The 47,137-nt window shown below is 65.1% G+C and carries 45 protein-coding genes, 1 tRNA gene and 7 pseudogenes; 29 read left to right on the top strand and 24 right to left on the bottom strand.

Going from position 1 to position 47,137, the window contains the following annotated elements; genetic code table 11:
• The first annotated feature begins 49 nt into the window (after nt 1-49).
• Both GU927_RS19900 and GU927_RS19895 read left to right on the top strand, forming a co-directional pair.
• Nucleotides 50-126: transfer RNA gene (locus GU927_RS19900), tRNA-Met, on the top strand.
• A gap of 259 nt (nt 127-385) precedes the next feature.
• Nucleotides 386-649, top strand: a complete 264-nt coding sequence (locus GU927_RS19895) for a hypothetical protein (RefSeq protein ID WP_232489283.1) — start codon at nt 386-388, stop codon at nt 647-649.
• A gap of 21 nt (nt 650-670) precedes the next feature.
• On the opposite strand, the pseudogene GU927_RS19890 reads toward GU927_RS19895, so the two are convergent.
• From GU927_RS19890 to GU927_RS20725, 4 genes and pseudogenes are all read right to left on the bottom strand, one after another.
• Nucleotides 671-1,777, bottom strand: a pseudogene (locus tag GU927_RS19890) (recombinase family protein); the annotation flags it as partial.
• Nucleotides 1,777-2,928 (bottom strand): tyrosine-type recombinase/integrase, encoded by a 1,152-nt coding sequence (locus GU927_RS19885; RefSeq protein WP_161764150.1) that lies wholly within the window; start codon nt 2,926-2,928, stop codon nt 1,777-1,779. The gene GU927_RS19885 and the pseudogene GU927_RS19890, both read right to left, overlap by 1 nt.
• Complete coding sequence (locus GU927_RS19880; protein ID WP_161764149.1) at nt 2,925-4,787, bottom strand: tyrosine-type recombinase/integrase; 1,863 nt, start codon at nt 4,785-4,787, stop codon at nt 2,925-2,927. Before GU927_RS19880 ends, GU927_RS19885 begins: the two co-directional genes overlap by 4 nt.
• Before the next feature lie 207 nt (nt 4,788-4,994).
• Complete coding sequence (locus GU927_RS20725; protein WP_217765740.1) at nt 4,995-5,129, bottom strand: helix-turn-helix domain-containing protein; 135 nt, start codon at nt 5,127-5,129, stop codon at nt 4,995-4,997.
• Between GU927_RS20725 and GU927_RS19875 the strand changes: the two genes are divergently transcribed.
• Nucleotides 5,104-5,403 (top strand): hypothetical protein, encoded by a 300-nt coding sequence (locus tag GU927_RS19875; RefSeq protein ID WP_217765741.1) that lies wholly within the window; start codon nt 5,104-5,106, stop codon nt 5,401-5,403. The genes GU927_RS20725 and GU927_RS19875 overlap by 26 nt on opposite strands.
• Nucleotides 5,404-5,540: 137 nt before the next feature.
• On the opposite strand, the gene GU927_RS19870 is transcribed toward GU927_RS19875, so the two are convergent.
• Nucleotides 5,541-5,972, bottom strand: coding sequence for a hypothetical protein (locus tag GU927_RS19870; protein WP_161764147.1), 432 nt, complete (start codon nt 5,970-5,972; stop codon nt 5,541-5,543).
• A 379-nt stretch (nt 5,973-6,351) separates the two neighbouring features.
• Between GU927_RS19870 and istA the strand changes: the two are divergent.
• Both istA and istB read left to right on the top strand, forming a co-directional pair.
• Nucleotides 6,352-7,845: pseudogene (gene istA / locus GU927_RS19865) on the top strand (IS21 family transposase); the annotation flags it as partial.
• A gap of 2 nt (nt 7,846-7,847) precedes the next feature.
• Nucleotides 7,848-8,579 (top strand): IS21-like element helper ATPase IstB, encoded by a 732-nt coding sequence (gene istB / locus GU927_RS19860; protein WP_449301135.1) that lies wholly within the window; start codon nt 7,848-7,850, stop codon nt 8,577-8,579.
• A 225-nt stretch (nt 8,580-8,804) separates the two neighbouring features.
• On the opposite strand, the gene GU927_RS19855 is transcribed toward istB, so the two are convergent.
• The gene (locus tag GU927_RS19855; RefSeq protein ID WP_269770145.1) at nt 8,805-8,996 is read right to left on the bottom strand and encodes a recombinase family protein; all 192 of its coding nucleotides are present in this window, start codon (nt 8,994-8,996) and stop codon (nt 8,805-8,807) included.
• Between the two features lie 220 nt (nt 8,997-9,216).
• Nucleotides 9,217-9,990 carry a FadR/GntR family transcriptional regulator gene (locus tag GU927_RS19850; protein ID WP_095641381.1) on the bottom strand — a complete coding sequence of 258 codons (774 nt, stop codon included), beginning with the start codon at nt 9,988-9,990 and terminating at the stop codon, nt 9,217-9,219.
• A gap of 430 nt (nt 9,991-10,420) precedes the next feature.
• Between GU927_RS19850 and GU927_RS19845 the strand changes: the two are divergent.
• From GU927_RS19845 to GU927_RS19815, 7 genes and pseudogenes are all read left to right on the top strand, one after another.
• A pseudogene (locus GU927_RS19845) lies at nt 10,421-10,873 on the top strand (dihydrolipoyl dehydrogenase); the annotation flags it as partial.
• 110 nt (nt 10,874-10,983) lie between these two features.
• Nucleotides 10,984-12,759, top strand: coding sequence for an L-lactate permease (locus GU927_RS19840; protein ID WP_161764145.1), 1,776 nt, complete (start codon nt 10,984-10,986; stop codon nt 12,757-12,759).
• A gap of 10 nt (nt 12,760-12,769) precedes the next feature.
• Complete coding sequence (locus GU927_RS19835; RefSeq protein ID WP_161764144.1) at nt 12,770-13,537, top strand: (Fe-S)-binding protein; 768 nt, start codon at nt 12,770-12,772, stop codon at nt 13,535-13,537.
• Nucleotides 13,538-13,539: 2 nt separating this feature from the next.
• Nucleotides 13,540-14,979 carry a lactate utilization protein B gene (locus GU927_RS19830; RefSeq protein WP_161764143.1) on the top strand — a complete coding sequence of 480 codons (1,440 nt, stop codon included), beginning with the start codon at nt 13,540-13,542 and terminating at the stop codon, nt 14,977-14,979.
• Nucleotides 14,976-15,617, top strand: coding sequence for a LutC/YkgG family protein (locus GU927_RS19825; protein WP_161764142.1), 642 nt, complete (start codon nt 14,976-14,978; stop codon nt 15,615-15,617). The genes GU927_RS19830 and GU927_RS19825 overlap by 4 nt, the downstream gene beginning before the upstream one ends.
• A 113-nt stretch (nt 15,618-15,730) precedes the next feature.
• Nucleotides 15,731-16,009 carry a hypothetical protein gene (locus GU927_RS19820; protein ID WP_161764153.1) on the top strand — a complete coding sequence of 93 codons (279 nt, stop codon included), beginning with the start codon at nt 15,731-15,733 and terminating at the stop codon, nt 16,007-16,009.
• A gap of 500 nt (nt 16,010-16,509) precedes the next feature.
• Nucleotides 16,510-17,142, top strand: coding sequence for a DMT family transporter (locus GU927_RS19815; protein WP_232489282.1), 633 nt, complete (start codon nt 16,510-16,512; stop codon nt 17,140-17,142).
• Between the two features lie 62 nt (nt 17,143-17,204).
• Here GU927_RS19815 and GU927_RS19810 read toward each other — a convergent pair.
• Nucleotides 17,205-17,495, bottom strand: a pseudogene (locus GU927_RS19810) (hypothetical protein); the annotation flags it as partial.
• 71 nt (nt 17,496-17,566) lie between these two features.
• Nucleotides 17,567-18,222 (bottom strand): annotated as a pseudogene (locus GU927_RS19805) (IS3 family transposase); the annotation flags it as partial.
• Nucleotides 18,223-18,859: 637 nt separating this feature from the next.
• On the opposite strand from GU927_RS19805, the gene GU927_RS19800 reads away from it, so the two are divergent.
• Nucleotides 18,860-19,246 carry a nuclear transport factor 2 family protein gene (locus GU927_RS19800; RefSeq protein ID WP_161764138.1) on the top strand — a complete coding sequence of 129 codons (387 nt, stop codon included), beginning with the start codon at nt 18,860-18,862 and terminating at the stop codon, nt 19,244-19,246.
• Here GU927_RS19800 and GU927_RS19795 read toward each other — a convergent pair.
• On the bottom strand, nt 19,215-20,321 hold the full coding sequence (locus tag GU927_RS19795) for a helix-turn-helix transcriptional regulator (RefSeq protein ID WP_161764137.1): 1,107 nt from the start codon (nt 20,319-20,321) through the stop codon (nt 19,215-19,217). The genes GU927_RS19800 and GU927_RS19795 overlap by 32 nt on opposite strands.
• Before the next feature lie 161 nt (nt 20,322-20,482).
• A protein-coding gene (locus GU927_RS19790; protein WP_161764136.1) for an IS3 family transposase occupies nt 20,483-21,630 on the bottom strand; the annotation gives its coding sequence in 2 pieces (ribosomal slippage) (nt 20,483-21,378 and nt 21,378-21,630; 1,149 coding nt in all).
• A gap of 103 nt (nt 21,631-21,733) precedes the next feature.
• On the opposite strand from GU927_RS19790, the gene GU927_RS19785 reads away from it, so the two are divergent.
• From GU927_RS19785 to GU927_RS19735, 11 genes and pseudogenes are all read left to right on the top strand, one after another.
• Nucleotides 21,734-22,786, top strand: a complete 1,053-nt coding sequence (locus GU927_RS19785) for an IS110 family transposase (protein WP_161764135.1) — start codon at nt 21,734-21,736, stop codon at nt 22,784-22,786.
• A gap of 251 nt (nt 22,787-23,037) precedes the next feature.
• Nucleotides 23,038-23,343 (top strand): annotated as a pseudogene (locus GU927_RS19780) (transposase); the annotation flags it as partial.
• Nucleotides 23,344-23,603: 260 nt separating this feature from the next.
• Nucleotides 23,604-24,443 carry a metalloregulator ArsR/SmtB family transcription factor gene (locus GU927_RS19775; RefSeq protein ID WP_161764134.1) on the top strand — a complete coding sequence of 280 codons (840 nt, stop codon included), beginning with the start codon at nt 23,604-23,606 and terminating at the stop codon, nt 24,441-24,443.
• 6 nt (nt 24,444-24,449) lie between these two features.
• Complete coding sequence (locus tag GU927_RS19770; protein WP_161764133.1) at nt 24,450-25,457, top strand: ArsJ-associated glyceraldehyde-3-phosphate dehydrogenase; 1,008 nt, start codon at nt 24,450-24,452, stop codon at nt 25,455-25,457.
• A 2-nt stretch (nt 25,458-25,459) separates the two neighbouring features.
• Nucleotides 25,460-26,722 carry an organoarsenical effux MFS transporter ArsJ gene (gene arsJ / locus GU927_RS19765; protein ID WP_161764132.1) on the top strand — a complete coding sequence of 421 codons (1,263 nt, stop codon included), beginning with the start codon at nt 25,460-25,462 and terminating at the stop codon, nt 26,720-26,722.
• 291 nt (nt 26,723-27,013) lie between these two features.
• Nucleotides 27,014-27,880, top strand: a complete 867-nt coding sequence (locus GU927_RS19760; protein ID WP_217765739.1) for a phosphate/phosphite/phosphonate ABC transporter substrate-binding protein — start codon at nt 27,014-27,016, stop codon at nt 27,878-27,880.
• 4 nt (nt 27,881-27,884) lie between these two features.
• Entirely contained in the window at nt 27,885-28,673 is a 789-nt protein-coding gene (locus GU927_RS19755; protein ID WP_161764131.1) for a phosphonate ABC transporter ATP-binding protein, read from the top strand.
• Nucleotides 28,674-28,675: 2 nt separating this feature from the next.
• On the top strand, nt 28,676-29,470 hold the full coding sequence (gene phnE / locus GU927_RS19750; protein WP_217765738.1) for a phosphonate ABC transporter, permease protein PhnE: 795 nt from the start codon (nt 28,676-28,678) through the stop codon (nt 29,468-29,470).
• A gap of 8 nt (nt 29,471-29,478) precedes the next feature.
• Nucleotides 29,479-30,135 (top strand): class I SAM-dependent methyltransferase, encoded by a 657-nt coding sequence (locus GU927_RS19745; protein ID WP_161764129.1) that lies wholly within the window; start codon nt 29,479-29,481, stop codon nt 30,133-30,135.
• Nucleotides 30,135-31,373 carry an alpha-D-ribose 1-methylphosphonate 5-triphosphate diphosphatase gene (locus GU927_RS19740; RefSeq protein WP_161764128.1) on the top strand — a complete coding sequence of 413 codons (1,239 nt, stop codon included), beginning with the start codon at nt 30,135-30,137 and terminating at the stop codon, nt 31,371-31,373. The genes GU927_RS19745 and GU927_RS19740 overlap by 1 nt, the downstream gene beginning before the upstream one ends.
• An 11-nt stretch (nt 31,374-31,384) precedes the next feature.
• Nucleotides 31,385-32,257, top strand: coding sequence for a hypothetical protein (locus GU927_RS19735; RefSeq protein WP_161764127.1), 873 nt, complete (start codon nt 31,385-31,387; stop codon nt 32,255-32,257).
• Nucleotides 32,258-32,261: 4 nt separating this feature from the next.
• On the opposite strand, the gene GU927_RS19730 is transcribed toward GU927_RS19735, so the two are convergent.
• Entirely contained in the window at nt 32,262-33,395 is a 1,134-nt protein-coding gene (locus GU927_RS19730) for an alpha-D-ribose 1-methylphosphonate 5-triphosphate diphosphatase (protein WP_161764126.1), read from the bottom strand.
• Between the two features lie 86 nt (nt 33,396-33,481).
• On the opposite strand from GU927_RS19730, the gene GU927_RS19725 reads away from it, so the two are divergent.
• A complete protein-coding gene (locus tag GU927_RS19725) occupies nt 33,482-34,171 on the top strand; it encodes a DUF1045 domain-containing protein (protein WP_161764125.1) in 690 nt (229 codons plus the stop codon).
• Here GU927_RS19725 and phnN read toward each other — a convergent pair.
• Genes phnN through phnG form a run of 7 tightly spaced genes read right to left on the bottom strand, consistent with a single transcriptional unit; the run spans nt 34,153 to nt 39,136 of the window.
• On the bottom strand, nt 34,153-34,695 hold the full coding sequence (phnN, locus tag GU927_RS19720) for a phosphonate metabolism protein/1,5-bisphosphokinase (PRPP-forming) PhnN (protein WP_161764124.1): 543 nt from the start codon (nt 34,693-34,695) through the stop codon (nt 34,153-34,155). The genes GU927_RS19725 and phnN overlap by 19 nt on opposite strands.
• Entirely contained in the window at nt 34,692-35,375 is a 684-nt protein-coding gene (gene phnL, locus GU927_RS19715; RefSeq protein WP_161764123.1) for a phosphonate C-P lyase system protein PhnL, read from the bottom strand. Before phnL ends, phnN begins: the two co-directional genes overlap by 4 nt.
• Before the next feature lie 3 nt (nt 35,376-35,378).
• Nucleotides 35,379-36,161 (bottom strand): phosphonate C-P lyase system protein PhnK, encoded by a 783-nt coding sequence (gene phnK / locus GU927_RS19710; RefSeq protein WP_161764151.1) that lies wholly within the window; start codon nt 36,159-36,161, stop codon nt 35,379-35,381.
• A 2-nt stretch (nt 36,162-36,163) separates the two neighbouring features.
• Nucleotides 36,164-37,036, bottom strand: a complete 873-nt coding sequence (locus GU927_RS19705; protein ID WP_161764122.1) for an alpha-D-ribose 1-methylphosphonate 5-phosphate C-P-lyase PhnJ — start codon at nt 37,034-37,036, stop codon at nt 36,164-36,166.
• Nucleotides 37,033-38,121, bottom strand: a complete 1,089-nt coding sequence (locus GU927_RS19700) for a carbon-phosphorus lyase complex subunit PhnI (protein WP_161764121.1) — start codon at nt 38,119-38,121, stop codon at nt 37,033-37,035. The genes GU927_RS19705 and GU927_RS19700 overlap by 4 nt, the downstream gene beginning before the upstream one ends.
• Nucleotides 38,121-38,690, bottom strand: coding sequence for a phosphonate C-P lyase system protein PhnH (gene phnH / locus GU927_RS19695; protein WP_161764120.1), 570 nt, complete (start codon nt 38,688-38,690; stop codon nt 38,121-38,123). Before phnH ends, GU927_RS19700 begins: the two co-directional genes overlap by 1 nt.
• The gene (gene phnG, locus GU927_RS19690; RefSeq protein WP_161764119.1) at nt 38,687-39,136 is read right to left on the bottom strand and encodes a phosphonate C-P lyase system protein PhnG; all 450 of its coding nucleotides are present in this window, start codon (nt 39,134-39,136) and stop codon (nt 38,687-38,689) included. The genes phnH and phnG overlap by 4 nt, the downstream gene beginning before the upstream one ends.
• A 104-nt stretch (nt 39,137-39,240) precedes the next feature.
• Here phnG and phnF point away from each other — a divergent pair, with 104 nt between their 5' ends.
• Both phnF and GU927_RS19680 read left to right on the top strand, forming a co-directional pair.
• Nucleotides 39,241-39,948, top strand: coding sequence for a phosphonate metabolism transcriptional regulator PhnF (gene phnF, locus GU927_RS19685; protein WP_161764118.1), 708 nt, complete (start codon nt 39,241-39,243; stop codon nt 39,946-39,948).
• Nucleotides 39,949-40,022: 74 nt separating this feature from the next.
• Nucleotides 40,023-41,207, top strand: coding sequence for an alpha-D-ribose 1-methylphosphonate 5-triphosphate diphosphatase (locus GU927_RS19680; protein ID WP_161764117.1), 1,185 nt, complete (start codon nt 40,023-40,025; stop codon nt 41,205-41,207).
• A 3-nt stretch (nt 41,208-41,210) separates the two neighbouring features.
• Here GU927_RS19680 and GU927_RS19675 read toward each other — a convergent pair whose 3' ends face one another.
• Genes GU927_RS19675 through phnC form a run of 5 tightly spaced genes read right to left on the bottom strand, consistent with a single transcriptional unit; the run spans nt 41,211 to nt 45,874 of the window.
• Complete coding sequence (locus tag GU927_RS19675; protein ID WP_161764116.1) at nt 41,211-41,837, bottom strand: chloramphenicol acetyltransferase; 627 nt, start codon at nt 41,835-41,837, stop codon at nt 41,211-41,213.
• A 2-nt stretch (nt 41,838-41,839) separates the two neighbouring features.
• On the bottom strand, nt 41,840-43,162 hold the full coding sequence (gene phnE, locus GU927_RS19670) for a phosphonate ABC transporter, permease protein PhnE (RefSeq protein ID WP_161764115.1): 1,323 nt from the start codon (nt 43,160-43,162) through the stop codon (nt 41,840-41,842).
• 1 nt (nt 43,163) lies between these two features.
• Nucleotides 43,164-44,042, bottom strand: a complete 879-nt coding sequence (gene phnE, locus GU927_RS19665; RefSeq protein ID WP_161764114.1) for a phosphonate ABC transporter, permease protein PhnE — start codon at nt 44,040-44,042, stop codon at nt 43,164-43,166.
• A gap of 59 nt (nt 44,043-44,101) precedes the next feature.
• Nucleotides 44,102-45,001 carry a phosphonate ABC transporter substrate-binding protein gene (phnD, locus tag GU927_RS19660; protein WP_161764113.1) on the bottom strand — a complete coding sequence of 300 codons (900 nt, stop codon included), beginning with the start codon at nt 44,999-45,001 and terminating at the stop codon, nt 44,102-44,104.
• Between the two features lie 48 nt (nt 45,002-45,049).
• Entirely contained in the window at nt 45,050-45,874 is an 825-nt protein-coding gene (phnC, locus tag GU927_RS19655; RefSeq protein ID WP_161764112.1) for a phosphonate ABC transporter ATP-binding protein, read from the bottom strand.
• A 147-nt stretch (nt 45,875-46,021) separates the two neighbouring features.
• On the opposite strand from phnC, the gene GU927_RS19650 reads away from it, so the two are divergent.
• Together GU927_RS19650 and GU927_RS19645 are read left to right on the top strand one after the other, a co-directional pair.
• Nucleotides 46,022-46,948, top strand: coding sequence for a CHAD domain-containing protein (locus GU927_RS19650; protein ID WP_161764111.1), 927 nt, complete (start codon nt 46,022-46,024; stop codon nt 46,946-46,948).
• Between the two features lie 51 nt (nt 46,949-46,999).
• Nucleotides 47,000-47,137, top strand: a pseudogene (locus tag GU927_RS19645) (phosphonate ABC transporter substrate-binding protein); the annotation flags it as partial.

Below are 47,137 nucleotides of genomic sequence, written 5' to 3'. Positions count from 1 at the left end.
AATCCCTCCCTAAACGATCACAAAATCCCCCAGAAAAGACAACAACAGACGCGGGGTGGAGCAGCCCGGTAGCTCGTCAGGCTCATAACCTGAAGGCCGCAGGTTCAAATCCTGCCCCCGCAACCAGCGTTACTTGCCTAAAGCCCGCAGAACCCCTGCGGGTTTTTGCGTTTGTGCCGTCTGCTTCCCCGCAGAGCGTCAGGATGGCGCCGAGTTCTCCGAAAAGCTCGATCGCATGCCCGTTCGGGGCCGCTGCATCGGGCGTCAGCATGATCTTCTCGATCAGGCCTCGCAGGATGTCCGCAGCCTCTTCCCGCGTCTCGTCCGCGTTTAGCGCGGTGGCAAGATCCGCAATGATGCTCGCATAGGTGTCTGCGAGGCCCGGATGGAGGGTGACCGGTTCGGGTTCTGGCAAATCGGCCAGTTGCGCGGTCAGGCGCGCTTTGTCGGCCTCCAGCGTGTCCATGCGCGCCTTCATCGAGGCATGGAACATGCCTTGCGCGATGGCGGTGATGATGTTGTCGATCTCCTTCGTGACTTTGCCCAGATCCCGTTCGGCGTCAGCGCGTGCGGAGATGCTCGAAAGGCGCTGTTCCTGCATCTCCCGCTGAAACTCGGCGATGAACTCGCGGATCAGATCGGGGTGTAGAAGGTTGTCCCTCAGCCCCGCCAGGACGCGCGCTTCGACATCGACGCGACGGATCGTCTTGCGGTTCGTGCAGGTGCCGGAGTTGCGAGCCGCCGCGCAGCCGTAGCGGCTGTCGCTGATCATGATGTAGCCGGACCCACAGCAGCCACATTGCAGGAGGCCCGACAGCAAGTAGCGTGCGCGCCGCGCGCGTTCGGTCTTGGGTGCCGTTGGGTTGTCGACGCGCTCGGCGAGGATGTCGTCGCGGATCGCGCCTTGGCGCGCCTTGACCCGCGCCCAGAGGGCGTCATCGATGATGCGCAGGGCAGGGACCTCCTCGGTGATCCAGTCAGCTGCCGGGTTGGGCCGTGCTTGTCGCTTGCCGCTGTCGGGGTCCTTGACGAAGCGCTGCCGGTTCCAGACCAGCTTGCCGATGTAGAGCTCGTTGTTCAGGATCCCCGTGCCGCGCTTCCAGTTGCCGGAGATCGTGGAGAAGGCCCAGGTGCCTTTGCCTTTGCCGCCAGCGCGCGGGGCGGGAATGCCGTCGCGGTTCAGCCCAATCGCAATGGCCCGAGCGCTGCGCCCCCGATCATATTCCCTGAAAATCCGCGTCACGATCGCTGCCTCGGCCGGATCAATCACGCGGTCGCCGGTGCTCCAGGTGCCGTCCGGCAGGGGCTGACGATCGAGGCGGTAGCCATAGCTGATCCCGCCCGCGGATTTGCCGGCCTTCACGCGGCCCTCGAGCCCGCGGTGGGTCTTCTCTGCGAGTTGCCGCAGGAACAGGGCTGACATGGTGCCGCCCAGACCGATGTGGATCTCACTGATCCGGCCTTCGGCCTTGGTGTGGATCTGCACGCCGAGGTAGCTCAGCCGCTTGTGCAGCCCTGCGATGTGTTCCTGATCGCGCGACAGGCGGTCCAGAGCTTCGGCTACCAGCACGTCGAAACCGCCGCGCATGGCCATTTGCTGCATCCGCTGGAAGTCAGGACGCAGATGGGTAGCGCCGCTCATGGCCTCGTCAGCAAAGACCTCTACGACCTGCCAGCCTTGTTCTTCGCAGAGCCTGCGGCAGAGGCGGACCTGATCGTCGATCGAGGCCGCTGACTGCAGGTCTGAGGAATAACGGGCGTAAATAGCGGCGCGCATCAGTCTTGCTCCCAAGGGTCGAGGAGGAACGGGTCATAGGGGGCTGCGAGGGTCTGGGGTACCTCCTGCTCCATCCGGGATTGGATCTCTGCCACTATCTCCTGCAGCCGCGCTCCTGCTTCCAACATGGAGGCCTGTTCGTAATGGGCGAGCGTGGTGGAGAGTTGGCTGTGGCCCAGGATCCGGGCGGCGGCGAGGACGTAGTCGGGCCGCTCGGTGGTGATGGCACTGGCGGCGCAATCGCGCAGGAGGTGGGGGTTGAGGGGCGCGCCGAGCAGGCGCGCGGAGGCGCGGGTGACGGCATAGTAGAGCGCATGGGCCGTCATGGCTTTGCCGCGGGTCGAGATCCAGAGCGGCCCGCGGATCTGGGGCAGGGCGTCACGCGTGAGATCATCGGCCCCCATGATGCGTGGGCGGATGCGCTGCAGATAGTCGCTCAGCGCCGCTTGATAGTCTTCCTCGTCCGGCAGCGCGAAGGCTAGGGGTGACTTGTCCTTGGTGGCCTCTGCTCCGAATGCCACCCGCCAGCGTCCGGCCTCGAAGCGGAGGCTCTCGCCGAGGGTGAGGGCTGCGAGATTGCGGCGGCGGATCGGCGACCACACCAGAAACCCCAGCGCAAAAGCATCGCGGTAGCGCGAGGCGGCCTCCATGGAAAGAGGCGCGGGGTCCGCCGCGATGCGGCCCATCTCATCGGTGCAGGCCTCCCAGATCTCTCCGGGCGGTTTGATGCGCACGGCCTTGTTGCGCGAGGGCTGGGCGCGCTGCTGAAGCGTCGAGACCAAACGGCGCAGAAGCGAGAGGTCGGCTTCCGGTTCCATAACCCTGATGGCCTCCATCAGGTCTGTGACCCGGGAGGCGATGGAGACCGAGGCCAGCCCTTGTGCCTCGAGCCATGCCACGTAGCGGCGCAGGTGGTCTTCCGTGACCCGCTTTGCTGGATCCACCTCGGGTGCCAGCGTGCCAAAGGACTGCAGCGCCCAGAGCCATTTGCCGTAGCCCTTGGCCACTTGCCGGCGGGTGTCTTCGGCCCAATGGGCCGCTGCCCCGTCCGGCTCGAAGATCGCGCCGCCGCGCAAGGCCGCCTGCCAAAGGCTGCGGTCGCGCTCTGGCCAAGCGTCGAAGGGCAGAGATGTCTGCAGAACCTTGTTCATCGCTTGGCCTTTCCAGCTTTGCCCATCAGGCTCAGCGGTTCGAGAAACAAATCCGAGCCTGTGGGCCGGGCTGTGGCCCGGTTTGCAGCCAGCGGTCCACCCTTCATGCGCGCAGCGCTGACGGTCGATGAAGGGGCCTGCTTTGCAGCCTGTGGCAGTCGGCGAGCAACGCCTGTGCGGCGCTGATCGGAGATGACATCGGCGTAGAGTTCGACGGCGGCTTGCGTCTCGGCCCCTGCGTAATGGCTGTAGGTCGTGACCATCGATTTGTGGCCCAAAAGCTTGCGCACCACCTCGTAAAAGCCCGGTCGGGCATCGAGCAGAAGCTTGGCAGCTGCATGGCGGAACTGGTGGGGCGTGAGGCGGAGCGCGGCGTGGTCCCAGAGGGTCTTCTCGATCTGCTTGCGCAAGGCGCCCTGATCCTTGGCTTTGCCCGCCCGCCCGGGGAAGAGGTAGGGGTTCGCCTTCGGCAGAAAGAGGGTGCGCCAGTCCGCGATGTAGCGGGCGATGCGTGCGCTCGTGGCTTCCGTCAGCAGAAAGTCCAGCGCCTGGCTGTTCTTCACCTCGGCAGCCGGGATGACGAGACGCAGCCGCCCGCCCTGCCAGACAAGATGCTGGTCAAGGCGCAGGTGGTTTAGGTTCTCGATCCGCATCGGCGCGAACTGCAGGATCTCGATCGCCACGGCGGACTGGACCAAGAGATGCGCCTCCTGCCGCGGGGTTCTGTCCTCCACGGTCTTTGTCTTGGCCAGCGCCAGATCCCACAGTCGCTGCGGCAGAAGAAGAAAGCGCTCCACCGTTGCCGGGTCATCGAACTGCGCCATGGCGATGAGGTTCTTCTCGCTCAGGCCGGACCTCTGCTGGCGCAGCTTGGGCAGCACATCCGCATAGAAGGCGGCGGTCTCCGGCGTTAGCGTGCGGTACTTCACCGCGTAGCAGCGCAGCGCCCAGGCGATCTCGCCGATGTGCTTGGACGTTTGCTGTCCGTTCCGCTCCACAAACCAGCGGAGACCTTGTTTGACCAGCTCCGGGGTGAGCAGGGCGTCGAAGGAGGGCGCATCCCGCAGATCGGCCCCGCTGTGGTAGAGCGCCGAGAGGTAGCGCCAGAGATGGCCTTCGACGGCCTTGATGCTCTTGGGCCGGAAGGGTTTGGGAAGCCCCGAAAACACATCCGTGCCGCGCAGGTGATCGAGATAGGCCAGGATGTCGGCTGCTACTGCGGCAGAGACCTGCTCGGCGCTCACGCGATAGAGGCGCGCTTCGTAGCGCGGTACAGTGAGACGAACCTGCGGCCAGCCCGACGCGGCGTGTGTCGCCACCATCCGGTTCCAGACCCGGCACATCGATTGGTGGCGGGTCTTCGGCTTGGTGATCAGGCTCTCGGCATCAATGGCTGCCAAGAACTGTGAAGAGACCGTATCGGTCACGGATTCGGGCGCGATACCTTGCACCGAGCAGTAGCGCAGAAACCGGCTCAACTCCGACTTGGCATAGGTGTCCCCCTCCAGCAGATCCCAGAGCCGCTGCCACTCCGCGTTGAATGAGGCGGCGTAAGAGGCCAGCTTGGTTGACATCCCGGCTTCCCGCATCGCGGCCAGCACCAGCGAGCGGACATTCTGAATCCGCCGCGGTGAGACCGAGGCCGTGATCGCATGCACCCGTTCGAGCCTCTCGCGGATATACTTGGCCGAGGCCGGCACATTCTCTTCGGGCAAGGCAAACCAGCCTGCCAGCATACGGATGGCCGAGGCCATGTCGCGCCGACGCAGAAGCGGCAGGTCATGGCGCGCCTCGATCTGGCAACGCAGATCGGCGAGACTTGGCAGTGAGGGGTCATAGATCGGGCGATGGGCCGTCATGGCATGTCTCCGCGTGGTGTCGTGAGAGAGGGTGATGGACAGGTCGGGCCACGTGAAGCCAATTCTGGCAGAAATCTACATATAGTGCAAATATCGCACAAATAATAGTCAAGATAACAACATGTAGATTTGCACGACGGCCTGACACCACCAGACGGGTCGCGCCAAGGCGCGCCAATCCGGGGCAACTCTGGGGGAATGCGCCGCTCATCCGCCGCGGCGCTGGCGCGCCACATAGGCCAAGAGCGCTTCCAGCTCGTAGCGCCGCTGCCCGCCAATCCGGACATGCGGCAGGTCGCCCGTCGCCGTCAGACGCGTGAGCGTCCTCGGCGAAACCGACAAAAACGCCGCCGCCTCAGGCGGGGTCAGAAGACGCGTCGCCTTCGGAGACGGTACCGGCGGGGAAGGGGGTTTGGGATCGGGCATCGATAGCGTCTCCGGCAGAATGGGAACCCGCAACGCCGTTGTCCTCCCCGCGCAGGTGCGCGCGTGCCGCCTGACGGCCGAGCAGCCGGGCAAGGGCAACCAGCGCCTCGTGTGGAGCGACCGCGCCATTCGCCGCAGGCGGGAGCGCAGGACCCACGCTCGCATCCGGATCGGCGCAGTCACCGATTGAGCGCAGGTCTTGAGACGAGGAGCGGAGCGTGCGGGTCATGCCGGCCAGTCTGCCGCACCACATCGCTCCATGGATGTTGGCGCATTCCCCTGCCAAAAATACAGCTAGGGGCTGTATCCCAAGGGCCGTACCGGTAACTAGGGCTGCAACTTCTTCGGCTTGCCCCGCAGTTCCGCCCGGTAGAGGCTTCGTGCAGCCTCAAGGCTCAGCGGCATGCCTGCCTCTGCCAGCACAGCCACCAGAACCTCTTCGAACGGGGTCGCATAGCCGGGGCCGGCCACCGCCTCGGAGGAGCTCAAACCCGGCCGCTTCCCCGTCGCACGCCGGTACGCGCGGCCCACCTCGGCCACCAACTCCCGGATCGCAGGGCCATGCGCCCGTCCGGGCTTCTCTCCAAGCCACCGTCGTGCCGCGCCGACTGCATCGCGTAGAACCGCGAGATCTGACGCATCGTCCAAGTCGAGTTTGGCGAAACTGGCACGTGGCGGGTCCGCCATCCGCAAGCGCATCTCGATGAATATCCGGCTTTCCTGTGAAAGACCGGCCCAGTGCTTCGCTGCCGACCGCATGGTTGCCGTCCGCCCAAGGCTCCGGTGAAAGCTGTCAAGCTGGCGGGCAATAGCCGGCGCGCCTTCCGTGGAATGCCGGGCTTCCCATTGTTTGGCCCACCGGTACGTCTCAATCGCGCGCGCCAATGCACCCGTGAAGCGGTCCAGCTCGTCCCTCGGAAGGCGGAGACGGTCCGATAGGGCAGCAAGCGGCGACGGCATGAGGCACCTTCAGTGTCCTATGGACAGTCATAGTTCCACGCCGCCCGTGGACAAAGTCACATCGCGCTGTGTTTCGGCGTGCAATTTTGACCCCCTAAGGCGGGGTATCGGCGTCCAATTTTGACCCCCCTGACGTTCTGTCGGACCGTCCGTTGCGAGGCAGCGGACGGAGGGAGGGATGAAGCGGGTGGATACGATCGCGCGGGTCCGGCGGGCCTTCTACGTTCAGGGCTGGTCGGTGAAGAAGATCGTGCGGGAACTGCACGTGTCGCGGAATACCGTCCGGAAGATCCTGCGGACGGACGAGACGGACTTCAGCTACGAGCGCGAGCGGCAGCCGATGCCGCGGATCGGTCCTTGGCAAGGGCAGCTCGAACAGTTCCTGTCGTCCAACGCGAACAAGCCGTCGCGGGAACGGCTGACGTTGATCCGCATCTTCGAGGAACTGCGCGGGCTGGGCTATGAGGGCGGCTATGATGCCGTGCGTCGGTTCGCCAAGAGTTGGTCGCAGAACCGGGGTGCGGTGACGGCGGAAGCCTATGTGCCGCTCTACTATGCCCCGGGCGAGGCTTACCAGTTCGACTGGAGCCATGAGGTCGTGGTGATCTCGGGCGTCACGGTGACGGTGAAGGTAGCCCATGTCCGGCTTTGCCACAGCCGGATGATGTTCGCCCGGGCCTACATGCGCGAGAGCCAGGAGATGGTGTTCGACGCGCATGACCGTGCCTTCGCCTTCTTCAGAGGCACCTGCACACGGGGCATCTACGACAACATGAAGACAGCTGTGGAGGCGGTCTTCACCGGCAAGGAGCGGCACTACAACCGCCGCTTTCTTCAGATGTGCAGTCACTACCTTGTCCAACCCGTCGCCTGCACACCCGCATCGGGCTGGGAGAAGGGGCAGGTCGAGAACCAGGTCGGGCTGGTGCGGGAACGGTTCTTCACGCCGCGCCTGCGGGTGAAGAGCCTCGACGAGTTGAACGCCTGGCTGCTGGACAAATGCGTGGCCTACGCCAAGGCACATCGTCATGTGGAAGAGACCGACAAGACGATATGGGAGATGTTCGAGGCCGAGCGCCCCCATCTCGTCCCTTACGTAGGACGCTTCGACGGCTTCCACAGCGTGCCAGCCTCGGTGTCGAAGACCTGCACCGTGCGGTTCGACAACAACAAATACTCGGTCCTGGCCACGGCGGTCGGACGTCCCGTCGAGGTGCATGCCTATGCCGAACGCATCGAGATCCGGCAGGACGGCCGTCTTGTCGGGGATCACCCCCGCTGCTTTGGCCGGGGACGGACCATCTACGATCCGTGGCACTATGTGCCGGTTCTAGTGCGCAAGCCCGGGGCGCTGCGCAACGGCGCGCCCTTCAAGGACTGGGTGTTGCCCTATGCCCTGGAGAAGGTGCGCCGCAAGCTGAAGGGCGTCGATGACGGTGATCGCCAGATGGTCGACATCCTCGCCGCCGTGCTGACCGAAGGCCTGCCCGCGGTGGAGGCCGCTTGTGCCGAGGCCATCGCGCAGGGCGTCCATTCCGCCGATGTCATCCTGAACATCCTGGCACGCCGTCGCGACCCAGCGCCGCCGCCCTTGCTGCTGACCTCACCCGCGCTGCGCCTTGTCCATGAACCCGTCGCCGACTGCGCCCGCTATGACCTGCTGCGGAGGGCTGGATGATGGAGCGTGCCGAGATCCTTGCCGCGATGGCCGACCTCAAGCTCTTCGGCATGCGGGCGGCCTACGACGAACTGATGGCCACGGCCGTCCGGCGGCAGCACGAACCGCAGAAGGTGGTCAGCGACCTGCTGACCGCCGAGATCAACGAGAAGAAGGCACGATCGGTCAAATACCAGATCACCGTCGCCAAGCTGCCCGTCGCCCGCGAGATCGAGGAGTTCACCTTCGACGGCACGCCGATCAACGAGACGCTTGTGCGTGACCTCGCGCGCGGAGAGTTCCTGAACCAGCAGCGCAACGTCGTGCTGGTCGGCGGGACAGGCACGGGCAAGACCCACATCTCCGTTGCCATCGCACGGGCCGTCATCCGCAATGGGGCCCGGGGCCGCTTCTTCAACGTCGTGGATCTGGTCGACAAGTTGGAAACCGAGGCCCGCGCCGGGCGCGCCGGGCGGTTGGCCGAACACCTGATGCGCCTCGACTTCGTCGTCCTGGACGAACTGGGCTATCTCCCTTTTGCCCAATCCGGCGGGCAGCTCCTGTTCCACCTGATCAGCAAGCTTTACGAACAGACCTCGGTCATCGTCACCACCAACCTTGCCTTCGGAGAATGGCCGACGGTCTTCGGCGACGCCAAGATGACGACCGCGCTGCTCGACCGCCTCACCCATCACTGCGACATCGTCGAAACCGGCAACGAGAGCTGGCGTCTCAAAACCCGCGTCTGAGCCCGGCTGAAACGCTGGCCCGAGACGGCTGCGCCAGCTGAAAAGCTACGCCGCCTCGGGCCAGCTTACGTCCCGCCAAGGGGGTCACTTTTGGACGCCGATCAGGGGGCCCGATTGGATGCCGATTGACACTTTGCCGCCCAACTCACCGCAATGTGCGATCAGCTTCGTGCATCTGAACCGCTGCGCAGATCGCCCATTGCTCCGTCAGCGCAACCGCCAAACTCAACCGCCGACTCTGGTATCAGCCGGATGAACGTCGGGGGTCACAGCACAGGGCGCGCGCTCGAACTCGGCCATGCCGGCAAACACTGTCAGCACCATGCGTCCTGCCGGAGAAGTCGTGTCCGCCCACGGTTCGGCCAGCGAGCGGAGGCCCGCCCCGATCTCGTTCAGCTTCTCTGCGATGTCGAGCAGGTCGCCGGTCTAACGCGCGAGCCGGTCCAGGCGCCTCACCACCTGTAATTTTTAGAAGACAACTGCACTATATGTTAGGAGTGTACAGCACGGCATTGATGAGGGCTACCCAGACCATCATCAATGCCAGGTTCTGCCGATGATACCGATCCTGGCACGCTTCTGCGGCCTGTGTCCCATTTCGGCGCCGTCACCGTGCCACTAGCCGCTTCCCCTCCCGTTACTCCGCCGAGTTGAGCCGCATCCGGGCACGGCGTTCGCGGCGTTGCAGTTCCCGGCCAAGGCGGATCGACTGCTCGACGAAATCTAGGTGATCGCGGGCAGCCTTGTCGGCCAGGGCGGCGTCGCCCGCCTCGATCGCCGCGATGATTTCGAGGTGCTGGTCCAGCAGCTTGCGGCCGGTGCCGTCGATGCTGCGCAGCAGGTCGCGGTTGTAGAAGATGCCCCGCCTGGTTAGGTCGAAGACCGAGGCCATCATGTGGATCAGCGTCGTGTTGTGGCTGGCGTCCACGACCGCGCTGTGCAGCCGGAAATCGGCCTCCTGCTCGGCCTCGCGGTCTTGGGCGTCCCAGGCGGCCCGAAGCTCGTCCCGGATCGCGGCCAGGCGTTCCTTGTCGGCCGCGGTCGCGCGTTGGGCGGCAAGGCGGGTCGCGAATGCCTCCTGCTCGCGGCGGTATTCCAGATAATCGTGGAACGCCTCGCCATGGCGCGCATAAAGGGCCAGCATCGCGGGCGACATCGCCCGTCCGGTGAGTTCGGCGATATAGGTGCCGTCGCCGTGGCGGACCGTGACGAGATTGCGGCTTTCGAGAACCTGCAGGGCCTCGCGCAGCTTCGGGCGCGAGACGTGGAAGGCGTCGGCCATCTCGCGTTCGGACGGCAGGCGGGCGCCGCCCTTCAGCACCCCGTCAACGATCATCGTCTCTATCTTGTCCACAACCATCTGGACCACCGATTCGTGGTCGATGGGTTCAAAGACATCCACTGCGATCATGGTCGGCACTCCTCGGCTGCTCGGCGCAGGCAGTCAGTAATAATGTTTACCTTGGAAGGACTGGTTTCAAGGCAGTCTAACGGTTGAGCAAGTAAATGTAATCACGAGTTTTATCGAAACCACCCTTTGCGGCCCACGCCTCTTCCTGCGGCGTGGTCGCCCTAGAGTCTTGCTCAGTCTCCTCTTGTGGTAAAGAAAAATATTGACCGTCTGTAGAGTACAATATTATTAACCTCTTGTGACAGATCGCTGTCGCCCGCCGGGAGGGGCGGTCAGAGGGAGCGAGAGGATGGCGATCATACCGAGCAAGACGCTAGCGCCTTGCCAAGGCACGGCTTCAGGGGCCGGGCCTGTGCAAGTCCCGAGTCCAGCCTCACGCGACCCCGGAGCGTCCGCCTGCCCAGCGAGGCATGACGGATCGCGCCGTTGGGCGGTGCACGAGGGCAAGGTCGCGGCCGAGGTCGCGGCGGGGCAAAACCGCCATTTCGACGCCCGCGTGATCCCCTCGGTCGCCTATACCGACCCCGAGGTGGCCTGGGTCGGCGTGACCGAGACCTCCGCCAAGGCGGAGGGCCGCAAGATCGGCAAGGGGGTGTTCCCCTGGGCCGCCTCGGGCCGCTCGCTGTCGCTGGGCCGGTCCGAGGGGATCACCAAAGTCGTCTTCGACGAGGCGGACGACCGGGTGATCGGCGCCGCCATCGTCGGGCCGAACGCGGGCGACCTGATCGCGGAGGTGGCGCTGGCGATCGAGATGGGGGCGGATGCCGTCGATCTCGGCCACACCATCCACCCGCATCCAACGCTGAGCGAGACGGTGAATTTCGCCGCCGAGATGTTCGAGGGCACGATCACCGACCTGATCCCGCCGAAGAAGCGGCACTGAGCCGGGCGCGCCCGTATCCCGGTTTTCTGAAAGCCCGGCACGGGAGGTCGCGCCGGGGACCACTGGAGCAACAAGACGGCGGGGTTGTCCCCGTGATCCGAGGAGGAAAGATGACTGGTTTCCTGATATTCATCCTGGCCCTGCTGCCCATCGCCACGGTGTTCCTGCTGCTGGTGGTGCTGGAACGCTCGGCCAAGCTTTCGATGTTCGTGGCCTACCTTGTTACGGCGGCAACGGCCCTTCTGGTTTGGGGCACCGACCTGAACAAGGTTCTGGGGGCCACCGCCAACGGGGCCATTACCGCGATCAGCCTGCTTTACATCATCTTCGGCGCGATCCTGCTGCTGTTCACGCTTGAGGAAAGCGGCGGCATCCGGTCCATCCGCAGCGGCTTCACCAGCATCTCTCCCGACCGGCGCGTGCAGGCCATCATCATCGCTTGGCTGTTCGGATCGCTGATCGAGGGCGCGTCGGGTTTCGGCACCCCCGCCGCCATCGCCGCGCCCCTGCTGGTCGCGATCGGCTTTCCCGCCATGGCCGCGGTTCTCGTGACGCTGATCATTCAAAGCACGCCGGTGTCCTTCGGCGCGGTCGGCACGCCGATCCTCGTCGGCGTCAACACCGGCCTCAGCGGCCAAGAGATCGTCGAGTCGACCATCGCGCCGATGGCCTACAGCGACTATCTGCTGGAGATCGCCGTCAAGGTCGCCACCATCCACGGCCTCGTGGGCTTCCTGATCCCGCTGATACTGGTCGGGATGCTGACGCGCTTCTTCGGATCCAACCGCTCGTTCATCGAAGGCTTCCGCATCTGGAAATTCGCGCTGTTCGCGGGCCTCGCCTTCACCATCCCCTACTGGATCATCGCCAACATCCTAGGGCCGGAGTTCCCGTCGCTTCTGGGCGGCATCATCGGCCTGCTGATCGTCGTTCCGGCGGCGCGGGCGGGCTTCCTGATGCCGAAGGAGGTCTTCGACTTCCCGCCCCGCACCCAATGGGACGACGCCTGGGTTGGCAAGCTGGACGACCTTGAGGATCACCACGCCAGCCGTCCGGTGATGCCGCTGCTGAAGGCATGGGCGCCCTATCTGCTGGTCGTGGCGCTTTTGGTGCTGACCCGCGCGGTCGGACCGGTCAAGGCATGGCTCACCTCGCCCGAGGTGACGCTGGCGCTGGACAACCTGTTCAGCTCGGGCATCAACGCGCGGGTGCAGGTTCTGTATCTGCCCGGCACGGTGCTGATCCTTGCGTCGATCTTCACCTTCTTCCTGCACGGGATGAGCGGGCGGGACTATGGCCGGGCGCTGCGGTCCTCGGGTTCGACCATGATCGCCGCCGCGCCCGCGCTGCTGCTGGCAGTGCCGATGGTGCAGGTGTTCATCAACTCGGCCTCGGACAGCCTGGCCAGCATGCCGATCGTCCTGGCCGAGGGCGTGTCGTCCGCGGTGGGCCAGGCCTGGCCCATGTTCGCGCCGCTGATCGGGTCGATGGGCGCCTTCGTCGCCGGGTCGAACACGGTCAGCAACATGATGTTCTCGCTGTTCCAGTTCTCGACCGCCGAGCAGATCGGCCTGGGCGCGGCGGGCGCGGGCACCGTGGTGGCGCTGCAGGCCATCGGGGGGGCCGCGGGCAACATGATCTGCGTGCATAACGTGGTCGCCGCCTCGGCCACGGTGGGCCTCGTCAACCGCGAGGGCGAGATCATCCGCATGACCCTGATCCCGATGACCTACTACATCGTCCAGGGCGGGTTCATCGGGCTTGCGCTGCTGGCCGGGGGATTCAACATGTGGTGGATCGCCGCCGTGATCTGGGGTTCGGCCGTGCTGCTTGTCATGTCGCGGAACCTGGGGCGCGCATCCAACCCCGTCGCCGTCCGAAGCTGAGGTAGGTGAAATGTCCGCAAAGTCCAATCCCCGCGTCGGCCTGTTCTTGACCTGCCTTGTCGATGCCATCCGGCCCGGGATCGGCTTTGCGGCCATCCAGCTGCTGGAAGAAGCGGGCTGCCGGGTCGAGGTGCCGCAGGCCCAGACCTGCTGCGGCCAGCCGGCGTTGAACAGTGGCGATGACAAGGACGCGGCGGACCTTGCGCGCCGGACCATCGCCGCCTTCGAGGGCCATGACTATGTCGTGCTGCCCTCGGGGTCCTGCGCCGGGACGATGGTGCACGCCTATCCCGAACTGCTGGCGGGCGACCCGGAATGGGCCGCCCGCGCCCGCGACCTTGCCGCCCGGGCCCACGAGATCACCAGCTTCCTGGTAGATGTCATGGGCTACCGCCCCCAGGGCCGCCGTCTTGACGCGACGGCGACCTATCACGACAGCTGCGCGGGCCTGCGCGAACTCGGCATCGCCGCGCAGCCGCGCGCGCTTCTCGCCTCGGTCGAGGGGCTTGAGATGCGGGGGCTTGAGGGCAACGACGTCTGCTGCGGCTTCGGCGGCACCTTCTGCGTGAAATATTCCTCCATCTCGAACGCCATCGTCACCGAAAAGGCCGAGGCGGTCGAGCGCACCGGGGCCGACCTGCTGCTGTCGGGCGACCTTGGCTGCCTGATGAACATGGCGGGCAAGCTGCACCGGCGCGGCGCGAAGACCCGCTGCTTCCACACCATCGAGGTTGTCGCGGGCCGCGCGGGCGGCCCCGCCATCGGCGAGGAGGGCTGAGCATGAACGCCCCGCAGCAAGGCTTCAAGGAACGCGCCGACGCCGAACTGAAGAACGCGGTCCTGAAGATCGCCATCGACCGGACCACCGGCAACGCCGAGCGCAAGCGCGCCGTCGCTGTCGCCGCCTTCCCCGAGTTTCAGGCGGCCCGCGCACGGGGCCGCGCCATCAAGGACCATGTCATCGCCCATCTCGACCACTATCTCGAGATGTTCGAACGGAACGCCACCGCCGCGGGCGCGACCGTCCACTGGGCCAGTGATGACGCCGAGGCCCGCGCCATCATCACCCGCATCTGCCTTGAGGCCGACGCGAAGCTTGTCACCCGCGCGAAATCCATGCTGGGCGAAGAGATCGGCCTGCCGCATGCGCTGGCCGACGCCGGGATCGAGCGGGTCGAGACGGACCTGGCCGAGCACATCATCCAGCTTGCGGGCGAACGGCCGTCGCATATCGTCTGGCCCGCCATGCACCGCACCCGCGAGCAGGTGGCCATCCTATTCAAGGAAGCCCATCATCCGCCGCCCGCCGCCGATGATCCGGCTACCATGGTGCAAAGCGCCCGGCGCGAGCTGCGGGCCAAGTTCCTGGGCGCGGACGTGGGCATCTCGGGGGCGAACTTCCTGGTCGCGGACACCGGCGCCACCTGCACCGTCACCAACGAGGGCAACGCCGAGCTGACCACCACGCCGCCCCGCATCCACATCGTGACGGCGGGGATCGAGAAGCTGGTGCCATCCACCGCCCACGCCTTCGCGCTGCTGCGGCTGCTGGTGCGGTCGGCCACGGGTGGCGAGATGACGCAGTACACCACCTTCCACTGCGGCCCGAAACGCCCCGGCGACGCCGACGGCCCCGAGGAGATGCACATCGTCCTGGTGGACAACGGCCGCACGCGAATGCTGGCGGACGAGTTCCGCCCCATGCTGCGCTGCATTCGCTGCGGGGCCTGCATGAACCATTGCGTGGTCTATCGCCAGATCGGCGGGCACGCCTATGGCGGGACCTATCCCGGTCCCATGGGCGCGGTGCTGACGCCGGTTCTGGACGGGCTCGCGCAATCCCGCGACCTGCCCCATGCCTGCACCATGAACGGCCGCTGCGCCGAGGTCTGCCCGGTCGAGATCCCCCTGCCCACGCTGCTGCGGGCCTGGCGCACGCGCAGTTGGCGCGAGCGGCTGGAGCCCCGGTCCGTCCGCGCGGCCCTTGGCCTCTGGGCCATGGCGGCGCGGCGGCCGTGGCTTTACCGCCTGGGCAGCCGCATCGGCGTGCGGGCGCTCCGGCTATTCGGGCGGCGCGGCTGGATCGGCAGCCTGCCGCTGGTCGGCGGCTGGACCGCCTACCGCGACCTGCCGCGCCCGTCGGGGCGGACCTTCATGGAACAGTATCGCGCCGGACAGGCCGGGCGGGCCGGGCAGACGGGGCGGGAGGCGCGGAAATGAGCGCGCGCGACCGCATCCTTGCCGCCATCCGCGCCGCCCGCCCGGCGCCCCTTCCACCCGCCGAGGCCATCGCCGCCGAGGCCGCCGCCCTGCTGGATGCGCCCGAAAGCGTCCGCCCCCGGCCTGTCGAAGCGGTGCTGGCGGCGGAGTTTGTGCGGAAAGCCTCGGCCCTCGGGACGAGTTTCGACCATCTGCCCGACAGGGCGGCGATCCCCTTGGCTGTCAAACGCTATCTGGACACACATGGCCTTCCGCCGGCGCTGGCGCTGCAGCCGGCCCCGGCGCTTGCCGCTCTGGACTGGACGGACATAGACACCCATGACGCCGTCGCGCCTGACCAGACGGCCGCCCTGGGGCTTGCCCTCTGGGGCATCGCCGAGACCGGGTCGCTGGTCATCCACTCCGGGGCGGATGCGCCGATCCTGCTGTCCTTCCTGCCGCTGCACCACATCGTCGTGCTCGAGGAACGCAGCCTGCTGCCGCATCTCGAAGACTATGCGGCGCGCATGGCGGGACAGCCCCAGCCCCGCAACGCCATCCTCATCACCGGCCCCAGCGGCACCACCGACATCGAGGGCAGCTATGTCCGGGGGGCGCACGGCCCCGGATTCCTGCATATCCTCATGATCGGCGGCTGAGGCCGGTCCCGCCCGTCATCCGCATCCCGGACCATCCCGCATCCGGGCCGCCCCGTCATCGCCGATCCGACTGGAGCTCACGCCCATGACGCAGCGATCCCCACCGCGACTGGATCAAGCCGGTGCCGCCGGAATGGGCGGACCAGGTGGCGGCAACCCTTTCCGCTGGCCATTTCCTCTGCCACGTCTTCCATCTGGACTACGTGCTGAAGAAGGGCGCCGATCCCGCTGCCTTCCAGAAGGCCATGCTGGACGCCGAGGGTGCCGAATACCCGGCCGAGCACAACGTGGGCCATCTTTATCACGCCAAGCCCCAGCTTGCCGCCTTCTACGAGGGCCTCGATCCCTTGGCGCGTTTCAACCCCGGAATCGGCGGCACTCGCCGTTCCTGAGGGCTGCCGCCGGTCCCGGCGGATCGGTCCGGTGCCCTCATGCCTTTGGCGGAACGGCTGTTCTGCCCGGTCTGCCTCTGCCCGGTCTGCGACAAGGCGGCAGGGCGACCGGGCAGGGCTCCGGGTGCGGGCCATCCGTGGCCCGTTGCCCCCCTTGTCGGCGGCTCCGGCCTATCCTGACCCTCTACATCAACGCCCCCGGATACCGGTCGCCGCTGCCATCCGGCCACGACCGGCGGACCGGGCGGGGCGCGGCCCGGTATGTCACGTCTTCATGGCCGTGTCCCGATGCGCAGGCTTCATCATTTCCCTTCTTCCGGGTATCTGGCTGGGCAATGTTCTGAACCTGCCTGCAAACTCAGGTCGCTGCCCGTGGGCCTGCCGCCCCGCCCTGCGTCTGCGGGACTGGGCAGGCTTGCATCAGCCGGGGACGCGGGGTGTTCAGATCCGGCCTTGCGCGCTGCCGGATAGCGCGCCGATGCGGACTGAAGGAAATGCTGATGCAGAGCCCTGCGCCCCTGACGGTTCTTGGCCTTGTCGCCCTTGCCACCACGGCGATCGTCTGCGGCGACACGGCCGGCAAGCTGCTGACGGGGGCGGGGGTGCAGCCGCTGTTCGTGGCCTGGTCGCGCTTCGCGCTGGCGGCCCTGCTGCTGTTCTGGATGCTGGGCCTGCGGCCGACCGGCCTGGGGCGCCTGCTGGACTGGCGGCTGATCCTGCGGGCGGCCCTGATCGTCGGCGCCATCGCCTCGATCCTGACCGCGCTTCGGACCGAGCCCATCGCGAATGTCTTCGGCGCCTTCTTCATCGGCCCGATCGTGGCCTATGTGCTGTCGGCCCTGCTGCTGGGCGAGCGCGTGTCCTGGGCGCGCACGGTGATGCTGGCGCTGGGATTTGCCGGCGTGCTGCTGGTCGTCCGGCCCGGCGGCGAGATGGGGACCGGCATGATTTTCGCGGTGCTGGCCGGCACGCTCTACGGCTCGTATCTTGCCGCGACGCGCTGGCTGACCGCCTTCTATCCGCCGCCCTTCCTGCTCGGCTCGCAACTGCTGATCGGGGCGGTGCTGCTGCTGCCTGCGGGGCTTGCCAGCATTCCGGCAAGCACCGACCTGCGGGTGTCGCGTAGCCCTTAAATGCGGTATACGAAAGTCAACAAAATCAATGGGGCGGCTTGGGACCGTTCAACTAGCTGGGGTCATGCGGCACGCTGAAAGAGCGGTAGCGGCACGAATGGTGAAATGATGGTCTGACTTGGTTGAACTGGCGGCCTGTAGGCGAGACGTTCCGCAAGATCGCCATTGGCAAGGGCGACGCGGACTTGAAGGAGCAGGTTTGCCCCGCGTACTGACCAGCGCATTTGCTGCTTCTTGACCATCCGCCTTGCGACAAGATTGTTGACGTTCGCTTCAGCGGCCGTGGAGGCGATCCGCCTCCCTTCGCGATATCTCGCACCATAGTTGGTGATGGAACCGCGGTTTTGCTCAATGAGGTGCCCCTAGTTTCCTAGACACCTGCCTCGTTCAGTTTCTGCTGCCTGATTTCGAAGTCAACGGGCGACTTGTCGGGCGCATCGACCTCGAATTGCCGGTCCAGGGTGTTGGACGCGACAACAGCAGGCTTGCCGCCATATCGTCCCGGACGGCGCTTGTAGCCAATCTGGGCAATGATGCCTGCAAGACTGGCCAGCCGGGCGACCCGGTTCTCGGAGACCTGCTCCCCCTGATCGCGCAGATCGTCAGCCAGCTTGCGATAGCCATAGACCTTGCCGCTATCGGACCAGGCCTGCCGTATCAGGGCTGTCTGCCGCGCATCGTCCTGCGCGCGGCGACTTAACGGTTCCTTAAGCCATGCGTAGAAGCCGGAGACGTGGATCCGCAGCACCCGGCACATGGCCCGGACGCCGAACTCGGCCCGATGCGCCTGCATGAAGGCGTACTTCACTTTGCATTCTGCGCGAAGTACGCGGCCGCCTTTTTTAGGATGTCGCGCTCCTCGGTCACCCGGGCAAGCTCGCGCTTCAGCCGACGGTTCTCGGCCTCATGGTCAACGCCAGGCTTCTTCGGCTCAGGACCGCCAAAAAGCTTGATCCACTTATAGAGCGAATGCGTGCTGACGCCCAAACGCCCAGAAACCTCCCGAACAGCATATCCTCGCACCATGATCTGATGCACCGCGTCTCGCTTGAACTCGTCGTTGTAATTGCTTGTCCCCATGACGGCCTCCTAGCCTCAAAGTTAGGGCGCAAAGCGTCTACAAATCTAGGGGCACCTCAGCCAGTTCGGACACCGTGCGTTCGCCCTTCACGGCCTCCAGCGCCACGCGGGCCTTGAACCCAGCATCATGGTTCCTGCGCTTCTTCATGTTGTGACCTCCTCATTCTTGGAGACCAGCAGACGTCAGATCGTAGCTTCCGTCACCGTCCGATTTTCGGGGAGCAGCTCACCCAGACCGGCCATTCGCTCAACGAGTGCGTGCTCAGCCGAGGAACTTGGGGCGGCCGCGGGAAGATCGGCACAGTGGGTGGATTACGGACTTGCCGCTAAGCCTCCGCAGCATTTGGGCGCAAAACATCATTCGTCGGCACAAGACCCTTAAACTAACCTCAGCTGGATCGGTCACCGACAATAAGTGGGTGTGGCTGGAGTTACTGGGGATCATCGACAACGATGTTGTGTCAGCGCCGAGCTTCGATCAGATCGTCCTCCAGCGTCTACTTTAGGTCGAGCGGTCAGCGAACAAGGGCGCATACCGCGCTTCAATCGACGCAAGCGGGTTCATCCCCAATTCTGGGGATGCACCAACGCAAGGATCTACCGAGATTTGCCCTACAATCTCGTATGGGGGCCGAACTTGAAAGACATCGATATCGACTGTGACCTGACAGCGACCTTGGACGTGTGGAAAGACGCCCGGACGGAAAGACTAGAGGAAACTTTGCACAGGGACTTCTGCGCGATGGGTATGGAGGCAGGCCTCTACATCCATGCCGACAAAGAGACCTATCTCCGTTTCGCCAGGCAAATGGCCACGCAGCCTCCGACAGGCTCGGAGATTGACTGGATTGAAGCAAAGGGGCGGGTCGCAGCCGCGTGCTTGCGAGAAAATGGTCCGGAAACCCGACGAACGACTATTCTTTCCTTGATGCGCTCAGACATCGGCTGGCGCGTGGTGACCGCGACCTTCTCTGTCGAAGAAAGGGCAACGCCTACAGTCGCACACCGAGTGCCGCTGCAGTGATACGCGACACCAGCTCCAGCTGTGATCCGACGTCCAACCTGTTGTAGATGGCCTTCATCTGGCTTCGAATGGTGCTGAGGCTGACGAGCCGGTCGGCTGCGATCTGCTCCGGTGATCTTCCACCGCTCAGTGCTGCGGCAATACAGGCTTCCGAGTGCGTCAGACCAAACGCGCGCTGCAGGCTGCGTGGCGTTATGTCTGGAACGGTCGGAGCAATTGTCGCGATCGCTTTCTCTCTGGAACCACCTAGCGTCATTGGCACTATCGACAAAGCAAAAGCCGGCAGTCCCGAGGGGCGCGATATCAGGATGAAGTCACCCGAGGACTGCTGCTCCGAAAGCTTGTTGCCCACGCCGCGTGCGATTTCGGCTTCCAGTTTCGCCCGGTCTTTCGGGGCAGCGGCCATCAGGCGGCCGTTAACAACTGAAAGTCCATCAGCGAGTTTGAGTATTCCCTCGGCGGTCGCATTGATGCGGGCCACGTTGCCCTCTGCGTCGAGCGTAAGGGAGGCGGTCCTTGCATGGAACAACGCGTCACCCAAGGTCGCGCGGTCAGCAAGGTCACCGAGGGCCTGAGTCAAGTTGCAAGCGCGCCGGAAATGTGGCGAGAGGAAACCAAGGACGGCCTCGCCATCATCAGACAATCCCTCCTTTGTCCGATTGTAAAAGTTCATGCCGATCGTTAGGCTGGGCCGTTTTTCCGCAAGTGCAATCCTGGCAAGCCCAAGATTGTAGCGGTCCACGAAGGCATAATAGTCCTGAGCCTTCCCATCCTCACTGCTGCGTGTCTGGCGGTCATCATAGACAGCACCGACTTCAAGCTCTCGCGATGCACGGTATCTCGGACAAAACGCGAGATAATGCTTCTGATATTCTGCCAAGGCATCGGGATCGATGTTCCAGATTTCCGCTCTGACCAGCTCGAGACCATTATTGCCGAACCAAAGGCTGGTGCCGCTGGTCGCACCGATCCTTACACCAACCTCAGACACTACTTCGCCCCACATCTCGGGTCGAAGAGCTGCCGCGTATATACGGTCAACAAGCAGATCGAGGCTTTGATCTACAGCCATCATTGCCCTCCCCCAAGGCCAATCGCCTGCAAAGCTACACAAGTGTTCGCTCAAATCAATCGGCCGCTCGCGGAAGTTGGCAGCACGTTGGATCCGATCGTGCAGCTGCGTAGGCTTCCGCCCTTCACGTCGGTCTGGACTTGCCCTGCTTTTGTGGAGAGCTTCTAGCTTACTTCCCGGGCCTTTCGCTCGAAGGCGATTGGGCTTTGGAAGCCGAGCGATGAATGCCGCCTGACGGGGTTATAGAACCCGTCGATGTATCTGGCGACGGCGTTTTCGGCCTGCTGACGGGATTGCCATGCGACAGGCCAGATCAGCTCCGACTTGATGGTCTTGAAGAATGTCTCGACCATCGAGTTGTCGTAGCAGTTTCCGCGACCGCTCATTGAGATCTGGACACCGCGTTTGCGGAGCAGCGCCTGATAAGCGACCGAGCAGTATTGCGATCCGCGGTCGGAATGGTGGACCAGACCGGGCGCGGGATTGCGAGCCACAAGAGCACGGCGCAGGGCTTCGACCGCGAGATCGCGCTTCAGACGGTCACTCGTGGCCCAGCCGACGACGCGACGGGAGAAGAGGTCCAGGACTACCGCGAGGTAGAGCCAGCCCTCTGCCGTCCAGATGTAGGAGATGTCCGCCCCCCATTTCCTGTCCGGACCGTCCGCCGTGAAGTCCTGTGCCACCAGATTGGGGGCGATGGGCCAAGCATGTTCACTGTCCGTCGTCCGTTTGAAGCGCCGCTTCTGCCGCGCGATCAACTGGTTCTCGCGCATCAGGCGTGCCGTGCGATGCCGCCCGATCTCATGGCCATCGTCGACGAGGTCGCGGTGCATGCGCGGGCTGCCATAGGTCCCGTTCGATAGCGCGAAGGCCGTCCGGATATGCGCCAGATAGACCATGTCCTGCTGCTGGCGCAGGCAAGCTGGCCGTTCCTGCCACGCAAAGAAGCCGCTCTGGCTGACCCCAAGCACGTGGCACATCCGGCTGATCGGGAAGTTGGCCTTCTCCGCTTCGATGAAGCCGAAGGTCATCGACTTCCCTCTTTCGCGAAGAAGGCCGCGGCTTTTTTTAAGATGTCGCGCTCCTGCTTCAGAACCGCATTCTCCCGCCGCAGCCGCTTCAACTCGGCATGGACATCGACGGGTGCCTCACTCGGCTCGCTGGCATCACGCTCATCTCTCAGCCACCGCGTCAGCGTCGACAGTCCAATGCCCAGATCCTCCGCGATCTCCCGTCGCATCCGGCCACTGGTCAGTGCCAGCCGCACAGCTTCACGCCGAAATTCCGGCGTCGGCCTGTTCCCGTTTCCCATAGAACACCTCCTGGTTCCTCAGTTGGTGCTCTCCACTAATGGGATGGTCCGCCCCGCACCCCGACGTAGCATCGAGGGCACCACCACCAAACGGAGAGAAAGGATGCGCACCAAACCAGATCCACAGACTGCGGCCTTCGGCATCGACATCGGCAAGAAGGTGTTCCACGTCGTCGCCCTGAACGCCGCCGGAGCAGTGATCCAGCGCGCGAAGTTCTCGCGCGATACGTTGATGGCGTTCTTTGACGCCGCGCCGAAGGCGCTGATCGGCATGGAGGCCTGTCCGGGCTCGCAATGGCTGGCGCGACGGCTTACCGCGATGGGCCACGATGCCCGGATCATCCCGGCGCGCTTCGTGAAGCCCTATGTCAAATCGAACAAGACCGACACCGTGGACGCGGCGGCGATTGCCGAAGCTGTCACGCGACCGACGATGCGGTTTGTGGAGGTGCGCACGCCAGAGCAGGTCGACCTGCAAGCCTTGCACCGTATCCGCGACCGTCTCGTCGGACAACGAACGGCGCTGATGAACCAGGCGCGCGCCTTCTGCCTCGAATATGGTCTGGCAATGCGGGTCGGCGGCGGCGGATTCCACGCAGACATCCGGAGACATCTGGCAAATGCCGAGAACGATCTGACCCCAGCCATGAGGGTGCTTCTCGAAGAGCTGCTCGATGACCTCGCCCATGTCGAGCGCCGCATCAAAACCGTGAACGGCAAGGTGGAGGCCTATGCCAGCCAGCATGATGCGGTCAGTCGCCTCGTGACCATCCCGGGCATCGGCGCGCTTGGCGCGACCGCGATTGTCGCAGCGGCAGGGGATGGACGGCAGTTCCGCAAAGCACGCGATCTCGCCGCATGGCTGGGGCTCGTTCCGGCCGAGCATTCGACAGGAGGCAAGCAGACCCTTCTCGGCATCAGCAAGCGCGGCAACCGCTACGTTCGACGGCTGATCATCCACGGCGCGCGGTCCTGCTTTCTCCATCTGAACCGGGCGAACCATGCACTTGGCGGCTGGCTCTCGGCGCTGGAAGCGCGAACCCATCGCAACAAGGCCGTCGTGGCTTTGGCCAACAAGTTGACCCGGATCGTCTGGGCCATCCTGACGAGACCCGGCACCGTCTATCTGCAATCGAAAGGCGCAGCCGTGAGCTGATCCTTAGACCGCAGAACCGATTGCAGGGGGAAAGTGATGACCAAACGGTTGATCGACCTCGGGTAAGCCACGCGCAAAAAGGCGGGACCCGATCCCGCACCACTAATCTGGAACCCGAGGCGCGGATCTCATCAAGGCCTTGCCGCCAAAAGCGGCTGACTGATCAGAGGCCGGATACATTTACGCAAGCCGGACGGCCACGCACGACAACCTTGCAACCGCGGGGCGGACCATACATTTTTCCGGGAAAGTCCAGTGCGGCGGCCCTGCTGGGCAGCCTGCCAAAGGCGGAGTGGTTGCTGGCCGACCGGGGCTATGATGCCGACTGGTTCAGAGATGCATTGAAAGACAAGGGGATAAAGCCCTGCATCCCTGGTAGGAAGTCGCGCGGCAAGCCCATCAAGCATGACAAGCGCCGCTACAAACGCCGCAACCGGATCGAGATCATGTTCGGGCGGCTCAAGGACTGGCGGCGGGTCGCAACACGCTACGACAGATGCCCGAAGGTCTTCCTCTCCGCCGTCGCCCTCGCAGCAACAGTCATGTTCTGGCTATGATGCGAGAACGAGTCCTGACCCTAGCAATGCCAGTCATCGGCCCATGCCGTGAGCTCGAGCGGACTGACGCACTTCATCCACTAAACGCGGCGCAAGGAGTTTGGGAGGCTGAAAGCTGACCAAGTTGAGCTTCAGCGGGCCAGGGAACCGTAGACGAACAGTAGCTGACTGATCCAATCCTCTGCAACCTGAGCAGTATGGCTAATTATGTCATCAAACCTTCACTTGCCATCCGCGTATGTTTCGATAAATCCCGAAACATGGATACAGAAACTGCCTCCCGCGCCTTCGCCACACTCGGCCATCCCGGCCGCCTCGCCGTTTACCGGCTGCTGATGCGCTTCGCCCCGCAAGGCGTGCGCCCGACCGAGATCGCCGAGGCGCTGGAGATGAAGCAGAACACACTGTCGCATCACCTTTCGGACCTGACCTCCTCGAGTCTCGTGCAGGTCGAACGGGACGGACGGTCGCTCTTCTATTCCGTCGATCTGGGGCGGGCCGAGGCTTTGGTGGCCTATCTCACACTCGACGTCGGGCGGGCGCGGCCAGAATTGCTTTCCCCGGTTCTGAAGACTCTTCGCGAGGATGAAATGCCGTCCAGCTTCAACGTGCTGTTCCTGTGTTCGGGCAACTCCGCCCGTTCGATCTTTGCCGAGGCGATCCTGCGCGATCTTGGTAACGGGCGGTTCATTGCCTTCTCGGCCGGAACGCGCCCCAACACGGCCCTGAACCCCTTCGCACTCGAGGTGCTAGAACGCAACGGCCATGCCACCGGCGACATGCGGTCCAAGCACATCACGGAATTCCAGCAGCCGGACAGCCCGGTGATGGATTTCGTCTTCACCGTCTGCGACGCGGCCGCGGCAGAGGAATGTCCGCCCTGGCCCGGCCAGCCCATCACCGGCCATTGGGGCCTTCCCGACCCGGTCAAGGCCACCGGAACCGAGGCAGAGAAGGCCTTGGTCTTTGCACAGACCTATGCCGCCCTGCGCCGCCGCATCGCGGCCTTCGTCGAACTGCCCTTCGCGGACCTGAACCGCATCTCCCTGCAATCCCGCGTGGATGCCATCGGCACCGGCGCGGCTGACCGGAAAGGTTGACCCGACATGACCCGCATCGCCCTGAACGGCCTTGGCCGCATCGGCAAACTCGTCCTGCGCGACCTGATCGACACGGGCGCGGGCGGCGAGATCGTGCTGCTGAACGACCCCATCGGGGACCCGGAACAACATGCACTGCTGATGGAATTCGACTCTGTCCACGGGCGCTGGAAAACGCCGGTGGCTGCCGCCGACGGCGCGCTGGTGCTGAACGGCCAGACCATCCGCCTGACCCACGAAAAGACGATCGAGTCCTTGCCGCTTGCCGAACTGAGCGTCGATCTGGTGATCGACTGCACGGGCGTGTTCAAGACGGCGGCCAAGGTCGCGCCCTACTATGCTGCGGGGGTCAAGAAGGTGGTCGTATCGGCCCCGGTCAAGGATAGCGGGGCGCTGAACATCGTCTACGGGGTGAACCATCACAGCTATGACGGCTCGCAATCCCTCGTCACCGCCGCCTCTTGCACCACGAACTGCCTCGCCCCGGTGGTGAAGGTGATCCATGAATCGCTCGGCATCCGCCACGGCTCCATCACCACGATCCATGACGTGACGAACACCCAGACCATCGTGGACCGCCCCGCCAAGGACATGCGCCGCGCGCGTTCGGCGCTGATGAACCTGATACCCACGACCACCGGATCGGCCACGGCCATTACCCTGATCTATCCCGAACTCAAGGGACGTCTGAACGGCCACGCAGTGCGGGTGCCGCTGCTGAATGCCTCGCTCACCGACTGCGTGTTCGAGGTGGAGCGGGCGACGACCGTGGAGGAGGTGAATACCCTCTTCGCCGCCGCCGCCGAAGGCCCCCTGAAAGGCATCCTCGGCTATGAGACGCGTCCCCTCGTCTCCTGCGATTTCACCAACGACCCGCGCTCGTCGATCGTCGACGCTCCCTCGACGATGGTCACGGGCGGTACGCAGGTGAAGGTCTATGCCTGGTATGACAACGAATGGGGCTATGCCTGCCGCCTCGCCGACATTACCCGCATGGTGGCGGCGTCGATCTGACCATGTCTGCAGCCACCGGAACACCGCCCGATCCGATCCGCGCCTATGCTGCCGTGACGGCGGCCTATTGGGCCTTCATGCTGTCAGACGGCGCGCTGCGGATGCTGGTGCTGCTGCATTTCAACCAGCTGGGCTTCACGCCCCTGCAACTCGCCTGGCTGTTCCTGCTCTATGAACTCGCGGGGATCGTGACCAACCTGGCCGCCGGTTGGCTGGCCGCGCGCTTCGGGCTTGCAGCGACGCTTTACGGCGGCCTCGCGCTCCAGATCGGGGCGCTGGTGGCGCTGGCCCAGCTTGACCCTGCGTGGTCCATCTCTGCCTCGGTCGCCTTCGTCATGGCGGTGCAGGGCGTGTCTGGCGTGGCAAAAGACCTCGCCAAGATGTCCTCGAAATCGGCGGTAAAGCTGCTCGCCCCGAAAGAGGACGGCGGACTCTTCCGCTGGGTGGCCCTGCTCACGGGGTCGAAGAACGCGGTCAAGGGCGCGGGCTTCTTCCTCGGCGCGGCGCTCTTGGCTCTGGCGGGGTTCCAGACGGCTGTCTGGGGGATGGCCGCCGTGCTTGCGATCATCCTTATGGCGGTGGTCCTGTTCCTGCCCGCTGGCCTGCCCGGCCGGATGAAGGCGGAAGAGGCATGGGGTGGCTGGCGGTCGAAAGATCCCCGCGTGAACCGCCTGAGCCTTGCGCGCCTCTTCCTCTTCGGCGCGCGGGATGTCTGGTTCGTCGTGGGCGTGCCCGTCTACTTTCAGGCCGTCCTCTCCGACGGCTCGCCCGATGGTCGACGCGAGGCCTTCTTCCTCGTCGGCGGCTTCATGGCACTCTGGATCATCGCCTATGGCGCAGTACAGGCCGCAGCCCCCCGCCTGATAGGGCCCAAAGGCCAGCCGGAGGAGGCCACGACCCGCCGCGCCATTGCCTGGGCGGGGGCGCTGGTGCCGATCCCCTTCGCGCTTGCCCTCGCCGCTCACCTCGCGGGCGAACCGACAGCGGGACTGACCCTCACCCTGATCGCGGGGTTGCTCGCCTTCGGCTTCGTCTTCGCCGTGAACTCATCCGTCCACTCCTACCTGATCCTCGCCTTCGGATCTGCGGAACGGATCACCCGGGATGTGGGCTTCTACTATATGGCCAACGCTGCCGGGCGATTGACAGGAACACTCCTTTCTGGCCTCAGCTACCAGATCGGCGGGCTGCCGCTTTGCCTAGCCACGGCGGGGATCATGGCCGCCGCAAGCTGGCTGTCGGCACGCCGTCTCATGACTGTTTGAGCAAAAGCGCGGCCGTCGCTGCGCTGCTAATGGCAGCGGTTATCCAGAGTGCACCCAGGCCCCATGTCGCAAGCGCTGCGCGAAGAAAAGGGGCTTCCGCCTGCAGAATGCGGGCAGGTGCTGACGGTCTGAGTTCTTCCTCGACCCGATCCGGGAGATGCCGGCTGGAAGCCTGAGCGGGTCGGGCCCCGATCACGACAAGCCTGTCACCAAAGTTTTGTATGGCGGTTATTCTGCTGTCACCTCTCTTGCCTACACCCTCGGCCGGTGGATTCAACCGGGGGACCGAAGATGACCATGTTGCTGAAGGCTGGGGCTGTTGCCCTTGCGGCCATTGCCGCGCAAAGCGCCGTGGCGGCCGAGACGATCCGTTTTGCCGTAACCGATATCGACGGCATGGAAGCCGTCCAGCGCGAGATGGGGCCGTTCAAGGAGGCCTTCGAAAAGGTGTCGGGCCTGACGGTCGAATTCTTCCCCGTCTCGGGCCGCACCGTTGCTGTCGAGGCGATGGCGGCGGATCAGGTCGACTTCGTGCTGACCGGTCCGGCGGAATACGTGGTGTTCAACGCGCGTCTGGATGCCCAGCCCGTCGTGACGTGGAACCGGCCGGAATACTTTTCCAACGTGGTCGTGCTGGACTCGGCACCGTACCAGACCGTCGCGGACCTGAAGGGGCAGATGGTTTCCTTTGGCGAGATTGGATCGACCTCGCAGCACCTTTCGCCTGCCACGATGCTGGCCGAGGGCGGTCTGGTCTACGCGCAGGATTACGAGCCTGTCTTTCTGAAACGGAACATTGCGATGGAAGCCCTGATCAAGGGCGAGATCGCGGCGATCGGCCTGAACCGGACGCATATCGACCAGATGTCCGAGGCTTTCCCCGATCAGAAGCTGCGGGTTCTGGTGAAGGGCGACGAGCTGCCGAATGACGTGCTGCTGGCATCGGCCAAGGTGCCTGCCGAGGTCGTGGATGCGGTGCGCAAGACCTTTGCCGAGCATGGGGATGAGCTGCTGGCGGCCATCACCACGACGGAAGAGAACGAGAAGTATGTCGGCGGCAGCTTCAATGCGACTGTCACGGATGCCGACTACGACAACGTCCGCAAGATGTTTGAAAATGTTGGCGTGACCGAGTTCACCCAGTTCGTCGGCGAGTGAGCGGATGAACGCGCCGCTTCGGCAAGCCATTGTCACGGGGTCTGCGCAAGCAGGCCCCGTGGTGTCGGTCTCGGGTCTGGCAAAGGATTTCAACGGCAATCCTGTGCTGCGTGGGCTGGACTTCGCAGTCGCTGCCGGTGTGGCGACGGCGCTGATTGGGGCGAACGGATCAGGCAAATCGACCGCGCTGAAATGTCTGATCCGGCTGGTCGAACCTTCGGCCGGGCGGGTGGAGATGTTGGGGCAGCATGTGGCGGGCCTTGGCGCGCGCGATTTGCGGCGGTTCCGGTCGCAGGTGGGTGTGGTCTGGCAGAAGCACAATCTGGTGCCGCGCCTGTCGGCCCTATCAAATGTGGTGCATGGCGTGCAGGCGCGTATGGCTGGGCCGCGCGCGTGGTTCCAGTCGCTCGCTCCGGAAACGGTGCGAGAAGAGGCACTGGCCTGTCTGGCCCGCGTGGGGCTGGAGGCGAAAGCTTTGCAACGGGTGGATAGCCTGTCGGGAGGGCAACAGCAGCGGGTGGCGATTGCGCGGGTGCTGATGCAGCGGCCTGCCATCGTTCTGGCAGACGAGCCGGATGCGAGCCTTGACCCGCAATCGGGGGAAGAGGTGATGCGGCTGCTGTCCGGTTTGGCGCGGCAGGATGGGCTGACGCTCCTCTTCATCTCGCACCGGATGGAGCACACGCTGGAATTTTCGGACCGGATACTTGGGCTGCAGGGCGGGCGCATCGTGATGGATCGCGCTACGGCCAGCACGGATGCCGCGCAGTTGCGGCGGTTTTTCGAGGAATGAGCATGGCCGAGGTGTCCATCCCGCGCTTTCAACGGCGCAGCTTGCCGGAATGGCTGGGCTTCGTCGTGGTGGCGGCGCTGGTGATCAGTTCCATCGCGGCGACCGCGCCGGAATTGGGTGCGCTGGGGCGGGGGATCGACCGGCTGTTCGCGCCGTCGGGCCTGCTGGCGCAGATGTTTCCGCCCGACCCATCGCGTGTGGACCGGATTGCATGGAAGCTTCTGGAAACATTGCAGATGGCGGTGGCGGGGGCTGCGCTGGGCCTGATCTTTGCTGTGCCCTTTGCCATCCTTGCAACTGATCGTCTGTCGCCGCATCCCGCCGTGCGGTTGGTGGCACGGGGGATCATCGCGCTCTTTCGCACCATTCCTGACCTCGTCTGGGCGATCTTCTTCATCATCATGGTGGGGCTTGGCCCTGCTGCGGGCGTTCTGGCCATCATGGTGGACAAGATCGGGTTTGCGGGGCGCTTTTTCGCCGAGGCGATGGAAGAGGCCGATACCGGCCCGCAGGACGCGCTGCGCGCCATCGGGGCGAGCCGTCTGGGCATCATCTTTTCTGCCGTCTTTCCGGCGTGCTTGCCCTCCTTCACCGCCACATCGCTGTTCGCGCTGGAAAAGGCGGTGCGGGGGTCGGCGGCGCTGGGCCTTGTGGGGGCGGGCGGAATCGGGGTGGACCTGAAGGTCGCATTCGACCTGTTCAACTATGACGAGGCGCTGACCATCATCCTGATGCTGTTCGCGCTGGTCCTGATCGTGGAGCAGGGGTCCGGGTGGATCCGCTCCAAACTCATCTGAGGGATGGAATGAAGACCGACAGCGCGCATGTGTATTGGGATGCGGAATGGCACAAGGCCGACGGGTCGTCGCCATGGGCACAGGCCGAAGCGGAAGTGATGGAGCATGCGGCAACCTTGCCTGCGGGCGCGCGGGTGCTGGACCTTGGCGCCGGGATCGGGCGGCATGCGCTGGCGCTTGCGCGCGCGGGGATGCAGGTCGCGGCACTGGATGCGTCGGAGCAGTCGGTCAAGGTGATTGGGCTGGCGGCGCAGGCGGCGGGGCTGGAGATCGACATCCGCGAGGGGGCGATGACGGCGATGCCGTTTGCGGATGGCAGCTTTGACCATGTGCTGTCGTGGAACGTGATCTATCACGGGGACGAGGTGGTGGTCGCGCGGACACTGGCCGAGGTGCGGCGCGTACTGCGTCGGGGCGGAACCTTCATGGCGACGATGCTGTCGGCGCGTCGTCTGCCGGTGGAGCAGGCCAAGGCGCGGGGACATGAAGTGTCTCCCGGCTGCTGGGTGTTCGAGGGCGAGGGGGACAAGATACATCCACACTACTTCTGCAATGCCGCAACGCTGGTCAGGCTACTCGACGGGTTCGAACTGATGCGGTTGGAAGACCGGCAGCATGAAAAGCCCGGGTCATGGCATTGGCATCTGTTGGCGGAGCGGCTGTGATGGGCGCTTTTGTCATTGAGGGCGCGCGGGTGGTATTCGCGGATCGGGTCGAGCGCGCCTCGGTCCGCGTGGAAGGCGGGATCATCACAGGCGTCGACGTGGCGCGCGACGGCGCGGTTGTGATCGACGGGCGCGGCCGCTTGCTGGCGCCGGCCTTTGTCGATGTGCATGGCGATGCGTTCGAACGTCAGATCATGCCCCGTCCGGGGGTGATGGTGCCCATCGATGCGGCGCTTCTGGAAACCGACCGGCAACTGGCCGCGAACGGGATCGCTACGGCCTATCACGCGCTGACGCTGAGCTGGGAGCCGGGGTTGCGGTCTGTCGAGACGGGCTGGCAGGTGCTGCGCGGGCTGAAGCAGCTTGCAAAGCGGCTGACGGTGGAGAACCACCTGCAATTGCGGTGGGAGACATTCTGTCCCGGGGCGTTGCCCCTGATTGCCGAGGCGCTGGAAATGGCGGCGGTGCCTTCGGTGGCGTTCAACGACCACACGTCATCGGCCATGCTGCACCCGTCCATTGCGGTGCATGACCGGCCCTTTGACCTCGTGCCGGATTATCCTCTGGCTGATGTCACCTCGGCCGCGTTCCGCGAGAAGATGGAGGCGCGGGCAAAGCGGTCGGGGATGTCTGGAGCGGATTATGTCGCGCTGATGCTGTCGGTCTGGGATCGGCGGGGGAGGGTGGCGGACGACATCGCCAACGTGGCCTTTCTTGCACGCGACCGTGGCGCGCCGATGCTGAGCCATGATGACAGTCAGGTAGAGACGCGGGGTTTCTACCGCGCCCACGGGTCGCGGATCGCCGAGTTTCCAATGCATGATCGGGTGTTCACGGCGGCGCGCGAGGCGGGGGACTGGATCGTCCTTGGCGCGCCGAATGCGATGCGGGGTGGCAGTCATCTTGGCTCACCGGGGGCGGCGGACATGATCCGGCGGGGCCTGTGTGATGTGCTCGCGTCCGATTACTTCTACCCCGCGATGCTAGGGGCGGTGGTGCGGCTCTTTGCGGATGGGGTGGGGGATCTGGCCACGCTTTGGCGACTGGTGTCGGCCAACCCTGCAGCGGCGATGGGTCTGGCCGACCGGGGGCAGATCGCGCCGGGGATGCGGGGGGACCTGCTGCTCTTGGACTGGCCGGAGCAGGGTATGCCTTCGCCACTGCGGACATGGGTCGCGGGACGCGGAGGCTATTCGGCGCTGCCAGAGCCGCTGATGCGGACCGAGGTTTTCGGCTGACGGAGGGTGCGATGACGGACACCGCCTATGGGGAAGATGCGCCGGGCTTTACCTATTCCCATCCCGGCATGCCGCGCTTCCGGCGCGGGTTGATCCGGGCGGTGGAGCGGATCAGCGGACAACCGATGTTGCGGGGCTTGTGTCTCGACTGGGCCGCCGCGCCGCCTGCGGGCGAGACGGTGTTCGATGCGGCGCTGCGCCTGCTGCGGATCGCGGCGGAGATGCGCTGGCATGTGCCTGCGGCTGCGGTGCCGAAGGAAGGCGGGTTGCTGTTGGTGGCGAACCATCCTTACGGGATCGTGGACGGGTTGGCGCTGGGGCAGTTGGGGATGCGCCTGCGGGGGAACGTGCAGATATTGACCAACGCGGTCCTGTGCCAGCCGCCGGAAGTCAGCCAGCATCTGCTGCCCATCGACTTTAGCGGGACGGCCGAAGCGCGCAAGGCTTCAGCCCAGAGCCGCAGGTTGGCGGCTGAGTTGTTGGCCGCAGGGAAGGCGGTCGCGATGTTTCCGGCGGGTGGGATCGCGACGGCGAATGCACCGCTGCGGGGGCGGGCATTCGATGCGGAATGGCATTCCTTCATGGGCCGTCTGGCGACGGTTCCGGGTGTGACGGTACTGCCGATTTTCTTTCATGGTCAGAACTCGCGCCTGTTCCAGATGGCAAGCCATCTGTCCTATCCGATGCGGTTGGCGATGATCTTTCACGAGACGCGGCGTCTGATGGGGCGGCGGCTGGAGATGGAGATCGGTGCACCGGTATCATCCGGCGCGTTGCGTGCGTTACCCAAGGGTGAGGTTGCCGCAAAACTGCGCCACAGCGTGATGCGGTTGGGCGGTGTGTCGGACGAGGTATTCGTCTGGCCCGCCCATGTAAAGTGGTGACGCGTCAGGCGACGCGCCGCCCCTCCACCCAGGTCGACCGCAGCATGCCCGCCGTGCCGAACCGGCGCACGCGGATCAGGTCGGCGCGCTTGCCCGTGGCGATCTGGCCCCGATCCGTGAGACGCGCTGCCTGTGCAGGGGCCGCGGTTACCGTGGCGATGCCTCGCGGTAGGTCGTCCCAGAGGTCGCCCAGCATCAGCGCTGCGGAGAGGAGCGAGGAGGGGACGTAGTCGGAGGAGACGATGTCGAGCAGGTCGGACTGCGCCAGCGCCTGCGCCGCCACGTTGCCTGAATGAGACCCGCCGCGGACGAGGTTCGGCGCGCCCATCATCACGGCGATGCCGTGATCGCGGCAGGATTGCGCAGCCTCGACCGTCGTGGGGAATTCGGCGAAGGTCGCGCCGTGCTGGGCGGATTGGGTGACGTGGTCAGGCGTGGTGTCGTCGTGGCTTGCCAGCACCGCGCCGAAGCGCCGCGCCTCGGTCACGGCGGCCTGTTCGTGGGCGGTGGCGAAGCGATCCGACAGGGCCTTTTGCGCGGCGATATGGTCACGGAATTCGGCGTCGGAGAAGCCGTGCTTGCCGCAAACGTAGTTCTTCAGTTGCGTCATGTCGCGGAATTGGCGCTGGCCGGGGGTGTGGTCCATCAGGCTGACGATGCCGATGCCGTCCTCGGGGCCGAATTTCGCCAATTCATCTATCAGGGTTTCGGAGCAGACTTCGGCGCGCAGGTGGATCTTGTGGGAGATGCGCAGCGCGCCGGTGTCGCGCAGCGCCATGATCTCATCCGCCAAAGCGCGGGCATATTCGCCGTAATTGGCCTTTTTAGATTTCACCGAACCGACGCGGAGGGCGTCGAATACGGTCGTGATGCCAACCGACGCAAGTTCCGCGTCATGGGCGATGATAGCGGCGGCGCGGGGCCATCCGACCTTGGGGCGCGGTTCGATATGGCGTTCGAGATTGTCTGTATGTAGCTCGATCAGACCGGGGAGAAGAAGGTCGCCTTCGAGGTCCTCGCCCGCGCGGGTGGGGGTGTCGGAAAGGTCGACGATCAGGCCGTCGCGGATCAGGACGGACCCGTGCAGGATGCTATCGGGCAGGATGATGCGAGCATTGGTCAGGACGGTTTCGGTCATCTTTGTCTTTCGGTTCCGGTCGGAGGATGATGTGGTGCACGAGGACCGTCACACGGGTGTGACAGTCGAGCGTTAGAGCGGCGCGCATGGACGAATTTCGACGCTATGCGATCTACTACGCGCCCCGTGACGGGGCTTTTGCCGGGGCGGTGGCAAGCTGGCTTGGCTGGGATCCCGTGACGGGGGCTGCGGTGGCGCATCCGTCGCTCTACGGTTTGCCCGCGCCAGTCGAGGCGTTGACTGCCGAGCCCCGGAAATATGGGTTCCACGGGACGATCAAGGCCCCGTTCCGGCTGGCGGAGGGTGTCGGCCGTGCTGATCTGGAGCAGGAGGTCGCACGGCTTGCAGCGCGTCTGGCCCCGGTCGTGATGCCGGGGCTTCAGCTGGCAGCGCTGAAGGGGTTTGTCGCTTTGTTGCCCGAAGGCGATGAGGCGGATCTGCTGGAACTGGGAGCGGAAGTCGTCACCCAGCTTGACCCGTTGCGTGCAGCCCTGACCGGGGCAGAGGTTGCTAAACGTCGGCCCGAACGACTTTCCGCACGTCAACGGGCGCTGCTGGACCAGTGGGGCTATCCCTACGTTATGGAGGAGTTCCGGTTTCACCTGACCCTGACAGGCACTCTGCAAGCGCCGCAGGCGCGGGCGGTATTGGGGGTGCTTGAGCCGTGGCTTGCGCCGGTTCTGCCCCGGCCCTTCGTGATCGGGGACCTGTGCCTGTTCGGCGAGGATGCGGCGGGACGGTTCCATCTGCTGTCTCGTCACGCGTTGACGGGCTGAAGCGCCGCAAGGAAGCGGGCAGTGCCATCGGCCAAAGTGCCGCCATTGACCACATCCGTCACATGCAGTCCTGCCGGGACGTCATAGCTGGCGCGGGCGATACGGGCTTCGATATCCTCGGCCGTTTCGCGGCCCCGGGCGAGGAGGCGGTCGCGCAGCACGGCGGAGGGGGCGGAGACGCGGATGACGCGGAGGTGCGGGAAGAGGATCGCGGCCGCGTCGAGTGCGTGGCGCGAGCCGTTGAACAGAACGTCGCGTCCTGCAAGGTGTTCGGAGATCTGGAGAGCAGGCAAGCCATAGCGAAGGCCGTGCGCGCGCCAGTCCAGCGCGAAGTCGCCCCGCTTCTTGCGGGCGGCGAAATCGGCCTCGGACACGCCCTCGAAATCCTCGCCCCCGCTTTCGGTCGGGCGGGTGATCACGCGGCGGACGATCAGCAGATCGGGACGAGTGATGCGGGCGGCGTCGATCAGCGTGTCCTTGCCCGCGCCGGAGGGGCCGACGACGGCGATGAGTTGGCCTATCATGCGACGGCCTTCGGCGTGAAGGCCGTCACGTCCACAAGCCGGTCACAGACGCGGGCGCGCGCGCCTTCGTCGTGGAAGATGCCGAGGATAGCTGCGCCGCGTCCCTTCGCCTCTTCGATCAGGGCCAGGACGGTTTCGCGGTTGGCGGCGTCGAGACTGGCCGTGGGTTCGTCGAGGAGGAGCGCGGGGTAGGGGTGGGCGAAGCCGCGCGCGATGTTGACGCGTTGCTGTTCGCCGCCGGAGAAGGTGGTGGGCGACAGGGACCAGAGCCGTTCGGGGATGTTCAGGCGGGTCAAAAGGGTGGCGGCATGGGAGCGTGCCTCGTCGGCGGGCGCGCCGAGGACGCGCAGGGGTTCGGCCACCACGTCCAGCGTGGGAACGCGGGGGACGACGCGCAAGAACTGGCTCACATATCCCAGCGTCGCCCGGCGCAGCGCGATGATCTGGCGCGGTTCGGCGGTGGCGACGTCGGTGTCGCCCACCTTGATGGAGCCGGAGGCGGCTAGGTAGTTGCCCCAGATCATCCGCATGAGGGTGGATTTCCCCGCGCCGGAGGCCCCGGTCAGGCCCACGCATTCGCCGGAGGCGACGGTGAGCGTGGCCCCCTCCATCACCGGGATCGCCGCCGCGCCCTGGTTGTGCAGGGTGAAGGTCTTGGACAGGTTGGAAACGCGGATCATGGGTCAGACCTGAAGGACGGAGGAAACGAGGAGTTGCGTGTAGGGATGCTGCGGGTCGTCCAGCACCTGATCGGTCAGGCCCTGTTCCACCACGCGCCCCGATTTCATCACCATTAGGCGGTCGGCAAGCAGGCGCACCACGGCGAGGTCATGCGTGACGATGATGGCCGACAGGCCCATTTCGCGAACCAGACCGCGCAGCAGGTCCAGCAGCCTTGCCTGCACAGACACATCCAGTCCACCGGTCGGTTCATCCATGAACACAAGGCGCGGGCCAGTCACGAGGTTGCGCGCGATCTGGAGCCGTTGCTGCATCCCGCCGGAAAAGGCGGTCGGTCGGTCGTCGATGCGCTCGGCGGCGATCTCCACCCGCCCCAGCCAGTCGGTCGCGCGGTCGCGGATGTCGCCGTAATGGCGCGCGCCGACCGCCATCAGGCGTTCGCCGACGTTGCCGCCCGCCGTCACGCCCATCCGCAGCCCATCGCGGGGGTTCTGGTGGACGAAGGCCCAGTCGGTGCGCGACAGGCGGCGGCGTTCGGGTTCCGTCATCCGCAGCACGTCGCGCGGGCCGCCTGCGGTGTCGAAGATCACCTGCCCTTCATCCGGTGTCAGATGGCCGGCGAGGCAGGACAGAAGGGTAGATTTTCCCGATCCGCTTTCGCCCACGATCCCAAGCACTTCGCCGGGCCAGAGGTCGAAGGATACATCCGCGCAGCCGATGCGGCTGCCATAGCGTTTCGTCAGGTTGTCCACGCGCAGCAGGGGCGTGGCGGTGATGGGTTCCATCTTCATTCTGCGGCCTCCTGCATCGTCAGGCGGCCAGCATGGCCCGCCTCGCGCCGCGAGCGGCAGAAATCGGTGTCCGAGCAGACGAACATCCGGTTGCCCGCATCATCCACGATCACCTCGTCCAGATAGCTTTCCGATGCGCCGCAGAGATCGCAGTCATGTGGGGCCTTCGTGGCCTGAAACGGATGGTCGTCGAAGTCTAGGCTGACGACCTGCGTATGGGGCGGCAGGGCGTAGATGCGCTGTTCGCGACCCGCGCCAAAGAGTTGCAGGGCAGGGCAATCGCCAAGCTTCGGGTTGTCGAATTTCGGAATGGGCGAAGGGTCCATGACATAGCGCCCCTCCACCTTGACCGGATAGGCGTATGAGGTCGCGATGGAGCCGTGGCGGGCGATGTCTTCATAGAGCTTCACATGCATCAGCCCGTATTCTTCGAGCGAATGCATCTTGCGCGTCTCCGTCTCGCGCGGTTCGAGGAAGCGGAGCGGTTCGGGGATCGGCACCTGATAGACGAGAATCTGGTCTTCGGTCAGCGGGTGTTCCGGGATGCGGTGGCGCGTCTGGATGAGGGTGGCCTCTGCCGTCGCCTCGGTCGTGGCGACGCCTGCGGTGCGCTGGAAGAACTTCCGGATGGAGACGGCGTTAGTCGTGTCATCCGCGCCTTGGTCGATCACCTTCAGCCGGTCTTCGGGTGTCAGGCAGGCGGCAGTGACCTGCACGCCGCCCGTACCCCAGCCATAGGGCATCGGCATCTCTCGGCTGGCGAAGGGGACCTGATAGCCGGGGACCGCGATGCCTTTCAGGATGGCGCGGCGGATCATGCGTTTGGTCTGTTCGTCGAGATAGGCGAAGTTGTAGGATTGATCGGTCATTCCGCCGCCTCCTTCTGCGATGCGGCTGCCGCCTCGGCGCGCAGCTTGCGGATGAGTTCAAGCTCGCTCTGGAAATCGACGTAATGCGGCAGCTTGATGTGTTCGAGGAACCCCGTCGCCTGCACGTTGTCGGCATGCATCAGGACGAATTCCTCATCCTGTGCGGGGGCGCCGGTGAAATCTTCGCCCAGCTCCTTCCAGCGCAGGGCGCGGTCGACGAGGCTCATCGCGATGGCCTTGCGTTCGGTCTGGCCGAAGGTCAGGCCGTAGCCGCGCGTGAATTGCGGGGGTTCGGTCTTTGATCCTTTGAACTGGTTGACGGTCTCGCATTCCGTCAACTCCACCTCGCCGATGCAGATGGCAAAGCCCAACTCGGGGATGTCCATCTCGACCTCGACCATCCCGATACGGAGTTCGCCCACGAAGGCATGGGTGCGCCCGTAGCCGCGCTGGGTGGAATAGGCGAGGGAGAGGATGAAGCCCTCATCCCCGCGCGTGATGGCTTGCAGACGCAGGGCGCGGTCGGCCGGCAGTTCGATCGGTTCGCGCGTCAGGTCCGGCGGGGGTGTGTCGTCGCGGTCTGCCGTTTCGATCAGGCCGTCGCGGTTGAGGAAGCCGGTGATGTGGGGGACCGGGCCTTGGGTTGCGGGGGCCGTGGGGGCGGGCGGAACATCGCCGTCTGCGGCGAGGCGGAAGTCGAGCAGGCGGTGGGTGTAGTCGAAGGTCGGGCCGAGGATCTGCCCCCCCGGTGCGTCCTTGAAGGTCGCGCTGATGCGGCGGGTCATGTGCATCTGCGCCGTCTCGACCGGGCTGGAAAAGCCGTGGCGGGGCAGGGTCGTGCGGTAGGCGCGGATAAGGAACACCGCCTCGATCAAATCGCCGCGCGCCTGCTTGATCGCCAGCGCGGCGAGGTCGGGGTCATAGAGCGAGCCTTCGGCCATAACGCGATTGACGGCAAGGCGCAGCTGTTCGCGGATTTGCGGGACGGTCAGCACGGCGATGGCCGGATCGCCCCTGCGTTCTTCTGCAAGGAAGGCATGGGCATTGTCGATGGCGCGTTCGCCACCCTTGACGGCGACATACATCAGGCATCCCTCACGATGGTGGACCGGGGCAGACCCGCGATGCGGTTGCCGCAGGTCAGGAAGGCGTCGAAGCCCAGCGGAAAGAGGGAGCGGTTGGCGATGAAGGGGGCAGTGGCAGGAAGCGAGAGATAGGCGCTGCCCTTGATGCCGGGGCCTCGCAGCGTTGCGCCTTCCGGATGGAGGTTCGGCATCTCGATCACCAGCGTTGCGGCGCGGTCGGGGTATTCCGGCGTGCCGATGGCAAAGCGGTCGAGGGGGAGCAGCGCGTCCCACGTTCCGAAGGCGAAGGCTGCCTCGGCTGCGGCGACCAGTGGCGCGCCGGTGTGGAAGGTCAGCCAGTCACGCAAGTCCTGCGTGTCGTGATCGCCCGCCAGATGGACAGGCGTCGTCCCGTCGAGCAGCGTCAACGCCACAGCGCCTGCGGCGGACGAAAGGGGGGCGGGCGGCTCGGCACCGTCAACGGTGCGGATCGTACCGGGGCGCGCCAATGCATCAAGGATCGCGCGGAAGGCGCGGGCACTGTCTGTAGGGGGGGTGGCGAAGCCGCCGGTCAGGGTGTCGGGTGTCATTTGTCCTCTCCCCTGACCATGGTGAAGAAATCGACCTTGGTGGCGGCGGCCTTGGCGGCGCGGGTGGTGCGGCGGGCGGTTTCTTCGGCTGCCAGCGTGTCGAGGGTCGGGCGCAGTGCAGGCGCGGCATCGGTCTGCATCAGCGCATCCATGGTGGCGGCGCGCAGAGCATGGGTCCGGTCGCGGCCCTGCACGTAGGCATGGCCGACGGTGCCGTCGGTCAGGCGCAGCGAGCAGCGCGTCACCGTCATCTCGCCCAGATTGAAGGGCGCCCCGGTGCCGCCGATGCGCCCCTGCACCATGACGGATCCGATCTCGGGCGCACGCAGCAGGGTGTGATCGGGCAAGGGATCGGGAAAGAGCGAGGCCAACCTGTCCGCCGGCGCGCGGGCAAGGAGGGACATCCACGACTTGCGGTCCGGGTCTTGGGGGTGGGAAGAAGGCATCTTCGGGTTGCCGCCTGTTCTATACAACTATACAAATTTCTATAGCGCGGACCGTGTCACGGCGGTGCAAAGCTTTGGTGAAACTTTCATGACGGGGTGCCGCGATGGCCCGTTCCGCGCTGTGGCGCGAGATTGCCGCGACCTTGGCCGACGAGATCGGCCGCGGCCATGCCACCGACGGCCAGCGCCTTCCGACCGAGGCGGAACTGGCCGTGCGCTTTGGCGTGAACCGCCATACGGTGCGTCATGCCTTGGCCGATCTGGCGGCGCGGGGGCTGGTCCATTCCCGGCGCGGCGCAGGGGTCTTCGTCACCGGGCGACCGGTCAACTACCCGCTGGGTCGACGCGTGCGCTTTCATCAGGCGGTGGAGGCGCAGGGACAGGTGCCGTCGCGCGACTACACGCGGATCGAGACGCGGGGGGCGGATCAGGGCGAGGCGGCCGCGCTGGGCATCGCGGTCGGCGATGCGGTTCATGTGGTCGAGGGGATTTCCAGCGCGGACGGCCAGCCTCTTGCGGCCTTCCGGTCGGTGTTTCCCGGTTGGCTGGACGGTCTGCCCGATGCACTGCGGGGGGGCGCGTCGATCACGGCGGCGCTGGCGGCCTGCGGTGTGGCGGATTACACGCGGTCTTCCACGCGGCTGACGGCCAAGGCAGCAAAGCCGATGCTGGCGCTGCGCCTGCGGCTGGAGGAGGGCGCACCGATCCTGCGGAGCGAGGCGGTGAATGTGGGCAGCGACGGGCGCGTTGTCGAAATCGGCATGACCTGGTTTGCGGGCGACCGCGTGACGCTGACGGTCGGGGGTGATTGACGGACGGTGCGACCGTCACGGGCCTGTTGCACGCGTGGGTTATCCACAGGCACCGCAATCCGTGAGTGCAAGCCATGACCGCTTTCCTTACCCCGCTGCGCCTTGTCGGTGCGATGGTGCTGACCGATGACCGTTTCGACAGTCGCGCCGTGGGGGTGGTGTCGGGGCAGATCACGGATGGGCAGGGTCTGCCGGAGGTGGACCTTACGGGTTTCTGGGTGATGCCGGGGATTGTGGACCTGCACGGCGACGGGTTCGAACGACAGGTACTTCCGCGCCCTTCCGCGCCGTTCCCGCTAGGCCCGGCACTGGCCGCCACGGACCGCGAGGCGGCGTCGCATGGGGTGACAACCTGCTATCTGGCCCAGAGTTGGAGCTGGGAAGGCGGGATGCGCGGGCCAGAGCGGGCAGAGGCGTTGATGGCGGCCGTGCTGGACCATCGGGCGCGAGCGCTGACCGACCTGCGCGTGCAGCTTCGCGCCGAGACGCATCTTGTGGACGAAGTCCCGCGCCTGATCGCGGCGGTCGAACGGTTCCGGGTGGATTACGTCGTCTTCAACGACCATCTTGAAGAAGGCTTCCAGATGCGGCGGGCCAATCCCGATGGCTTTGCCCACTGGGCGCGCAAGGCGGGCCTGACCGAGGCAGAGCTAGCCGCGCGGATGGAGACGGCGCGCGAACAGGCGCGGGCGGTGCCGCGCGCGCTATGTGCCCTGGCCGAGGCGTTTGACAGGCTGGGCGTCACGTACGGCAGCCATGACGACCCCGACGCCGAAACGCGCGAGGTCTATCGGATGATCGGCGCGCGGGTTGCGGAGTTTCCGACGCGGTTCCGCGCGGCTGCCGCTGCCAAGGCAGGGGGAGACCCCGTGCTCATGGGTGCGCCGAATGTGGTGCGGGGTGGGTCGCAGGCGGGGAATGTGGCGGCAGTGGAACTGATCCGGCAGGGGCTGTGCGACGGGCTTGTGTCGGACTATCACCTGCCCGCCCTGCCATTGGCCGTCTGGAAACTGGTCGATGACGGGATCTTGCCGCTTGAGCGGGCTTGGGCGCTGGTTTCGTCGGGCCCGGCGCGCGTCCTTGGAATGGTGGATCGCGGTCGACTGGACGTCGGCCTGCGCGCGGATCTCGTGGTGGTGGACCAGGAAACGCGCGAGATTGCCGCGACCATCGCAGGCGGTCGGTTGTCGCATCTTTCGGGGCGGGCCGCGGCGCGGTTCCTGTCTGTGCGGGATGGAATGCGGATGGCGGCAGAGTGACGGTCAAACGGCGACGGGTTCGTACCGTTCCAGAAACGCCTCTGCCTTCAGGGCCCGGAAATCTTCCAGCGCCGCGCGGAGACGGGCATGGTCCCAATCCCACCAGGCCAGCGCCAGAAGCCGGTCGATCACCTGTGCCGGGAACCGCGCGCGGATCGGTGCCGCAGGGCATCCGGCGACGATCATGAAGGGCGCGACATCCTTGGTGACCACCGCCCCCGAGGCGACGATGGCACCGATGCCCACCGTCACCTCGGGCTTGATGATCGCGCCATGGCCGATCCAGCAATCCGCGCCAAGGGTGGTGCGGCGGGCGGCGCGGGCGGCGAAGAAGGTCGGATCGTCGGTCGCATCGTCCCAGTAATAGCTGGACCGGTAAAGGAAATGATGCTGCGCGGCATGGGCGAAGGGGTGGTCCGTCGGTCCGATCCGCGTCATGGCCGCGATGTTGGAAAAGCGACCGACGGTCGTGTTGGCGATATCGGCATAGCGGTCGCAATAGGCGTAATCTTGGAAAGTTGAATTCAGGACGCGCGCGCCTTCACCCACCTCGACCCATGCGCCGAGGGTCGAATTCACGACCTGTGCGCCAGCATGGATCAACGGCTTGGTGGCCGAGAGTTTCGTCATCTTCATTCCCCTTTGATCAGCTTGCGCCGCAGCCAGCCCGACAGGCTGTCCATGGCCATGACCATCAGGACGATCAGGACCATGTAGTAGCAGACCTCTTCCCAGTCCTTCTGGGTCTGGATGGCCTGTGTCAGCATCAGGCCGATGCCGCCGCCCACGATGGCGCCGACGACCGTCGCGCTGCGTGTGTTGGATTCGAGGTAGTAGAGGACCTGCGAGGCCAGAACGGGGATGATCTGCGGGATCACCCCGAAGCGCGCGCGTTGCAGGGCGTTCGCACCAGTTGAGCGGATGCCTTCGACCTGCTTCTCTTCGATGTTCTCGATCGCTTCCGAGAATGTTTTTCCGAAGCTGCCGGTATCAGTGATCAGGATGGCAAGTGCGCCTGTCATCGGACCGGGGCCGAAGGCGCGGGACAGGATGATGGTCCAGATCAAACCGTCCACGCCGCGCACGAAGTCGAAGATGCGGCGCAAGGCAAAGCGGACGGGGCCGAGCGGGTTGGCATTGCGCGCGGCGAGGAAGGCCAAGGGGAGCGAGATGACCGCCGCGCCGAAGGTGCCGAGGATCGCCATGAGCATGGTTTCAAAGATCGCCCAAGCCACGTCGCCGTGCCGCCACATCTCGTTGAACCAGATGTCATGGGCCATGCCCGCGATGTTGGACCGCGCGGGGTCCAGCCTGTCGCCCCAAAGCGCGAGGGCGGCCAGTTCCAGTGGGCTCTTGCCGTGGAAGGGGCTTTCGAGGGTGAAGAAGAACAGCTCCCACCCGGCGAAGTAGCGGAAGGTTTCGACCTTGGAACGGGTATAGGTGAAGCGGCCTTCTTCGGTGGTGACCGAGATGCGGTTGCCCGAGGCGTTGATCCAGTCGGGCAGGGGTTCGGGGGCAATCAACTTCAGCCGGTTGCCGTCGGGTGCGATGTCGATGGTGCCATAGCCGGGGACGACATAGCGCGCGCCCTTGTCGTCATAGGTCACGATGTGGCCTTCGCCGAGGTCGATGGTGGTGGTCGCGCCGTCGATGATGACCCAGTCTGGATGGGTTCCGGCCGGGTAGCGGCCCTTGGCTTCGCCTTCCACGGCGCTTTGCACGTCTCCGCTGCGGTTGTCGCGGGTGACGTGGACCTTGTGGGACCAGAAGTCCGAAAGAAGGATCGCCGCGTTGTCCATCTTGGCCCGCTGGGCGAGGCCGGGGATGTCGAAGGCAAAGAAGATGTAGGTGAAATAGGCAAGGATCAGCGCCGGGACGCCGAGCGCGATCAGGCGGCGCTTGCGGAAAGTGGCGAGGAGGGGTGTGCCCATGGGGGCGGTCAGGGTGGTGGTCATGTCAGTTCCCCTGCACAAGGCGGGCGCGCCAGCGGTCCGACAGGCGGTCGATGACGGCGATGGTGAGGAAGAGGAGCAGGAAGATCGCGACGACCTGATCGTAGCGCCCGCCTCCCCATTGCATGGCGATCTTCAGTTCGTAGCCGATCCCGCCTGCCCCCACGAAGCCGAGGATGGCTGAGGCGCGAACGTTTATCTCGAAGCGCAGGAGCGCGTAGGAGAGCCAGTTCGGCGCGACCTGCGGGATGATGCCGAACCACATCTTCTGTCCCCATGACGCGCCGACGGAGGTCAGCCCTTCCACAGGTTTCAGGTCGGCATTTTCGGCCACTTCGGAGAAGAGCTTGCCCAATGCGCCCATGGTGTGAAGCGCGATCGCGATCATGGCCGGGATCGGCCCGCCACCGAGGATGTAGATCAGCACAAGCGCAATCACGATTTCGGGGATGGCGCGCAGCGCGTCGGTGACGCGGCGCAGGACGGGGATCAGGCGGGGCCAGCGGGCAAGGCCGCGTGTCATCAGCAGCGCCAGGAAGCCCGCGCCAAGCACGCCCAGCAGGGTGGAGACGGCGGCGATGTTGATCGTCTCGATCAGCGATCCGACATGAGCCCACATCAGGCCGGGCAGGTTGGCGCTTTTCTCCCAGGCTTCACTGACCACTTCTGCGGGGAAGTCGTCCAGCCGGTGCAGACCGTCGAGGAAGCCGCCTGCGTTGCGGTCCTGCGCCACAAGGAAGCCCGAGGCCATGGTGGAGACGAAGAAGACAAGCAGAAGGCCGCCGTAAATCCGCTTGCGCCGCGTCGCCGCCAGATAGGCGGTGCCGGGTGCGGCGGCATCGGGGCGTTTGCCCGGTTCGGGTCCGAAGGCGATGTCGACCATGAATCCCCCAAAGAAAGGGGCCGGACCATTGCAGGGGTCCGGCCCGATGTGCCAGTCGATCAGTTGGAGGCTTCTTGAAGCTTCCGGGCCTCGATGATGCCGAGATAGGCGTCATGCGTGACCGGAACGAAGTCTTTTGCCTCACCCGCGGCGACGTTGTAGGCACAGTCCTTGTTCGTCTCGTGAAGGTCGGCAACGATCTGCGTGACCTTGTCCTTTACGTCCTGCGGCAGCGCCTTACGGACGACGACCGGGCCTTCGGGGATGAGCGAGGACTGCCAGATCATGACGAGGTCGTTCATGTCGACCAGCCCCGCATCGGCCGCCTTGCGGAACGCGCCCGAGTTGAAGCCGTCTTCCCAGTTGCCCAGACCGTCGGCCCAGCTCACGCCCGCGTCGAAATCTCCGTTCGCGACGCCGACGATCGACTGCTCGTGACCGCCCGAGAACTTCACCTCTGAGAAGTACTGGTTCAGGTCGCCGAGCTGGCCCTGCAGTTCCGCCGCCGGAACCAGATAGCCAGAGGTGGAGTTGGGATCGGCGAAGGCGAAGGTCTTGCCCTTGGCCTGTTCCATCGTGGTGATGCCGCTGTCGGCGCGTGCGAAGCCAAAGGCGTAGTAGCCGGTGGTGCCGTCCACGTTCTGCTTGGTCAGACGCACCTCGACCGCTTCAGGGTCGGTCAGGTAGGTCTTTGCATAGGCCGAAGCTCCGAGCCAACCGAAATCCAGCGTCCCGCCGACAAGACCCTGGATCACGCCATCATAATCGGCCGGAGTAAAGAGCTTTACCGGCACGCCGAGCGCCTCTTCGACCATCACGCGGAAGCACTCGTGGCCCGTAAGACGGTCCTGGGCGTTCTCGCCACCGAGGATGCCGATGTTGAATTCGGTGATCTCTTGCGCCTGTACGGCGCCGGCGAGGGTTGTGGTTGCCGCGAGGATAGCGAGCAGGTGCTTCATGGTCGTCTCCATGTGGAATGGCCCCCGTCTTGGGGGCGGGGGTGAAACTCAGGCGAGCATCTCGCGGGCGTAGGCGTCATCGCGCTTCGTCCCGAGTGCATCGATAGATGTGGAAGTGGCGTATTCGCTGAAGGACGCGTCCGCGCCGTAGATGTCGCGGGCGACACCCGTGGTCAGCTGGTCCGGCGTGCCGTCAAAGACGATGCGCCCGTCGCGCATCCCGATGACTCGGTCGCAGTAACGTCGCGCGGTGTCCAGCGTATGGAGGTTGGCGATCACCATGCGATTGTCCTCGTCATGGATGCGGCGCAGGGTGTCCATCACGACCTGCGCGTTCATCGGGTCGAGGCTTGCGATGGGTTCGTCCGCAAGGATCACCTTGGGATCCTGCATCAGGGCGCGGGCGATGGCGACGCGCTGCTGCTGTCCGCCCGACAGCGCCTCGGCCCGCTTTGACGCCTGTTCCGCGATCCCCAGACGGTCCAATATCGCCAGCGCCTTGAGGATATCGTCATCCGGCCAGAAACCGAACATCGTAGACAAGGTGGACCGGTGCGCCAGCGTGCCATGGACCACATTGGACACCACATCCATCCGCGGCACGAGGTTGAACTGCTGGAAGATCATCGCGCACTGGCTTTGCCAGTCGCGCATGTGACGCCCCGTCAGGGAAAGGATGTCGCGCCCGTCGAAATGGATTGTGCCAGAGGTCGCGTCGGTCAGGCGGTTCATCATGCGCAGAAAGGTCGATTTGCCTGCGCCGGACCGTCCGATCACCCCGATGAAACCCGATTTAGCGACCGTGAAGCTGACATTGTCGACAGCGGCTTTCGGGCCGAACATCCGCGTGACGCCTTTGACATCGAGAAGCATCGCATCCCCCTTTGGTTGTCGGGATGGCTAACCGCCTTTCATGACGCGGACGCTGCGGTTTGATGAAAGTTTTCCAACGCCACCCGTCGCAAAACGGTGATGTGACGGTCTTATTGCTGGCGGGCAGTTCAACAACGCGGTGCCGAAATGGACGATGCCCCCACGCCCCGAGATCTCGTTCTGTCCGATGCACTCGCTCCGGATATTGATACCGAAAGCGCCTTTCGCATCCTGATCGAGAGATGTTGCATAGACGTGGATGTCTGGATCGCCCGGTTCCTGGAACGGGATGATCCGCAGGGGGCGAAGAAAGCGCGTGTGGCGATCCGGCGGCTGACGACGACGTTGGATGCCTTTCGTCACATCCTTAAACGCAAGTCTCTTGCCACCGATCGCTCAAAGGCGAAGGCAATCTTCCGGATCATCGGTGAAGTGCGCGATGCGGATGTCTACCTCGACCTGCGTGGTGAGGTTGCCAAGACGAAAGACCGCAAAAAGGCACAGCGTCTTAGGGACCAGACTCGCGGAAAACTGCGCAAGGAGCGGGCCGTAGGGTTCGCGCCGGCATTGATGGCAAAGGTTTCCGATGGGTCCCTTTTCCGAGACAAAGTGCGAGGAACGGTCGCGCGGAAGCGCCCGCTGCGCGAAACCGCGGCAGAGGTTCTGCAGGAGTGCTGGGATGGCTGCATGTCCTATCCTGCGGACCTTGCGACGTTGTCGGACAGGCGCAGACACGACCTCCGCAAGGCGTTGAAGAGTTTGCGCTATGCGGGAGAATTTTTCTCGCCTGTCTGGCCGTCACCACTCTGGCCAGTCTTGCGAGGGAACCTGCGCGGGGCACAGGACGGTTTGGGCCAGCTGAATGACCTCGTGGTCGCACGACACAAAGATGGGAGGGTCGACAAGGATGCCGAGGCCGCCGCTCTGGCCTGCGCGTCCGATGCATGGTTGGCCCTGCGGGCCGCGCCTCGCTGGTGGGACGAAGCGGCGGTGCAACCTCACGGAATTGGCGCTTCGGCGACTGTCATGGAAACGTCATCCAACCTTTGCGCAACAGTCACGGAGCAGGGCTAGGACGGGCGGCGAAGCGCCACTGTGCGCTCGGGTCAATTCCAGGAGTGTCCAATGAACATCAGCAAACTCACCCTTACCGCCACGGCGGTTCTTGCCACCTCGACCGGCCTTGCGCTGGCGCGGGACAATGTGCAGGTGGCGGGGTCCTCGACCGTGCTGCCCTATGCCACCATCGTGGCCGAGGCCTTT

Source organism: Paragemmobacter amnigenus, assembly GCF_009908265.2.
Taxonomy (GTDB): Bacteria; Pseudomonadota; Alphaproteobacteria; order Rhodobacterales; family Rhodobacteraceae; genus Paragemmobacter; species Paragemmobacter amnigenus.
The sequence above is the reverse complement of the archived record's forward strand: the minus strand, read 5'-3'. Positions and strand labels throughout refer to the sequence as shown.

What these genes read in the sequence shown, in the direction of transcription:
- phnN (WP_161764124.1), bottom strand. Translation starts at nt 34,695, where the DNA reads ATGATAGGCCAACTCATCGCCGTCGTCGGCCCCTCCGGCGCGGGCAAG.
- GU927_RS19870 (WP_161764147.1), bottom strand. Translation starts at nt 5,972, where the DNA reads ATGCGGTCGGCAGCGAAGCACTGGGCCGGTCTTTCACAGGAAAGCCGG.
- phnF (WP_161764118.1), top strand. Translation starts at nt 39,241, where the DNA reads ATGGCCCGTTCCGCGCTGTGGCGCGAGATTGCCGCGACCTTGGCCGAC.
- GU927_RS19760 (WP_217765739.1), top strand. Translation starts at nt 27,014, where the DNA reads ATGACCATGTTGCTGAAGGCTGGGGCTGTTGCCCTTGCGGCCATTGCC.
- GU927_RS19840 (WP_161764145.1), top strand. Translation starts at nt 10,984, where the DNA reads ATGACTGGTTTCCTGATATTCATCCTGGCCCTGCTGCCCATCGCCACG.
- phnG (WP_161764119.1), bottom strand. Translation starts at nt 39,136, where the DNA reads ATGCCTTCTTCCCACCCCCAAGACCCGGACCGCAAGTCGTGGATGTCC.
- phnE (WP_161764114.1), bottom strand. Translation starts at nt 44,042, where the DNA reads ATGGTCGACATCGCCTTCGGACCCGAACCGGGCAAACGCCCCGATGCC.
- phnL (WP_161764123.1), bottom strand. Translation starts at nt 35,375, where the DNA reads ATGATCCGCGTTTCCAACCTGTCCAAGACCTTCACCCTGCACAACCAG.
- GU927_RS19675 (WP_161764116.1), bottom strand. Translation starts at nt 41,837, where the DNA reads ATGACGAAACTCTCGGCCACCAAGCCGTTGATCCATGCTGGCGCACAG.
- GU927_RS19770 (WP_161764133.1), top strand. Translation starts at nt 24,450, where the DNA reads ATGACCCGCATCGCCCTGAACGGCCTTGGCCGCATCGGCAAACTCGTC.
- GU927_RS19795 (WP_161764137.1), bottom strand. Translation starts at nt 20,321, where the DNA reads ATGATGGCTGTAGATCAAAGCCTCGATCTGCTTGTTGACCGTATATAC.
- GU927_RS19705 (WP_161764122.1), bottom strand. Translation starts at nt 37,036, where the DNA reads ATGACCGATCAATCCTACAACTTCGCCTATCTCGACGAACAGACCAAA.
- phnE (WP_217765738.1), top strand. Translation starts at nt 28,676, where the DNA reads ATGGCCGAGGTGTCCATCCCGCGCTTTCAACGGCGCAGCTTGCCGGAA.
- GU927_RS19850 (WP_095641381.1), bottom strand. Translation starts at nt 9,990, where the DNA reads ATGATCGCAGTGGATGTCTTTGAACCCATCGACCACGAATCGGTGGTC.
- GU927_RS19880 (WP_161764149.1), bottom strand. Translation starts at nt 4,787, where the DNA reads ATGACGGCCCATCGCCCGATCTATGACCCCTCACTGCCAAGTCTCGCC.
- GU927_RS19755 (WP_161764131.1), top strand. Translation starts at nt 27,885, where the DNA reads ATGAACGCGCCGCTTCGGCAAGCCATTGTCACGGGGTCTGCGCAAGCA.
- phnC (WP_161764112.1), bottom strand. Translation starts at nt 45,874, where the DNA reads ATGCTTCTCGATGTCAAAGGCGTCACGCGGATGTTCGGCCCGAAAGCC.
- GU927_RS19730 (WP_161764126.1), bottom strand. Translation starts at nt 33,395, where the DNA reads ATGACCGAAACCGTCCTGACCAATGCTCGCATCATCCTGCCCGATAGC.
- phnH (WP_161764120.1), bottom strand. Translation starts at nt 38,690, where the DNA reads ATGACACCCGACACCCTGACCGGCGGCTTCGCCACCCCCCCTACAGAC.
- GU927_RS19815 (WP_232489282.1), top strand. Translation starts at nt 16,510, where the DNA reads ATGCAGAGCCCTGCGCCCCTGACGGTTCTTGGCCTTGTCGCCCTTGCC.
- GU927_RS19740 (WP_161764128.1), top strand. Translation starts at nt 30,135, where the DNA reads ATGGGCGCTTTTGTCATTGAGGGCGCGCGGGTGGTATTCGCGGATCGG.
- phnD (WP_161764113.1), bottom strand. Translation starts at nt 45,001, where the DNA reads ATGAAGCACCTGCTCGCTATCCTCGCGGCAACCACAACCCTCGCCGGC.
- GU927_RS19680 (WP_161764117.1), top strand. Translation starts at nt 40,023, where the DNA reads ATGACCGCTTTCCTTACCCCGCTGCGCCTTGTCGGTGCGATGGTGCTG.
- GU927_RS19650 (WP_161764111.1), top strand. Translation starts at nt 46,022, where the DNA reads ATGGACGATGCCCCCACGCCCCGAGATCTCGTTCTGTCCGATGCACTC.
- GU927_RS19830 (WP_161764143.1), top strand. Translation starts at nt 13,540, where the DNA reads ATGAACGCCCCGCAGCAAGGCTTCAAGGAACGCGCCGACGCCGAACTG.
- arsJ (WP_161764132.1), top strand. Translation starts at nt 25,460, where the DNA reads ATGTCTGCAGCCACCGGAACACCGCCCGATCCGATCCGCGCCTATGCT.
- GU927_RS19895 (WP_232489283.1), top strand. Translation starts at nt 386, where the DNA reads ATGGAGGGTGACCGGTTCGGGTTCTGGCAAATCGGCCAGTTGCGCGGT.
- GU927_RS19775 (WP_161764134.1), top strand. Translation starts at nt 23,604, where the DNA reads ATGGATACAGAAACTGCCTCCCGCGCCTTCGCCACACTCGGCCATCCC.
- GU927_RS19785 (WP_161764135.1), top strand. Translation starts at nt 21,734, where the DNA reads ATGCGCACCAAACCAGATCCACAGACTGCGGCCTTCGGCATCGACATC.
- GU927_RS19725 (WP_161764125.1), top strand. Translation starts at nt 33,482, where the DNA reads ATGGACGAATTTCGACGCTATGCGATCTACTACGCGCCCCGTGACGGG.
- GU927_RS19835 (WP_161764144.1), top strand. Translation starts at nt 12,770, where the DNA reads ATGTCCGCAAAGTCCAATCCCCGCGTCGGCCTGTTCTTGACCTGCCTT.
- istB (WP_449301135.1), top strand. Translation starts at nt 7,848, where the DNA reads ATGATGGAGCGTGCCGAGATCCTTGCCGCGATGGCCGACCTCAAGCTC.
- GU927_RS19735 (WP_161764127.1), top strand. Translation starts at nt 31,385, where the DNA reads ATGACGGACACCGCCTATGGGGAAGATGCGCCGGGCTTTACCTATTCC.
- GU927_RS19825 (WP_161764142.1), top strand. Translation starts at nt 14,976, where the DNA reads ATGAGCGCGCGCGACCGCATCCTTGCCGCCATCCGCGCCGCCCGCCCG.
- phnE (WP_161764115.1), bottom strand. Translation starts at nt 43,162, where the DNA reads ATGACCACCACCCTGACCGCCCCCATGGGCACACCCCTCCTCGCCACT.
- GU927_RS19745 (WP_161764129.1), top strand. Translation starts at nt 29,479, where the DNA reads ATGAAGACCGACAGCGCGCATGTGTATTGGGATGCGGAATGGCACAAG.
- GU927_RS19700 (WP_161764121.1), bottom strand. Translation starts at nt 38,121, where the DNA reads ATGTATGTCGCCGTCAAGGGTGGCGAACGCGCCATCGACAATGCCCAT.
- GU927_RS19885 (WP_161764150.1), bottom strand. Translation starts at nt 2,928, where the DNA reads ATGAACAAGGTTCTGCAGACATCTCTGCCCTTCGACGCTTGGCCAGAG.
- phnK (WP_161764151.1), bottom strand. Translation starts at nt 36,161, where the DNA reads ATGGAACCCATCACCGCCACGCCCCTGCTGCGCGTGGACAACCTGACG.